Below are 57,431 nucleotides of genomic sequence, written 5' to 3'. Positions count from 1 at the left end.
CGTGTGGCCGCTGGCGGGGCTGGGGGCGTTCGGGGCGGTGCTGGCCCTGGTCGCGGTGCTGCCGGGCGGTGTGGCGGCGCTGGAGGCGCTGATCGAGCACGTGCCGGGCGCGGGGTTGTTGCGCGACAGCCAGAAGTGGGTGGCGTGGCTCGCGCTGCCGTTCGCCCTGGGGCTCGCGGTCGCGGTCGAACGGCTGCGCGCGCGGCTGCTCGTGGCGGTGCTGCTGCTCGGCCTGCTACCCGACCTCGCCTGGGGCGGGTTCGGGCGGCTGGAACCGGTGCACTACCCGGCGGACTGGGCGGCCGTGCGGGAGGAACTCGCCGGCCGGCCCGGTGACGTGGCCGTGTACCCGCTGTCGGCGTTCCGCCGGTTCGACTGGAACGACCGGCGCACCCAGCTCGACCCGGCCCCGCGCTTCCTGCCCGGCACCACGGTCGTGGACGACTCGCTGTCCGTCGGCGGCCGGGTCGTGGCGGGGGAGGACCCGCGGGCGGCGCGGCTGCGACGCGGCGACCTGAGCGGCATCGGCTGGGTGCTGGTCGAGCGCGGAACACCGGGCCGGGTGGACGAGAACCTCCTGGCACGCCTGGAAAAGGTCCACGACGGTCCCGACCTGGCGCTCTACCGCGTTCCCGGAGCAGTGCCCGCTGAACCGAACGGCCCACCCGTTGCGCCCGTTGTGCTCGCCTGGGTCGCGGCTGGGTCACTGATCGGCGCAAGCCTGTTGTGGAGATGGTTACCGGTCGGTAGATTCGCGGCACCCCGACGTGAGGAGTAGACGTGGAACTGGTTTCGGTGCTGGTCGCGATCGTCGCCGGAGCCGCGCTCGCCGGTGGGGTCGGCGTGATCGTGGTCGAGCAGAACAAGCCCGACAAGGTGATCGAGCAGCGGCTCGACGAGGGCGTGCAGGCCCAGGAGCCCGAGGTCCTCGACTACGGCTCCCGCTGACCGGGTGACCGTGGCCTTCTCCGGGGACCCGGCGGCGTCCTGGAGCATCCTGCTGGAGGCGGACCTCCGCGAGACGCCGGATCCCGCGGCGGTCTCCGCGCGGATGTGCCGTGCCGCCGAGGAGTTCCCGAACCTCGGCCCGGCCGCGGTCGTGCAGCGTCCGTCCGATTGGGACGGTGCGCGCGCGGAGTTCGCCGACGGCCACTACCGCGAGGGCGGTCCGCTGGTGCGGGTAGCGCTCGCCGGCCACTCGCTGATGATCGCGGCTCACCACGGCGCCGTCGACGGCCTCGGACTGCTCGCGCTGCTGGGCGTCGCGCTCGGCCGGCCCGTGCACAGCTCCGCCACCGGTGTGGCGTCGAGGAGCCCCGACCGGCCCTACCTGCTGAGCGCGCTCGACCGCGTGCGTGAAGCCGTGTGGACACCCCCCACCCGCATCCAGCCGTCGTTGCGGGGCAACGAGACCGGCGACCACCTGGTCTCCCGCGCGCTGCCGGCGGTGAAGCTCGGCAGCGCCAGGCTCACGTCCGCCGCGCTCGACGCGACGCGGAGGTGGAACACCGCCCGCGGCGTCCAGCACGGCCGCGTCGTCGCCGCGATCGGCGCTTCCTGGCGCGGTGGCGCGGATCCGCGTCCGGAGGCCGGCAGCGCGTTGCTGAGGCTGCGCCTGCCCGCCGGGGCGACCGAGGAGGACGTGCGCGCCCTGCTCGCGGCAGCGGCGCCAGAGGCAGGGTTCCCCAGTGCGCACAACCCCTTGGCGCAGTGGGGGATGAGGGTGCTGGCCTCCCGGCTCGGCAGCACGTTCCTCGCGTCGAACCTCGGTGTCGTCGAAGCCGACGTCACCGGTCTGCGCTTCTTCCCCGCGGCGAGCGGCCGGTCCGGCGTCGCGTTCGGCGTGGTGACGACAGGGGAGGTCACCACGGCCACGGTGCGCGTGCGACGCCGCGACTTCGACGCCGCCGCCGCCGCGGGGCTGCTGGACCTGTTGTGCGAGGCGGTTCTCGGCGATCACGACGTCCAGCGCTAACGTTGGACGTTCTTCACTGACCGGGGTGCGCGAGTCTCCCGTTCACCCGCGGCGCGAGTTCCTCAGCGACCACGAGGGTCGGCACCGGCGCGCAGGGCGCCGTGCAAGACGGTCTCGAACGCGCCGAGACTTTCCTCCCAGCTGAACTGCCGGGCACGCCGCCGCCCGGCGGCGCCCATCGCCTTGCGCAGCGGCCGATCGCGCAGCAGCGTGTCCGCGTGCCGCACGAACTCGTCGAAGTCGTCGGCCAGCAAGCCGGTCTCGTGCTCCACGATCGCCTCGGCGACACCGCCCGCCGACCGGTAGGCGATCGTCGGCACGCCGTGCGCCGCGGCTTCCATGATCACGATGCCCCAGCCCTCCTTGACCGACGGGCACAGGTGCACCCACGCCCCGGCGAGGATCTCGTGCTTGGTCTGCTCGTCGACCCAGCCGTGCAGGACGACGCTGTCCTGCACGCCGCGATCGATCGCGTGCTGCTGCAGCACTTCCTTCCACGGGCCCTCGCCGACCAGTTCGAGGCGCAGGTCAGGCCACTTCGGACGGAGCTGCGCGACCAGGTCGATCGCGTGCTCCAGGCGTTTGTGCGGCACCAGTCTCGACACCGCGACGAGCACCGGCGCCTCCGTGCGGCGCGCGGTCACGGCGGGCGGTGCGTCGAGGCCGTTCGGGACGACGGCGGTGCGCCGCAGCTCGACGCCCAGCTGCCCGAGCTCGTCCCGCGTCACGTTGGACACGGTGACGTAGCGGCACCTGCGGTACAGCCGCGGAGCGAGCCACGACTCGATCCACCAGCCGATCCTGCCGAGGAACGGGCCCAGAGCGCTGTGCCACTGCTCGCGGTGCACGTGGTGCACCAGCACGAGGACGGGGCAGCGCGCGACCAGGCGGCTGAAGAAGGGCATCCCGTTCTGCACGTCCACGATGACGTCCGCGTCGGAGCGCAGGATCGCCAGCAGGGCGTGCAGGTAGACGGTGAACTTGTTGCCGCGCCTGCGGAAGCGCACTCCCGCCACCCAGTCGCCGGACGGGGCGCGGTCGTGGCCCGCGCACTGGATCGAGACGCGGTAGCCGAGCCGGACGAGCCCCTCGGCGATGCGCTCGACGTAGCGTTCGGAACCGCCGCCCTCGGGGTGTCTGGTGTCGCGCCAATTCACCAGCAGAATGCTCGGCCGGTAATGCGGAGCACGCGACATCTGCCTCTCCCGGTGCTAGGTTACTGTCAAGTAGCCATGGTAGACGGAATGCGGGAGATGGCAATGGTCGGGATCGGTTCAGTTTCGGCCCGGAAAAAGTTGCGGAAGCCAACCTTCGAGCGCTCTGTTCGGCTTTTTCGCGCATTTTTGAAAGAACAGACCGACCCCGACCACTTCTACCGGATCCTCGCGGACGACTCGGTCGCCCAGGTCTCGTCGTACGTGTCCCTGGACGGTGCGGTGGTGCTCGACGTCGGTGGCGGTCCCGGCTACTTCGCCGAGGCGTTCCGCGGAGCCGGCGCCCGGTACGTGGGGCTCGACCCGGACGTCGGCGAGTTGTCCGCGCGCGGCGAACCCGACCCCGGCATGATCCGCGCGAGCGGCACGGCGCTGCCGTTCCGGGACGGCTCGGTGGACGTCTGCTACTCGTCCAACGTCCTCGAGCACGTGGACGACCCGTGGCTCATGCTGGCCGAGATGGTGCGCGTGACCAGGCCCGGAGGCACGATCTTCATGTCCTACACGCCCTGGTTCTCACCTTGGGGTGGCCACGAGACAGCGCCGTGGCACTTCCTCGGCGGGCACTACGCGCGCCGCCGCTACGAGCGCCGCAACGGCAAGCCGCCGAAGAACGCCTTCGGCACGTCGCTGTTCCCGGTGAGCGTCGGGGCGGTCCAGCGGTGGGCTCACCGCCAGACCGTCGCCGACGTGGTGGAGACGTTCCCCCGGTACCACCCGTGGTGGGCGAAGTGGATCACCCGCGTGCCGGGGGTCCGGGAGATCGCCTCCTGGAACTTCGTGGTCGTGCTCAGGCGACGTGCCTAGCCCGCCGCCCGAACACCCCGAGCGCAATTCCCGCGAGCAGCATCACCAGGCCGACGGAAAGCAGCACGACCGGGCCGGTGGTGCTGATCAGGGTCAATTTGTCACGCGCTTCCGAGGCGCGCGCCACCGATTCGTCGACGGTTTTCTCGTTGAAGGTCAAAGTGGCGTCGAGCAGCACCGTTCCTTCTTTTCCGTCCGGTCCGGCGAGCACCTGGCGCTGTTGTTCCGAACCCTTGACGATGATGCCGCTGACCGGCTCCACCCACATGGTGCGGGTGTTCTGGTAGCGGCGCTCCGCCTTGACCGAGGCCTCGGTGCTGCCGACCAGCGTGCCGGGCACCTCCTGGTCGCGGAACTTGGTCGACGGGATCTTCTGCACGAACTTGTAGACCTCGAGGCCGGCGAGCGTCTCGGTGCCCTCGTACCGCGCGGTCGACGCCTTGCGCAGGGTGGTGTCGAAGTACTCGTAGTCCTGCGGCTGGGTGTCGAAGGGGAACTTGTAGTTGAGCCCTTCCTGGTGCACCGCCCTGTCGTCCTTGGACGGACCGTCCTCGCTGTCGGTCACGTACTGCTGGCTGCACTGCTGCAGCGCCATGTTCGTCCGCCGGTCGAGGCACACCCGGTGCTCCATCGCGGAGACGAGCTTGTTCTCGGAGTCGGTGACGACCAGGCCCTGGTCCCACACCATCACGTCGCCGCCGACCTTGGCTTCGGGCAGCGTCAGGTTGCTCTCGACCTTGCGGGTGGCCGTCAGCTGGGCGTCCTTGACGACGAGCTCCTGGGGGTAGAAGACCTTCGCCGCGCCTTCCGCCACGGATTCCGTCTTCTGGTCGAGCGGCACGACCGCGAGCTCGGGGTACACGTACAAGCGCAGGACTGCTGCGAGTGCCAGAGAGAAGATCCCCAGTCCTACCAGCACGAGGCTCGCAATGCGTCGCACTCGTCCTCCTTCCAGGTGTGAGAGGGACGTCACAGTGGCGAGGAAACTACCGGACAGTAACCTCTGCGCAACCCTTCGACCGGGGTGACCCAGGTCATCTTGATCGGTCCGCGTGGAGAAAGCAGCTACTCGGCCGCCGAACCGCAGAGCCGTTCGGCGGAACCCCTGCAGGCCAACGGGTAGCGGCTGAACGACCCAGCTCCTTACCCATCGGCGACGAGGCCGGAGGAAGAGACACGTGGCAGAAACCCCTGTGTGCTATCCCGGAGCAGTTGAGCAGGCCCGGCTGCTCGCCCGCGGTGCGACGACCGCGGCAGAACTCCTCGCGACGGCGGAACACCGCCTCGACTCGTCGAAGCACGTTTTCACAGATGTCGATTTGGCGGCCGCCCGGCGCAGTGCGCGGGACGCCGATCGGCGGTTGGCCGGGGGTGAGCGCGGAGTTCTCCTCGGACTTCCTCTGGCGGTGGAGGATTCCCTGCCCCGTTCGGTTTTCGACGCACTGGCGGCGACCGGAGCCGTCGTGATCGGACGGACGTCGTCGCTCGAAAGGCACCGCAACCCGATGATCGGCCTCGCCGCGACGGCACTGGACCCGAGGGTGTCGGGCACCGCCGTCGCCGTCGCCACCGGGGTGGTGTCCGCGGCGCTGGCCCGGCGCGCACCCGGAGCCGGGCAGGTGCCCGCCGGAGGGGTGGGCCTGGTCGGCTTCCAGACCTCCGGCGGGTCCGGCGTGGTGGCGAGGAGCGTGGCCGACGTGGCGCACGTCGTGGGCGGGATCGGCTGGACCGCCGCTCCCGCCGACCGTCCACTGAGGATCGGTGTGTCCCTGCGCGGGCTGTCGGTGACCACGCGCACCCGTGCGCCCATGCGCAGGGTGGTCGAGGACGTCGCCGCGCTGTTGTCCCTGCACGTCGGCGAGGTGGTGGACCACGACCCGCACCTCGCGGGCGAGTCCCGGCTGCTCCTCGCGCCGCACCTGGCGGCAGGGCCCCGCGAGCTGGCGCTGCTCGACAGGTGGGTGCCCCGGCCGTTCAAGGGCGTCTGCCGGTCGATGAGGGCGGCGGAGCGGGTGATGCTGAACCACATGTTCGCGGGCGTCGACGTGCTCGTGACGCCGGGGCACACCGGTCCGCCCGAGGCGGTGCCGCTGCCCGGCGGCGTGCTGGTGCGCACCGGCGCCACCACGCCGTTCTCCCCGCTCTGGCGGGTCAGCGGCTATCCGGCCGTGTCCGTGCACGCGGGCTCGGACGCCGACGGCAACCCGCTGCCGGTCACCCTGATCGCGGTGCCCGGTGCGGAGGGCGAGCTGCTCGGCGTCGCCCGGATCATCGAGGAGGAACGCGGAGCTCATCGCAGGCCGTAGTCGACGTTGGAGGACGACACCACGTTCTCGAGGTCGAGCGCGTCGTCCGGGTCGCTGGAGGTGGTGACGCCGTAGGTGATCGCGGCCGCCAGGCACGCACCGATCACCAGTGCCAGCGATCCGGCGGCGGCACCGCGTCGCCGCAGGGCGAGCAGGACCAGCCCGGCCGCCAGCAGGACGGCGCCGCCGGCCCACAGGACCACCGGCAGAACGGTGATCGTGAACAGCCGCGGCAGGTTCTCCTTGACCTGGTCGACGTTCGCGGTGACCGAGGCGTTGGTCAGCCGCAGCTCTCCGGCGAACACGGGCGTTCCGGCACCTTCGGCCTGCTCGTCGGTGCGCAGCTCCTGCCGGATGTCCTCCCGGACGGACAGCACCGCCCCGGTCCTCGGCTCGACGAGCAACGTCCGGGTCACGCCGTAGTACCGGGTGACCTCGACGGACGGTTCCGGGCTGCCGACCAGGTAGCCCGGCACCGCGAGCCGGTCGAGCGCGGTCGGCGGGACGGTGTGCTGGAACCGGTAGACGTCGAGCCCCTGCAACAGCTGCTCGCCGGCGAAGTGGATGTCGACCGGGCGCTTGAGAACCGTGTCGTACCAACGGTGGTCGCGCTGCTCGGTGTCGAACGGGAACACGAAGCTGAGTCCGGGCTGCAGCAGCTGCCTGTCCTGCGCGGTGACCCGCTTGCCCTGCTCGGTCTCGTAGAACTCGCCGTGGCAGGGCGCGACGGCCTCGCCGGTGCGGCGGTCGAGGCAGATCCTGCGCACCTCGGCGCTGAGGACCAGCTTCTCGGCGTCCTCCTTGACGATCGTCGCCCGCTTCCACACGGTGACGTCGCCGTTCTTCTTGATCTCGGGCGCGGCGAGGTCGCCCTCGACGTGGGTGGTCGCGGTGAGGCGGAGGTTGTGGCGGACTTCGGGTGCTTTGCCGGGCGGGTGGACGACGGCCGTGACTCCTTCACCCTCGGAGACGGAGACCGTGTCGATGTCGTGCTGCAGCTTGGCCAGCAGGGGATAGGCGTGCAGCTGCAGCACCAGTCCGGCGGCCACGGCGATGGCACCGAGCCCGAGCAGGGTGACGACGACTGCGGTTCGCACTGGTCCTCACAGGTGTTCGGTCGCAGGGAGGGTGGTCGTGAGGCGCGATTTCCGGTAACCGTTCGTTCTGTTCTACTCGTGCGGTGACCTAGATCACAAGGGCATACCTGAATCCCATTCGGGTTACCGCGCCGCGGCGCTGGGTCACGGTCACCGCTCGGTTGGGTCAAGGCATCGCGAACCCGTGGCCGGCGGCGCGGAGCCCGGAATGATCGGCACGTCAGTCCTGGTCAGGTCGACGAGCTTTGGGGGACTTGTGGGAGTGCGCAGATGGACGGCCGCGGCCTTCTCGGTCGCGGTCGTGGTGGGAGCGACGGGCCCGGCGGCCGCGGCGGTGCCCGGGTGGGGCCTGGCCCCGACCCCGCCGACCGCGCCGACGAGCGTCCTCCGGACGTGGCCGCGGTCGACGCGGGCAACGCCTGGGCGGTCGGCCTGGAGGGGTACGACCCCGACCGCCGGTACACGACCGGCGATCCGGTCGTGCTGCGGTGGGACGGAAGTGCGTGGTCGCGCACGTCGCTCCCGGCGGTGCCGGGCCGGGTGTCGTTCCAGCGCGTGGCGGCGTCGTCCGCGGACGACGTGTGGGTGAAGGGCGCGCCGATCCTGCCGGACGGCGACATCACCCTGCTGTGGCGCTACGACGGCACGACGTGGACCGAGGTCCCGTACCCGCAGGGCGCCACCGCGAGCACGCTGACCATCCGAGACATGTCCGTTGTGGACGGACGTGCCTGGCTGGTCGGGCACCGCGGCAACGCGCCGGTGTTCCACGAGTGGACGGGCTCCTCCTGGCAGGAGCACGCACCGCCCGCGGAGTGCGTCCGCGGCGGGGGCTTCGTGAACTTCTGCACCGTCAACGCCGTCAAGGCGTTCGCGCCCGACGACGTCTGGGCGGCGGGCAACGGCATGTGGAACGGCTACCGGGGTCCGCTGCTGTTCCACTGGGACGGCACGGCGTGGCGGGTCGTGCAGGCCGGTCTGAACGGGCAGCCGTTCAGCTTCCAGGCGATCGACGGCCTGTCCTCGCAGGACATCTGGGCGGTCGGCGACGGCGGCGGCATGGGGCCCGGCAACCTGGTGGTGAAGCGGGACGGCGCCGGCTGGCAGCTCGTCGGCGGGCCGAACGTCTCGGCCACGCCCGGCATCGCGGTGGGCGCGGACGGCACCCCGTGGGTCGTCGGCAAGTTCCCGATGGCGAGCTTCAGCTCCTACGGCCCGGCAGGCTGGAGCACCACCGCGGCTCCTGCCCCGCCCGGCTCGTCCGGCACCGTCTACAACGCCGTCGCCGCGGTTCCCGGCACCGTCTACAACGCCGTCGCCGCGGTTCCCGGCACGAACCGCGTGATCGCGGTGGGCTCGGTGGACCTGCCCGGCACCAGCCCGCTCCGGCTGCAGGCGGTGGTCGCCGAGTACTCGACGCGGTGAGGTGCTGCCTGCGGCTGCCCTGTTTCCGGGCAGCCGCAGGCGGTTCGGGCTCCTGTGATATCAAGTGCCCTTCAGCTCAGGGGTGCACAGGGGGAGCAGCTCATGTCGGACAGTTTCCTGGTGGCCGCGCGCATCCCCCTGTCGCGCGAGGGGTTCGAGGCGTGGCTGCGCACGCCGGTCGAGGACCTGGGAGTGATCTCCAACCCCGGCGCGATGTTCGACGGGTGGTTCTGGGGCGGTCGCGACCGGGAGCCCGACTGGGACTCGGCCGGCGTGGGGACGACGCCGGGGCAGTACTTCGCGGAGCGCGTCGACGACTCCTGCGGCGGGAACGAGGAGTGCGGCGTCGTCCTGCACCGCGACGGGGCCCTGGAGGTGTACCTCTTCCACCTCGGCTATTCCGCGTGGAGCATCCACACCGCCCTGCTCGTGCTCGCCGCGGCCGGGCGGTTCCAGGCCGAGGACGCCGAGGGCGCGGTGCTGTTCTGGGCGGAGACCGGCGCCAACCTCCTGCCCGCGGACTCGCGCGGCTGGCTCTCGGTGCTGTCGGTCGGCGGGGACGGGGCCCGGTTCGTCGCCTCGCGCGACCTCACCGAGGTGGTCGCTGCCCTGCGGCCGGCCGAGAGCCGGTTCTTCGAGCTGGTCGAGCGGCTGGCCGGGGAGTCCGAGGAGTTCGACTGGGAGTCCGGTGAGGAGTTCCGCACCGAGACGCCGCGCGATCCCGCCTTCACCGACCCCGCGGTGCTCGCGCGCTGACGCGGGGTCTCAGCCGCGGGTGAGCGACGCGAGCACGACGTGTTGTGCCGCACGGATCGTGGCGGCCAGCGCGTCCGGGTCGCGAGCGACGCGTTCGGTGCCGGAACGCATCGCGCCCGCCAGCAGCTCCACCGTGAGCTCCACGTCGTCGACGCCGTGGAACTCACCGGCGTCGAGGCCGTCCCGGACGACGTTGCGCACCTCGACGACGAGAGCGGTGAACGGGTTCTCCGCTCCGGCCGGGAGATCGGCGACCAGCGGGCTCGAGTTCGGGAGGAACAGCGGGCCCATGGCCTGGTCCGTGGACGCGGACAGGACCACCTCGACGATCTCCCGCAACCGGTCCGCTGCTGGCTCCGCGGTGCGCCCGGCGATCGACGTCACCCGGTGCACCAGCGGACGGCTGACCCGGCGGGCGAGCTCCAGCACCAGGGTCCGCTTGTCGCGGGCGTAGTTGTAGAGGGTGTTGCGCGCGAGCCCCGCCCGCGCCGCGATGTGCCCGAGGGTGATCGAGTCGTAGTCGCGTTCGAGCAGCAGGTGCCGCAACGCCTCGGTGAGGTCGGCCCACACCTTCTCGTGGTGTTCCTCGATGGAGGCGGCTTTGATCCGCGGCATCTGGTCGTTCTCCTTGTTCGCCTGCTCCGCAGAGGGTACGAGGTTCCGCGGTTGGTTCTCCTGGTGGACCGCGGTCAGCCCGACGCGGCGCGGACGTGCGCATGGATCCTCGCGGTGTCACCGTCGACCCGCACGACGTGGCTGGTGATGGCGTGGTGCGCCGCCTTGGACGGCGCGAAGCTCGCGGGGGAGTACTTCGGCGTACATGCTCAACGGCCTCGATGAGCCCGGTCACGTCACCAGGCCTCGGCCGCGACGGCGGCCCACCCGTTCCCGGGCAGGCCGCCGTCCGGTCCGAACGTCAGGCGCACACGTTCGAAGTGCTGTTGTTCAGCGTGAGGTTGCGGAACGTCGTGTTCGTCCCGCAGGGACTCTCCCGCACCGCCGAGTTCGTCACCGTCAGGTTCTGGAGGGTGATGTCCCGGTTGTTCGGGAACTCCGACCGCGCGGCGAGCCGGATCTCGCCGCCGCCGCTCACCGTGCCGCTCTGCGCCGCGAGCACCACGTTGGTGCAGTTCTCGATCAGCACGGCGTTGTTGCCGGTGTTGGCGAGGTCGATCCGGTCGATGGTGAGGCCACCGCTCTCCGACACGCAGAACACGCCGCGGCCACCACCGCGCGCCCGGACCGTGCCCACCCGGATGTTCGTCGGGTACGAGGTGCCGATGCGGCCGTTGCGGTTGGCGGTGCGGAAGGCGGCGTAGCCGGTGCCCGCGCCCGCGTTCTCCGCGTCGACCGTGCCGACGGTGGCGTTGATGGTGTCGTTGAGCAGCAGGCCGGACTCACCCACGTTGCGGGCGGTGACGGTGCCGATCGTCAGGCCGTCCACGCCGTAGGTCTCCACGGCGTGGCTGCTCGCGCCGGACGCGTACACGTTGTCGATCCTGATGTTGCGGCTGCGCACGCTGGTGTTGCCGCGGTTGTCGATGCGCACGCCGAGACCGCCGGACAGGCGCAGGTCGATCTGGCCGAGCACGACGTTGTCGACGTTGCGCAGGAAGATCCCGTACAGCGGGCGGCCGGTGACGCTGAGGTGGCGCACCTCGACGTCGCGGGTACCCCTGGAGTAGATCGGGGCCTGGTCACCGGTGCCCGATCCGGTGACGTTGATCGTGCCGCAGACGTCGATGCCGGTGTAGCTGGGCAACGAGATCCGGGAGCCGGCGCCGATCGATCCGCTGCCGCGCACCAGGACCCACTGCTTCGACGTGCGTCCCGCGGCGAGGCTGTCGAGGGCGGCCTGGACCGCGGCCCGCATGTCGGTGCCGGTGTAGACGGTCCGGCTGCCGTTGCGGGAGGTCCAGGTGCCGCCGTTCAGCACCGCCTCGGCGTTGAACGTCCGGTCGCCGCACGCCAGGACCTGCGGCTGGGCGGTGGCGGCGGGGGCGGGACCGCCGAGCACCGCCGCCGCGGCCACGACGGCGCCGACGCGCCATCCGGTGGGAACCATGAGAACTCCTTTCTCGGGGGGCGGCGGCGGTTCGAGACGTCAGGCGGGCTCACCCGAGGGCGCGGGGAGCTGGACGCCGAGAGGGACCGGGGTGCCGAAGTCCGGTGTGCCGTCGGCGTTCCAGGTGAACTTCTGCGCCCGGGTCGAGCGCTCCATGCCGCAGCCGGCCGAAGCGCTGGTGTTGCCGTGGTAGACGATCCAGTCCTCGGTGCCGTCGGGGGACTTGAAGAACCCGTTGTGGCCCGGCCCGAAGACACCGTGCTCGTCGTTGCGCTGGAACACCGGGTTCGGCGACTTGGTCCAGTGCGCGCGGTTGAGCGGGTCGGTGCCGGTGAGGGTGAGCAGCCCGAGCTTGTAGTCGGGACCCCAGCAGGCGCTGGCCGAGTACACGATCATGGTGCGGCCGCCCCGGTACAACGGCTCCGCGCCCTCGTTGACCGCCGCGGTCTGCCGCTCCCACGCCAGCGTGGGCTGGGAGATCGTGCGGCGCGCGCCGCTGATCGTGTACGGGGTGGACATCGGGGTGATGGTCAGGCTTTGCGTTCCGTCCATCGCGCTGCCCATCAGGTACAGCTTCCCGTTGTGCTGCAGGATGCTCGGGTCCAGCTCCCAGGTGCTCCCGAGGTCGGCCTTGAACGCGTACGGGCCCATCGGGTCGGAGCCCGCGCTCTCCAGCACGTGCAGGCGCTGGGTGGGGTTGTAGTCCGGCACGTTCTGCCCGGCCACGTAGTAGAGGTACCAGCGGCCGTTCAGCAGGTGGAACTCCGGCGCCCACATGTTGCAGCACCCGTTGGGCCGCCCCGACAGCGAGAACACCACGGTGTCCGCCGCGCTCGACAGACCGGCCAGCGTGCGGGACCGGCGCATCGTGATCGTCGAGTTCCACGTCGTGGTGGCCAGGTAGTAGTAGCCGTTGTGGAACTGCAGCCACGGGTCGGGGCCGCTGCCCTTGACCGGGTTCGTGAAGTTGCCGGGAGCGCCGATCTTGACGAGCCGCCACTGCTGGTTCGTGCCGCCGGTGTCGGGCCACTGGATCAGCTGGGCGGCGTTGGCGGACGAGAAGTCGAGGACGTCGACGGCCTTGCCGCTCGCCCGGCTGATCAGGCGGACGTGCCCGTCGGGGGAGTCGGCCAGCCGGAACTGCTGGCCGGTGCGGCCGGCGTCGGTGGTCTGCACGAGCCCTGCCCGGTCCGCGGTCGACGGGAAGTCGAGGACCTTGCCGCTGTGCCGCGACTTCACCCGGTAGAAGCCGCCGCCGGAGTCGACGAACTGCCACTGCTGCCAGGCCCCGTCGTTCCGCGTGAACTGCGAGATCCGGGCACCGTCCGCAGTGGACAGCTCGAAGACGTCCAGCGCCTTGCCGCTGTTGCGGTTGACCAACGCGTAGGAGGCGTTGGTGTCGATGACGGCGGCGGACGCCACGGGAGGCACCGCGGCGGTCATGCCGCCCAGCAGCGCGACCAGGACGGTGGCGCTGCGCCATCGGCTGGTGGTGGAGGTCAAGGTCTTCTCCTCATCGCAGGTACGGCCAGCCCGCTGAGTCGAAGGCCAGCAGGTTGATGCCGAGCCGCGACGCACCGGAGTCGGTGTAGTGGTGGTAGACGAGGACGTCGCTGTCGACGTCGCCGAAGACGTCCTGGTGTCCCGGGCCGTGGACGCTGCCCTGCCCGGCGAGGACCTCCGTGCCGCCGCCGGACGTCAGCGCGGTGCCGTTGCGGTCGACGTACGGACCGGTGACGCTGCTGGAACGGCCCGCCATCACCCGGTACGTGCTGGACGCGCCGCGGCAGCAGTAGTCGAACGAGACGAACAGGTAGTAGTAGGCGCCGCGCTTGACGATGGTCGGCGCCTCGATCGGGCCGCCGTTCCTGCCGGCGAGCGGGCGGACCACCGAGTCGGACCGCAGACCCGTGGCCGGGTTCAGCGCGACCATCTTGACGCCGGACCAGAACGAGCCGAAGCTCAGCCACCAGCGGCCCTGGTCGTCCACGACGAGGTCGGGGTCGATGGCGTTGAAGTCGTCGGACGTCCGCGACTCGACGACCAGCCCGCGGTGGGTCCACGTGCCGGAGTCACCGCTCGGACTGGTGGCGAGGAAGATCGCCGACCGGTTCGAGCCGAACGTCGAGGCCGAGTAGTAGAGCCAGTACCGGCCGTCGCGGTAGGTCAGGTCCGGCGCCCAGAGGTTGCGGTCGCCGCCTGTGTACGGGGTGGTCCACGACGCGCCACCGGGGAACGCCGATCCCGCGTCGCGGAAGGCGATCCGGTCGGTGGACGTCTTGAGCGCGACGCCGTGGCCGGTGTGCGCCACGAGGTAGCCCCCGCCGGGGCGCTTGACCGCGCTCGGGTCGTGGACGCTGATGTCGCCGGTCACGCGGCCGGGCAGGGGGTACGCGGCCGCGGGTGGTGCCGTCGTGACGGCGGCGGTCAGGACCACCGTCACGACCAGTGCGATTCTCCTCAGGACGGCCATGAGACACCTCGATCTCCTGGACGGGGTTGTCGCGGCGGCGGGGTGTCGCGGTCACTCCAGGACGAACGTGGCGTCCGTTCTGCCCTGGGCGTCGGTCGCGGTCTGGAGGGTGAGCAGGCCGGACGTGGCGCGGAGGTAGCGGCCGGGGAAGTTCACCGACTCGAACGACACCGCCGAGGCCGCCGCGAGTCCCGCGCGCTGGGAGAAGCTGGCGTCGTTGCGGAACAACGCGCTGCCGTCGCCGCGCTCCACCCACAGCTCGTTGTTGCGGTGCCGCAGGTAGTAGCCGGGGAAGTTCGTCGACTCGAGCGACACCGAGCCGGCGCCGGCCAGTCCCGTGACGAGCTTGAACTGCGAGTCGGCCAGCGGGGCCACGTTCGCCTCGACGCGGGCGCGGTACTCCCAGTGGCGCACGAACCGGTCGGGGGCGGCGTAGGACCGCAGCCGCACCGGGGTGGCGCCGTCGGGGACCGGGATGCCGAAGTCCGGTGTCCCGTCGGCCCGGTAGTAGACCTTCTGCACGCGGGTGCGGCGGTTCGGGTCGTTGAGCGGGTCGCCGCTGATGTCCCGGTAGTTGCGGTCGTGGTAGACCATGACGTCGCTCGCGCCGTCCTCGGACACCGTGAACGAGTTGTGCCCCGGCCCGTACTGGCCCGTCGCCTCGTTGGTGGCGAACACCGGGTTGGGGCTCTTGCTCCACGACGCCGGGTTGAGCAGGTCCGCGGACGCCGACGCGGTCAGCAGGCCGAGGCAGTAGTTCGCGTCGGTGGCGCTGGCCGAGTAGGTGAGGAAGATCCTCCCGTTGCGCTGCAACACGGACGGCCCCTCCGCCACCTTGTACCCGCGGGTCTCCCACGCGAGCGTCGGCACCGTCAGCCGCGTCACCGCGCCGGTGATCGTCCACGGGCTCGTGCCCATGCGGGCGAGGTAGAGGTTGGAGTTCGTGGAGATGCCCGGTTCCTGCTGTGCCCAGGTCAGGTACCGCACACCGTTGTGGACGAACGTGGACGCGTCCAGCGAGAAGGTGTCCCACGGTGTCGTGATGCGGCCCCGCTCGGTCCAGGACCCGGTCAGCGGGTTGGCGCTCGAGCTCTCCAGCACGTACATCCGGATGCGCCAGATGTCGTCGCTGCGGCCCGCGGCGAAGTAGACGTACCACTTCCCGTTGATGAAGTGGATCTCCGGCGCCCAGATGTGCGCGGCCATCTCACCGCTGGAGTGCTTGCGCCAGATCACCGTCTCGGCCGCCGAGGCGAGGCCCTGGATCGTGCTCGCGCGCCGCAGCACGATCCGGTCGTACTCCGGGACGGTCGCGGTGAAGTAGTAGAAGCCGTCGGTGTGCTTGAAGACGTGCGGGTCGGCGCGGCGTTCCGCGATCGGGTTGGTGTAGCGCACGGCGGGCGCCGCACCCGCCTGCGGCACGGGCATCCCGGCCACGCAGGTCACGGCGGCGAGGACCAGCACCGCCAGGCGGAGGAGAACCGTCTTCATCGACTGTCCTTTCAGGCCAGTGGCGCGGTGACGGTGAAGGACGCGTCACCGGCGAACGCCGAGTCGGAGGTGCGCCAGTCGACGCGCAGTTCGTAGTCGCGGTGGCGCAGGTAGCGGCCGGGGTGGGAGTACGACTCGAACGACGTGCTGCCGCCGCCCGCCAGCCCGACCCTGCCGCAGAACGTGGCGTCGCGGGCGAACACCGCGTCACCGGTGTTGACGTCCAGCCGGACTCGGAAGTCGTAGTGCCGCAGGTAGCGGTCCGGGAAGTTCACCGACCGCAGCGAGTGGCAGTTCGCGTTGGCCAGACCGGGCACGACGGTGAACGTCGCGTCCTGGCGCGCCGGGAGCGTGCTGGACGAGCTCACCGGCTCGACGTAGCCGAGGTTGTCGCGGTGCCGGACGTAGCGGTCGGGAACGTTGACCGAGCGCAACGACCGGGCGCCCGCCGCCACCGCCGTGCCGTCACCGGAGTCCTCCCGCAGCACCGTGAAATGCCGTGCGACGCCGGACAACCCGGTGAGCTCCACCTTGGCGCCGAAGCTCGTGAGGTTCGTGCTGTCGGCGTGGAAGTACCGCCGCTGGCCGTACTGGTCGAAGTAGATCCGCCAGCGGCCGTCCGGGAGCCGCACGAGCGCGGGTCCTTCGAGACCGGAGCCCCAGCCCGCCCAGTTGCCGGTGCCGACGAACGTCCACGGCCCGTTCAGCGACGTGGCGGTGGCGTGCTCGATGTACTTCGTCGTCTCGTTCTTGAGGAAGTTGTGGTACGTCCCGCCCACCTTCACCAGGAAGCTGTCGATGTAGTTGGCCGGGATGCCGAGCGCGACCGGGCTGCTCCACGCCGACAGGTCGCCGTTGGTCGCGGTGATCCGGTAGGGCCGGAACTGCCCCGCCGTCCCGGCCGTGGACGCGGAGAAGACCACGTGCACGCTGCCGTCGGGGTCCTTGAACCACTCCGGTGCCCACGTGCTGCCGGTGGACCCGTTGAGTCCGACCCGGACGTTGCGCAGGAACGTCCACGTCACGTAGTCCGCGCTGCGCGCGAATCCGATCGTGTCGCCGGTCCAGTTCGTCGTGTAGACGATGTAGTAGTAGCCGTCGGTGTGCCTGATGACGCTGGGATCGCGGATCAGGCCCGACGGCGGGGTGTAGGCGTTCGCCCTGACCTGGGTGAAGCTCGTCGCGTTCGCCGAGTCGTAGACGTACATGTTCGACTCGCTGCTGTTCGTGAACGCGGTCATCAGGTAGTGCGGTACCGGCCCGGCGGCCGGTGCCGCGGGAGCGGTGACGACGGCCGCGGTCGCGGTCAGGGCAGCCGCGACGGCGACCACCAGGCGTTTCCCGGACGAACGGGCAGCGCGCGGCAGGGGGATGCGCATGAACCGGCTCCTAGCACCATTGAGAGGCTCCGGAAGGTGAACGCTAACACTATGGGCTAAGCCTGTTCCGCAACGCAATGGTGAGAATCTGTCGAAGATCGAGTTAGCGATAACAACACGTGTGTTTCGACGATGTTCGACGACGGTTCGACGATTCGCGCGGAGGGAAGGTGGCGAGTGCGGGCTCGCCGGCATGGCACCGCTCGCGGGCCACGAGGAGGACGGTCACCCGGCGCCGATCCACCGGCGACGCGCGTGTGATCGTCGAGGACTCGGGGACGTGCGGGTGGAGCTCGCCCGCTGCCGCACCCGGTGCCGGGCGACGACATCCTCGCCTTCGTGACGTGCGGCGGCGTGTCCGTGCACCGCGACAGCCATTGCCCCACGCCACGCGGTTCTCCGCCGCGATCGACGAGGAGACCCGGTTCCGCCTCTGCCCGGGAGAACGCGGGCAGGGCCGGGTCGGCGCGGCTGACGCGTCGACCCGGCCCGGACGGGTGGCGGCGGGGATCAGAGGACGACGGGCTTGCCGCCGAGGGTGACGACAAGCCTGCCGTCGGAGGCGAACGACCAGCCGAGGGCTCCGGAGTAGCCGGAGCACCGCGAGCCGTTGGTGCCGCTCCAGAACTGGTTGGTGGAGTCGGCGTTGCCGACGACCTTGTCGTTGCTCCCGCTGCCGCTGCGGCAGGAGGTGTTGGAGCGGAACACGGAGCTGCCCGCGTCGAAGGTGTAGTTGCGCTCGCCGTTGTCGATGCTGAGGTTGCTCGACACCGTCATGGAGCCGGGGTTGCGGTTGTAGGTGAAGCCGTGCTTGCCGTTGTCGTAGGCGATCGTGCGCCTGACCGTGTGGTTGACGCCGATGTCCTCGCCGCCGAGCTTGAAGCCGTTGCGGTCGCCGTTGCCGGCCTGGCCGCCGTTGCTCAGGGTGCCGTTCTCGTACGCCAGCGAGTCCTCGATGGTGACGGCGCCGATCGGGCCGGTGTCCGACTTGGTGTAGAGGTCCCAGCCGTCGTCGATGTTGTTGTGCGCCACGGCGTAACGGAACACGTTGCCGGGCCCGGAGGTCAGCTTGGCGGCGAACCCGTCTGCGTCCTCGCCGTCGGAGTCGGCGTTGTCGTGCGACTCCGCGCTCAGGACGAGGTTGTGGGACGGCCACTGGTCCTGGGGAGTCGTGGAGAGCATGCGGGACAGCTGCAGACCGGTGTCGCGGTTGAACCGGGTGATCGTGCGCTCGAAGATGTTGTGGCTGCCGCCGACGAAGATGCCGTTGTCCCCGGCGCGTTCGACGACGACGCCGAGCACGTGCCAGTACGAGCCGTTCACGGCCAGGCCTCGGTTGGCCGGGTCCTCGGCCTGCGCCGAGAAGTTCAGCACCGGCGTCTCGCCCTGGTAGGCCGCCAGCTTCTTGCGGGCGCCCGCCGTTCCGCTGTTGGTGGGCGGGATCGTCACCGTCTGGGAGAAGCTGTACGTCCCGCCGCGCAGGAAGATCGTGCCGCCCGCGGCGACGCGGGGGAGTGCCGCCGTCAGCGTGGTCGGGTCGGAGATCGTGCCCGAGGCGCTGTCACGACCCGTCGGCGACACGTACAGGGCGTCGGCCGGGGGCGTGCTAGTCGTGGTGGTCGTGGTGGTGGTCGTCGTAGTAGTGGTCGTGCTGGTGGTGCTGGTCGGTCCACCCGCCGAGGTGAGCGTCCACTGCTTGGTGGCGGCGCCGTCGCAGGAGTTGGTCTGCACCAACGCACCCGCTGCTGTCGAGTTGTCCTTGACGTTCAGGCACTTGCCGCCGTTGGCGTTGACGAGGCGGTGGCCGGTGCCGCTCGGCGTCAGCGCCCAGACCTGGCTCGTCGCACCGCTGCACGTCTCGAGCTGGACCGGCTTGCCCGCGCTGGTCGACGCGTCGCGCACGCCGACGCACAGGCCGCCCGCGGTGATCCGGACGCCACCGCTCACGTCGGTCAGGACCCACTCCTGACCGGCGCACGCCTGCTGCCGCAGCTGCGTCCCGCTCGCCGGGCTCGCCCCCGCGTCGAGGCACAGGCCACTGCCGGCGTTCTTCAGGACGTAGGTGCCCGCCGCGTTCGCGGTCGCCGCCGCGCCGGGCCACGCCGCGAGCGCGGTGACCAGCGCGACGACGGCACCGCCCGACACCAGTCCGGCGCGGACGCGTCGTTGTCGCGCCGGGTGCGCGGGCTGCTGCGAAATGCCCATGGAGACTCCACTCAACGTTGAGAAAGGTTTGCCCGGTCGGATGCGCGGCGGGTTCCGTCGGATGCTAAGAGCGTTCTCGGCGCCGGGTCAACGGCGGAATTCCGCGAGTGGAGTCGATTGCCGAAGTCGAACGAATCGAATGGCCAGGTCACCGGTCGTCGAATCGATCAACGTCGTGAGTCGGAGAATATCCGCTGGTCACACTCGTGAACGCAGCGCGCTATTCCTCGGTTCACCACCATGAACTCCTCCGGCATCCCGGTGTGGTGCATTGCGTTTTTCCCGCGGCTGCCGTTAGCGTGCGGGTGAGCGCTCACGGATCACGTCAAACCCTGTCTTCCGACGAGTAGATCCACGGAGAATTCCCATGCGCGTAAAATCTCTGGTCGTCTGCGCCGTCCTTTTCCCGGGCGCACTGGCCGCGGTGTCGTCCTCGACCGCGGCGGCCGCACCGGTCCGGTACGAGGCGGAGACCTCGCCCGCGGTCTGCTCGGGGGCGATCGAGTCGAACTGGGCCGGCTTCACCGGCAGCGGGTTCTGCAACGGCGCCAACTCCACGAGCGGCCACGCCCAGTTCCAGGTGACCGCCGCGGCGGCGGGCACGGCGACGCTGGGCATCCGGTTCGCCAACGGCACCACCACCGCGCGACCCGCTGACGTCGTCGTGAACGGGACCACCGCGCAGACCGCGTCGTTGAGGGCACCGGCGCGTGGTCGACCTGGGTCACCAAGACGCTGAGCGTCCAGGTCGCCGCGGGCACCAACACGATCCGGCTGAACCCAACCACCTCGGGCGGTCTCGCGAACATCGACCACCTCGACTTCGAGGCCGGTGGCACCACGCCTCCGCCGCCGGGAGGTCCCGTCGGCTGGGCTTCGCAGGCGGGCGGCACCACCGGCGGTGCGGGAGGCACCACGGTCACCGTGAGCACGTTCGCCGATTTCAAGGCCCAGGCGCAGTCCTCGGGCGCGAAGACGATCCTCGTGAACGGGGCGCTGAGCGGCTCCGGCACCGTGGAGATCGCTCCGCACAAGACCATCCGCGGCGTCGGCGCCGGCTCGGGCATCTCCGGGACCACCCTGAACATCGAGGACGCCAAGCCCGCCAACGTGATCATCCAGAACATGAACATCCGCGGCGTGCGCGGCAACGACGCGATCCAGATCGAGAACGCCTCGCACGTCTGGATCGACCACAACACGATGTCGAGCACGATCGAGAACGACCCCGATCACTACGACGGCATGCTCGACATCACGCACGGCGCCGACTACATCACCGTGTCGTGGAACGTCGTCCGCAACCACTGGAAAACCTCGCTGGTCGGCCACTCCGACGGCAACGGCGGCGAGGACCGCGGCCACCTGCGCGTGACCTACCACCACAACTGGTTCGACCGGACCTTCGAACGCAGCCCGCGGGTGCGTTTCGGCGAGACCGTCCACGTCTTCAACAACTACTACTCGAACATCAACAACAACGCCGACTCCTACGCCATCGCGTCGGTGATGGACGCGGGCCTCCTAGTCGAGGGCAACGTGTTCGAGAACGTGCGGCAGGCGTGCTGGTCCAAGAGCGGCTACGCGGACTCCGGCCCCGGCCGCCTGGTCGCGCGCGACAACTCGCTCACCGGCTCCGGGCCGTGCGAGGCCGACGGCACCGTTGCCGCCATCCCGTACCGCTACACGGCGGACGCCTCCGGCACGGTCAAGGCCTCCGTCACGGCCGGCGCCGGCGCCGGCCGGATCTGAGGGAGCCCGCGTCGAGCCGCCCGGAATCCTGCCGCTCGCACGAGGTGATCGGCACTCCGGCGGCGCGTCGAGGTGCGCGGGAACCGCGGACCTCGACGCGCCGCCGGCAGGAGCCGAGCTTCGTCACACGTGCATCGAGTTGGCGGCGAGGTACTGGGTCAGATCCGGCTCCATCTTGGCCACCTCCACGGCCGGTGGTTCCAGCCCGCACAACAGCCCGAGGAGGTTCTCGCCCCGCAGGCCGTAGCTGAACAGCTCGCACGCGTTGAACCCGGCCGCCCAGTGCGTGACGTCGTCGTCAGCCATCCACCGCGCCTGCTCGTGCACCGTGAGGTCGAGCCACCAGCCGACCCTGTCGCCGAACGGCAGCTGCAGGAACGCCGCGATGGCCGGCGCGTCGGCCGGATCACTGTTCAGCCCGGCCCGTGCCGCCGCGCGGTACTGCGGGTAGTCGCGGATCAGGCGGATCTTGACGGCGTCCGGCGCGTTGGCCGCGACCGCGGCGGGATCCGCCGCCGCGGTCATCGCCGCTCGCAGCGCCCGGCAGTCGTCCCACTCGCGCACCTCGTCGTCCGAGGCGACCAGCCGGAGCTTCTCGTCCGGGTGCAGGCCGTTCCACAGGTCGTCCTGCTCGGCCTTGTCCAGGCCGACGAACCTCTGCACCCAGTCGACGAGCGCTTGGTGCACCGACCGGTCCCGCACGCCGTGCGGCTTCATCAGGTCCAGGGTCGGCGGGAGCTCGCGCTGCACGTCGACGCGGCACGAGAACACCAGCAGGTAGCTCCAGCCCGCCCTCGCGGCGTGTCCGAACACGCCGGCGCACGTGTGCGGGCCCTGCGGCGGACAGCCTCCGGGGTCCGCGCACAGCCTCAGGGTGTCCGGCGTCTCCGCGGACCCGACGACGATCACCGGTCCCGGGTACCGGTTGAGGGCGGTGATCGCCCGCCGTTCGTGCTCCTTGAACGGCGTGTACCGGTAGTTGGGCACCGGCTTGCCGGACATCGAGAAGTACATCGGGATCCTGGGGTTGTCGGCCTGCAGCAACGCCAGGAGGTTGACGATCGTCATCGACGTCCCCTCGTCGGCGAAGAAGTGCACGGTCAGCCCGTCCGGCACCACCACCGTCTCCGGTCCGTCGTACGACCCGTGCCCGATCAGAACGCCTGCCACCATCACGGTCCTCCACCCCGTCGCCTACTGGTGGTGATCGTCGGGGCCGGGCGATGCGTGACAGGCGGACACGAACGGCTCAGCGCAACATCGAATGAGGGTGCCGCGACGACGACGAACGAAGGCCGTCACGGTCGATCCGTGCCGAATGGAACATCCAGTTTGAGCCGATGTGCCATCCCGTACGTATCCCCGGTCATGCGCCGCATGAACGAGGAGGACGAATGACGCACCGCGTGACCGACAGGCGGAAGTTCCGCCTGATCGCTTCGTTGTCGGCGGTGGCCGTTGTCGCTGCGGGCACCGCCACCGTGGCGCTCGCCGCCAAGAACGGTGAGCCCGCGCCGGTGAGTGCGTTCGTGCCCATTGAGCAGGTGAGCAAGAACGTCGTGGAGCCGAAGGTCGGCAAGAACGGCGCCTCCGGCGTCTTCAGGGCCGACTGCGGCACCAACGAGAACGGCAAGTTCAGCGCCGACAACCCGGTCGCCCAGCCGGGCCTGAAGCACGGCGCCCAGCACGTCCACGACTTCGTGGGCAACCTGTCGATCAGCGCCGAGTCCACGGACGAGAGCCTGGTCGACTCGGAGACGACCTGCCGCAACGGCGACCGCTCGTCCTACTTCTGGCCGGTCGTGCGCATCAACCCCAAGGCCAACCCGCAGTCGGTCGGCTCCAACCCGGACAAGATCAAGGACAACGGGCCGGGCGAGGTCGCGTGCCCCGGTGTCGCGAACCGGCTTCCCGCTGTGCCGCAACGGGTGCGGGACGAGGTCGTCAAGAACCTCCAGCAGCTCGCCCAGCAGCTCAGGGAAGCCAACGACCGGGTGTCGAAGGCGCAGAACCCCGCAGACCCGAACTTCGTCAACAACACCGTCCTGGGTCCGTTGCGCGCCAAGCGGGCCGCCACGCTCGACCGCATCGCGACCGCGATGAGCCGGGCCGGGCGCAAGCCGAACCTGACCCCGCTCGCCGACTGCGACCTGCGTTGGGGCCACGGCAACCACGGCGGCGGCCACGGAAACCACTCGAAGCCGCGCAAGTTCGCCGGTGAGGGCGTTCTCCAGCAGCAGCCCGAGCAGACCGCCGAGAAGAACGCCGACCAGAAGAACGGCAACGAGCAGAACGCCGCCGGGCAGAACGGTGCCGAGCAGGACACCGCGACCCCGACGATCAAGTGCCCGTCGGTGCGCGAAGCACTTCCCGGTGTGCCGGACCAAGCCCTCGACGAGGTGGACGGCAACCTGGACCAGCTGGACAAGCAGATCGCCGAGGCCAACCAGCGCCTGGTGACCACCAAGGGCCAGGGCGGACCGAACTTCATCGACAACGCGATCCTCGGGCCGCTGAAGGACAAGCGCGTCGCCACGATCGACCGGATCGCCATCGCGATCGGCCGCAACGCCGAGAAGCCGCAGGGCCTGGACAAGCTCGCCAAGTGCGGCCTCAACGAGGGTGAAGAGGGCGGCGAGAACAACAACGGCGGGAACAACGGGAACAACGGCGGCAACAACAACGGTGGCAACAACAACGGTGGCAACAACAACGGTGGTGCCACCACCACGACGGTCGCCCCGCCGCCCCTGGCCGCGCCCACCGGCAAGAACCTGGAGCTCGTCGGCAACAACGGCAAGATCGTCCGGCCGGCCGAGGTGAAGATCGAGTACCGCGGCAACGCGACCAGCAAGGTCACGGCCATGCCGAAGTTCCTCAAGATGGTCACCGGTGACGCCAAGCCGACGAGCCGCGGCCCCGCCAACGCCCGCGCCACGTGGACCTGCAGCGGGTTCGAGGACCGGCTGTCCGACAAGTACGTGATCTGCCCGAACGGCAGCAAGGTCATGCGCGTGCACGACTTCGCCGGCTGCTGGGACGGTCAGAACGCGGACAGCGCCAACCACCGCGACCACGTCCGGTTCGCCGACAAGCAGACCGGTGCCTGCCCGCAGGGCTTCAAGGCCATCCCGCAGTTGCGGATCAGCATCTCCTACAACATCTCGCGCGACATCCAGCAGAAGGGGCAGTACCAGCTCGACGCGTTCCCGGAGGAGGAGCACAACCCGTTCTCCGACCACAACGACTTCGCGAACGTCAACTCCGACCAGACGATGGCGAAGATCGTGAAGTGCGTGAACGACGGGCGCAGGTGCTCCTGACCGTCGCCTGATCCACCCCTGGGTGGGGCCTTGCCGGGCTCGTGGTCCGGCGGGGCCCCACCTTTTCGCGTGCGCGCCGAAGCGTGTTCCCGGTGTCGTGACGGTGTGGACGCGGTGTTGTCATCTCCACGAGATCCGAAACTTTCTCGTGTTGCCCTAGCCTCGCCACGTCCTCCTCCGACCGAGTCAGGAGTTCTGCGATGCGAGTGGCCAGGTGGGCGGTAGCCGCGGTGGGCCTGTTGATCGCGAGCACGGTGCCGCCGGCGGTGGCGGCACCGCCGGCGAGCGGCACGTTCTCGGTGCTGAGCTACAACATAGCCGGGTTGCCGGAGGGGCTGTCCAGCGGCAACCCGAGGGTGAACACGCCGATCATCGGCCAGCGGATCCGGCCCTACGACGTCGTGCAGGTGCAGGAGGACTTCAACTACCACGCGTCTCTCTACGCCAACAACAACCACCCGTACCGCACGCCCACGAGCGGCGGGGTTCCGTTCGGCGACGGTCTCAACACCCTGTCCGACCACGCGTACTCGGACTTCACCCGCGACCGGTGGAACCGGTGCAACGGCACGGACTGCCTGACTCCCAAGGGGTTCACGTGGTCACGGATCCGCCTGGCGGAGGGCGTGTTCGTCGACTTCTACAACGTGCACTCGAACGCCGGCAGCACCGAGGCCGACCTCGCCGCCCGCCGGGACAACATCAGCGAGCTCTCCCGGTTCGTCACCGCCCACTCAGCGGGCAACGCCGTCGTCATCGCGGGGGACACGAACACCCGCTACACCCGCGCAGGTGACAACATCCGCGAACTCGTGTCCGCCAACGGCCTCACCGACGCCTGGGTGCAGGAGGAACGCGGTGGCACGCCGCCCGCGGCGGGCGACCCCGCGCTGGTGTGCGACGACCGGAACGTCACCGACGCGTGCGAGGTGGTCGACAAGATCCTGTTCCGCGGCAACAGGTACATCACCCTCGAACTCATCCGGTACGCCAACGAGAACGCGGCCTTCCGCACCGCCGACGACAAGATGCTGTCCGACCACTACCCGATCGCGGCCGGTTTCCGGTGGACGCTCAACCCCGCGCTCTCGCTCAGCGACACCTCCGGCGGCCCGCACGGAACGGCTTTCACCGACGTGCCCTCGGTTCCGCTGGGACAGCGCGTCACCAAGGTCGGTCTCCGCTCCGGCTCGCGCGTCGACCAGGTGGGTCTCACGTTCGCCGACGGCACGGCGTTCAGCCACGGCGGCAGCGGTGGAACGGTCCAGGAGCTGGCGCTGGCCGAAGGGGAGCACCTCAAGTCGGTCACCCTCCACTCCGGACAGCGCGACGGGCGTACGAGGATCTTCCGCGCCGCCTTCACCACGAGCGCCGGCCGCACCCTGGCGGGCGGTGGCACGACGTCGGCCTCGACCACCTACACCGCTCCGGACGGCTGGCAGATCGCCGGTTTCCACGGCCGGGCCGGCAGTGAGGTCGACTCGCTCGGGGTGGTCTTCACGCGGATCGGCTGATCGTCGGACAGCCGTCGTGGTCACCACACGCGGACCATGACCGCCAGATGGGCCGACGAGTCGAGGGTCGCGAGGTCCACGCTCTGCACCCGCGACCACGCGAGTCGTCCTTCTGAGGTGACGAAGCAGTGCTGCAGCCCGGCCACCGCGGGAAAGGACAGGTGTTTCCTCCGCGGTGGCAACGGTTTCGGTGCGCTGGGCCTGAGCGTCCTTCTCCGGGCCGCGGTCCTCGAAGAGCCCGTTCCCGCTGGCCTGCAGCAGGTTGAACTCGGTCAGGTACAGGTCGGTCGCGCGGGTGTTGCCGTCGGTGCGCTGGGCCACCGGCCCGTCGGCGTCTGCACCGGCCTTGCGCGCCAGCCGCAGCCCGCCGGCGGGCTGCGGGCCCGGCGGGCTCGCCGCGGCGTCCCGGGTCGTGGTCACCGGCGGCGTGGTGGTCTCGCCGCTGCCGGTGAGCTTCCAGACCGCGAACCCGGCGACGAGCGTCAGCACCACCCCGACGACCACGCCGAAGGCGGGCAGGCTGGTCGTCGTCGTGCGCGAGTTCCCCCCGTGCGCGTTGCCGTGGACGTGCCCGGCCTGGAAGACGGTTCCGGGCCCGCCCGCCCGCGCGCGGTTGTGGATCTGCGCCTGCTCGTCCCGCGGATCTGGTCCGGTCACGTCCCGCCCTCGTCCGGTCGTCGCTGAACGAGGGCGATGTGCCCGCGGGATGCGTTACAGAGCAGGCCCGTTGTTCTCCCCGGCTCCGGAAGCCGTGAGGACGTCGTGGGTGCTGAGCGTGATCCGGTACCCGAACACCAGCAGCCCGTGGAGCAGGAACAGCCACAGCCCGAGCGCCGCGACCCCGCCGGGGACCGCCAGGCCGCCGTACGGGATCGCCCAGTCGACGGGGATCGCGAGGAACACCGCGAAACCGTGCAGGAAGCCGGTGAGCACCGCGCCGAGACCGACACCCGCCGCCAGGACCGTCCTGACCGGCAGCGCGACCGGCCCGACGAACGCGAACACCAGGGCCACGGTCGCGCAGATCGGGACCATGTCGAGGTGGAACGACAGCACGACACCCAGCACGGTGGACCAGCCGCCGGCCTCGTAGAGCGGACCGACCACCGACGCGAACGCCAGGGGGAGCGCCACCAGCAGGGGCGCGAGGAGGAGCACCGGCAGGAACGCGATCCGCCCCGCCCACCCGGTCCACTTGGTCACGTGCTCGCCGGCGGCCTGCACGAGCGCCCGGCGCAGTCCCTCGCCGTAGAGGGAGGCGGGGAAGAGCGACGCGGCGAGCAGCGGCCAGGGCGCGGTCGTGGCCGCCTCCGCCAGCCCGACGAGGGCGCCGGTGGGGTCGTGCGCCTCGGGCAGCGCGCCGCCGAGCGCCCGCGCGCCGTCGACCACGAGGTCCTGGCCGAACAGCAGCGCCACCCCGCGCAGGGCGAGCAGCAGCAGCGGCACCAGGCCGAGCGCCGAGAAGAACGTCAGCCCGGCCGCCCACAGCAGGAGGTCCCGCCCGCGCAGCGCGCTCGAGGTGGCCGCCGCCACGGCGCGGAGTACATGCATGATCGGGAAGTACCCGAACCTGCGCCGGGTCACCCCTGCGCCTACGGTGGTGTGGTGACCGGTGAGAACCCCGTCGCCGGCTGGTCCCGGCTCCACGGTGAGGACGTGTCCGGCAGCCGGCTCGTCGTCGGCTGGCTCAGGCTCGTGCACTCGCTCGCCCGGCCGCTGGACCGCGTCCATCCGGACGTGCTGTCGGCGGCGGGGGTGGTGGTCGCGGCCGGCGCGGTGGCCGTCGCCGGTGCGGGTGGGCGCTGGGCGCTGCTGGCGCTGGTGCTGGTGGTGGCCGCGGGCCTGCTCGACGGGCTGGACGGTGCGGTCGCCCTGCGCACCGGGCGGGTGCGGCCGCTGGGTGCCGTGGTGGACGCGGTCGCGGACCGGCTGGCGGACCTGTCCCTGGTGCTGGTGCTGCTGGTGCTCGGCGCCGAGGCGTGGTGGTGCGCCGCCATCGGTGCTTCGGTGCTGCTGCACGAGTACGCGCGGGCCAAGGCCCAGGCCGTCGGCATGGCGTCGGCGGGCGTGATCACGGTGGCGGAACGCCCGACCAGGGTGATCGTGGTCGCGATCGCCTGCGCGGGAACGGGTCTGGCGCCCGGCGGCACCCCGGTCACCGGCTGGAGCTGGGCCGCCGTGTCCGCCCTCGTGTGGGCCGGGTGCGCCGTCGCCGGGTTCGGCCAGCTCGCGGCCGGCATCCGGCGGGAGCTCGCCGACCGGCCGTGGACGGGGCCGTTCGCGTCAGGCCGGCCCGACCAGCCCGGCGACGATCCCCGCTGACATCGCCACGAGCGGCAGCCCGCCGCCGGGGTGCGCCGAGCCGCCGACGAGGAACAGGCCGGGCACGGGGGAGCGGTTGGCGGGCCTGAGCAGGGCCGCGCGGGGCCCGTTGGACGACGAGCCGTAGATCGAGCCGCCCACCGAACCCGTGTCGCGAGCCCAGTCCGCCGGTGTGCGGATCTCCCTCCAGCGCACCCTGTCCCGCACCTCCAGCCCCCGGTCGGCCATCACGCCCAGGACGCGGTCGGCGTAGGAGTCGGCCAGTCCCGGTGCCGTCCAGTCGACGTCACCCTGTCGTGGCGCGTTGACCAGCACGAACCACGCCTCGTCGCCCGGAGGCGCGAGGGCCGGGTCGTCCGGCGCGCACACGTAGACCGCCGGGTCCGGCACCGGCCGCGGGTGGCGTCCGAAGATGGAGTCGAACTCGTCGTCGTAGTCGGCGGGGAACAGCACGCGGTGGTGCGCGGGGTCCGGCGTCCTGCCCCGCAACGCGAGCAGGAGCACGAACCCGGACAGCGACGGCTGGGTCTTGCGCAGGGTCCGCCGTGGACGGTGCGAACGCCGGTCGGTGAGCAGCTCGCCGTAGAGGTGTTCGGCGTCCACATCGGACACCACGACGTCGGCGGCGTGCCGTTCGCCGTCCCGCAGGCGCACCCCGGTGACCCCGCCGCTGCCGGACTCGACGGCCGTGACCGCCGCGCGGAAGCGGAAGCGCACGCCCAGCTCGGCGCAGCGGTCGAACAGGGCGTCGCCGAGCCGGCGCAGCCCGCCGCGCACGTACCAGCCGCCGAAGCGCTGCTCGATGAACGGGACCACCGTCATCAGCGCGGGCGTGCGGCGCGGGTCGGAACCGCTGTAGGTGGCGTACCGGTCGAGGAGCATGCGCAGCCGCGGGTCGGTCAGCCTTCGTTCCCCCACGCCGCGCAACGTGCGCCACGGCGCGATCGCCATCAGGTCGCGCACGCTCGCCGAGCGGCGCACCAGGTCCCGCACCCCGCCCAGCGGGTTCTGCAGCACAGGTTCGCCGACGAGGTCCCACAACCGGTCGGCGTCGGTGAGCACCGCACGCCACTGCCGGGCGGCTTCGGCGCCGAACGCGTCGCTCAGCGCGGCCTCGACGTCCTCCTCGGCGTGCGGCATGTCGAGCTCGGAGCCGTCCGGGAAGCGGTACCGGCAGGTCGGCTCCACCGGCACGATCTCCACGACGTCGTCGAGCGGCGCGCCCGTGGCCGCGAACAGGTCGCGGTAGACGTGGGGCAGCGTCAGCAACGACGGCCCGGTGTCGAAGGTGAACCCGTCGCGCCGCACCGTCCCCAGCTTGCCGCCGTGGCTCGCGGCCTGTTCGAACACGGTCACCTCGTGCCCGGACCTCGCGAGGCGCGCGGCCGCCGCCAGGCCCCCCATGCCGGCGCCGATCACCGCTACCCGTGCCATCTCAGCTGCTCTCCCGCAACGATCGACCCTTCCACCGCAACCGTGCCGCCCGCCGGGCCCGCCACGACCGCCCGACGAGCGACAGCAGCACGCCCACCGACACCGGGTGGGCCAGGGCGTCGGGCCACACGCGTGCGCCGGTGTGCCGTGCCGTCACGACCCTCGTGACCACCCCGGCCGCGTAGCCGACGGCACCGGCCCGCGATCCCGCGAGAGCGGCGACCGGCGGCAGGACGTAGAGCCACGCCAGGACGAGCGACAGCGCCACCGCCCCCGCCGGGCTGCCGGTGGCCGACCACAGCGACTTCTCGTACCCGTCCCGGACCTCGGCCCAGTCCTCGTACATCCGGCAGACCGCCACGGTGCTGCCGTCGACGACCACACCGCGGCCACCGCTGCGCTTGACCGCCCGCATCAGCGCGATGTCGTCGAGCACCGCCGTGGCGATGCCCTCGAAGCCTCCGCTGCGGTGGTACGCGGCGGTGTCCACGACCAGGAACTGCCCGTTCGCCGCCGACAGCGACGGCCGGGGCGAGCGCTCCGCCAGCCGCAACGGCAGGAAGACCAGCCACGACCACTGCAGCAACGGCTGGACGAGTCGCGCTCCGGCGCCGTCCGCGAGCTGGCGCGGGAACGGGGACACCACGTCGAGGTCGTTCTCGCGCAACAGCGCGACAGCGGAGGCGATCGCGTGGGGCGCGAGCACGACATCGGCGTCGACGAACACCAGCACGCGACCGCGTGCCAGGCCGGCGAGCTGGGCGCAGGCGTGGGGCTTGCCCGGCATCCCGTCCGGTGGCGCGCTTCCCGTGACGACGCGCAGCCGTTCGTCACCACCCGCGGCCCGGAGCACCTCGCCGGCGGTGCCGTCGGACGAGCCGTCGTCCAGCACGATGATCTCCAGGCCGGGAACACCGCGCTGGGCCAGCAGCGACTCGATGGTGGGCGCGATCCGGTGCGCCTCGTCGCGCGCGGGCACCAGGACCGACACCGCCTCGCGGCACTGCGGCGGATTCGCGGCGGGAACCCGCATCAGCCGCGCGTTCACCAGCGCGTGTGCCGCTGCCGCAACAGAACCGGCGGCGGCACCGCGCACCGCCGCGCCGAGGAACCGCTTCACCGACGAGCCCGCCACAGCGACACGGCGAAGGGCACCGCCACCAGTCCCATGAGCAGACCGGCGACCAGGGACACCATCGGACGGCCGAAGAAGGCCGCGTGGGCCCACACCGACGAACCGTAGGTCCACAGGTACAGCACGGGTGCCGGTCCCACCCGCAGGTCCAACTCCCTCGTGACGCGCGGCCGGCCGACGCCGCGGTGCAGCGCCGTCATCATCAGCACGGAGACGAGCAGCCAGCCGGCGTAGTTCGTGAGGGGGATGCCGTCCACACCCGGCAGTGCCGGGCTGGGATCGGCCCACTCCCAGTGGCCCGCGTCGACCATCTGCGGGTCGAGGAACACGTCCCACGACGCCAGCGCCCACGCGCCGATCCCGACGACCAGCCAGGACGGGGCGCCCACCCGCGCCCGGCCCGCGAGCGCGCGGCCGACGAGCAACGCGGGCCAGCTCATCATCACCCACGCCAGGGCGACCACCACCGGAACCCCGGCGACCTCCAGGCCGAGCGTGCCCGTGTAGCGGTAGTCGCCGAACGGGAAGCCCGTGTGCACACCGATCGTCTCTGCCAGCAGGCCACCGCCTCCGGCGACCGCCACCAGCAGCACCGCCGCGCGCGGGCCGAAGCGGGCCAGCGCGTCGCAGACCGACGCCACCGCGAAGGCGATCACCGACGCCACCGTCGTGAAGAGCCGCTCGTCCGGCTCGGTCCTGGAGTAGACGATCTGCGCCAGCACGACGAGCGCACCGCAGATCCACGCCACCGCCGCGAGAGCGCGCACCCCACCGCCGGGTCTGCGTACGGCGACGCCCGGAGCACCGAGGTTCACGCCGGCCTCCGCCGGCGGGCCGCGGCGCGCAGCAGGGGCACGCGACCTTCGAGGGGCACCGACCAGAGGTCCGTTCCGCTCACGCCCCACCGGCCGAGGAGCCGGTTCGCCGCGGCGAACCCGGTCGTGGCCGCGCGTTCCATCAACGCCACGGGCAGGTCGATGCGCACCAGATCGCCCGCCAGCACGAGGAAGTCGTCGGGCGTGCCGACCCGGGGCCTGTTCTCGTAGCCACCGGCGGGGAACAGCGGGCAGTCCGACCGCCACTCGTGCCGCTCGTCGACCACGCCGGCGCCCCTGGTCTCCGGGTAGACCTCGGTCAGCTGGACCCACAGCCGCTTCTTCGCCTCGTCCTCGTCCACATCGGACGGAATGGCGTAGCCGTGCAGCTCCACGACCGAGCCGCCGGTGCGCGCCGCCCAGGCCCGTGCCTCGTGCTCGTAGTTGTCGAGCACGCTCACGTTGTCGAGCAGGTCGTAGCCGCTCGTGCCGATGAAGCCGGGCCGGTCGACCGGGCGGTCCAGCCAGTACCGCGACACCAGGAACGGGGGAGCCGTGCGCAGCCCGTCCACCTTCGCCCGCCAGTCCGCGTCGCCCAGACCGGGGGAGGACCGCACGATCGCGCGCAGTCCGTTCACGTCGGCGGCGAGCACCACGGCGTCGGCGTCGAGCACGCCGTCCTCCGTGGTCACGGCGAAGCGCCTGTTCTCACCGCGTTCGACCGAATGCACGTCCACGCCGGTGCGGACGTCGGCGCCCAGTTCGGTGAGTCGGTGCCCCAGCGGGTCCCACAGGCCGTGCGGGAACGGGTCCGCGGCGACGTCGAAGAGCAGTCCTTCGTTCGAGCCGAGGAAGTAGATGTGGAACATCACCGCGAGCTCGGCGGCCGACATGTCGCGCGGGTGCGCGAAGAAGCTGCGCGAGAACACCTCGAACGCGAGCGCGTGCGCCGCCTCCGGGAACCGCACGCGTTCCAGGTACTCGGCCGCGTTGAGACCGTCGAGTTCGTCGTAGACGCCGGGAACCGACACGTCCAGCAGCTTCAGGGCCGCCTCGGGGTTCATCTCCGGGAGGTCGCGCCAGCGGAACGTCGGGCTGCGCCGCAGGAACGCCAGCACGTTCCAGGGGGCCGTCGTCGGCATGCCGGCGAACGAGTCGCGAGCACCCCGTGCGTGCCACAGCGGGTAGTCCGGCATCGCGGTGAGCGCACGGCCGTCCGGGTCGACCCGCCTGAGCAGGGACCGCAGGTTGTAGTACTGCCGGAAGAACGCGTGGAAGCCGCGGGTCATCGTGACGTCGCTGCCGTCCGCGAGCCGCGTCTGCCACCCGCCGACACGGCCACCGAGGTAGGTCTCGCGCTCGTACAGCACGACCCGGGCACCGCGTTCCGCGAGGAGCGTGGCCGCCGACAGCCCGGCGATGCCGCCGCCCACGACCGCGACGACCGGCACGTCGCCGTCCAGCCGCGGCCGTCCCGCGGGCGCGGGGATCCGCACCGCCTTGCGATCCTTCATCGGTGCTCCCTGTCCGGCCCGCGGCCGTCCGACTCGCGGATGCCCAGGGCGTGCTCCACCGCCGCGACGGCCACGCGGCCGGCTCGCGCCCGGTGCGCCGGACATCTGCTTCGAGGTGACGAGATCGGCGCCGGAGTGCTCTGGCGCCGATCTCGTGGTGGTTCTTCACGCCTGCCTCGACCGTATGGGCAGTCGGCCCGCCCTGCACGACGAGAGCGGCGAGAACTCAGGCCTCGCGGCTCTGGTCGACGGCGACCACGTCCAGAACCTCGTCGAACGATCCGTACACCCGGTCCGGAACGGAGTGCAGCGCGTGCACGGTGTCCTCGTCGGCGTTGTTGCGGGAGGCGTGGTCGACGAGCTGCCCCTTGTCGGCGGGGTAGGTCACGTCGCCCAGCACCGTGCGCAGCCGGTCGATGGTGGTCGTGTCGCTCATCGCTCTCCTCCAGCTCGGTTCTCGACGCCACCGGCTACCCGTGCGCCCCGCACGACTAACGCCCGAGCGCCCCGGCTGAGGGGAAGGTCTCGCGCGGTCGTGCCGGACGTGCCTCGAACACCTGCCGGATGACGCCGATCCACCAGATGAGGGTCAGCGCGACCACCGTCGGGTTCTTCAGGAACAGCAGCACGGCGAGGTAGGTCTGCCTCGCCGATTCCGGCAGCAGGCCGGACACCACGTGCTCGGCGAGGACCTCGAACACGGCGAACGCCGCGCTCAGGAAGGCGCCCTGCCACAGCAGGCTGCGCCAGTGCCGCCGCACGAAGGTCCGCGCGGCGCCCCAGCGCAACGTCCGGCCGGCCATCGCGATGCGCCACACGAGCACCACCAGGGCGAGACGTGCCGCCAGCACCACGAACTCCGAGGCCGTCGCGAGTGCGGGGTCGACCTCCCCCGTCCAGTTCACGACCACCAGCCGCTGGACCGAGGCCACCGCGGACAGCGCCACCACCGGTGCCAGGTGGCGGGTGTAGCAGCGCCAGGTCCACCTCGGCACCTCGAGCGCCAGTGTCAACTCACTCATGATCCCCCCAATGCTTCAGTCGGCTCAACAATTTAGTTCAGCATACTGAAATGTTCGCTGCGGTAAAGTGGCGGTCGTGGAAGATCGAGACGCCGGACGCGCACTGAGCACCGCCGTGGTGGCGTTCCACGAGGCGGTCGGCGCCAGCCTCGGGGTCACGGCGGTCGACCAGCGCGCGCTCGCGGTGATCGCCGGGGCGGGGTCGGTGTCCGCGGGAGAGCTGGCCAGGGAGATCGGCCTGACGCCGGGAGCCGTCACGGGGGTGGTCGACCGGCTCGTCCGGGCGGGGCTCGCCTCCCGGACGCCCGACCCGGAGGACCGCCGCCGGTTGGTGATCACCGCCGTCCCCGGCGCGTTCGGGGACGCCTTCGCGGGCCTGGGCAAGGCGATGGCGGAGCTGGCCGAGCGCTACTCGCCCGCCGAGCAGGCCGTGATCGCCGACTGGGTGGCGAACACGATCGAGGTGCTGCGTGAGCAGACGCGCATCCTCAACGCGAGGCCGCCGCGACGGTAGTGGACGCGGCGAGGTGTGGAGATTGTCCGTTATCGGCAGTTCTGTGTGACTGAGCGCAGCTACGGGCTTTTCGCGGTAGCCCGAAATCACGACCGGTCGTGCCCGAATTCGGTGCAGTGTCCGTGTCGGAGCATCATCCGTGGGATCCTGGACGTCTCCTGATCCGGAGAGCGCGGGTCGTGTTCATGCCTTCGCGGAGGCGCCTGGTGAAGACCGTTGACGAAGACTCGAAGTCGCTGGTGCTCGACTCGCCCGTCGAGCCGACCATCGCGATGGCCGAGCTGCGCGGTCAGCTCACCTCCGCCCTCGCGGACCTGGGCGAGGACCACGTCTACGACGTCCTCCTGGTCGTGACCGAGCTGGTGTGCAACGTCCTCGACCACGCGTCGGGCTTCGGCCGCCTCCGCGTCCTGCGGCACGCGACCCGGTGCGAGGTCACGGTCGAGGTCGACGACGGGTCGCCGGTCCTGCCGGTGCGCGGGCGGTCGCGGCTGGGAGACCTGCGGGGGCGGGGGATCGTGGTCGTCGACAACCTCGCCCACGAGTGGGGCACCCGGCCTGCCGCCGGGGGCAAGACCGTGTTCGCGGTGGTGAGGTGCCCGGAGGACGGGACCGCGCGGTGCGGCTAGCGGTCGAGCCGTGGTGATGTCACGGCCTCCGGCACACTGCCGACCAGGGGCAGCGTGCCGTCCAGCCCGGTGAGGGTCAGCGGCAGGCGAACGGGACCCGCCGCTGCGCCGCGTGGTAGTCGGTCTCGACGAGGACGGCGCGGCCGAGGAAATCCAGCGCGGGGGCATCGCGGTCGGATGACCACGACGGGGTGGTCGCCGGTGCGTCTCGGGGCCGTGACGGTCTTCGGCTCCCTAGGTCGCCGTCGCGCACGGGATGACGGCCCACACGGCCTTCCCGGCGTTGCGCTGAGCCACGCCCCACTGCTTGGCCAGCCGGTTCACGATCACCAGGCCGCGGCCGCGCACCGAGTCGGGCCGGGACGGCTGCATCTGCGGAGGAACGGGTGAGGCGTCCTCGGCGACGATGCTGACGGTGCAGGGCTCGTCGGACCTGTGGAGCTTCAGCCGTGCCGGCAGCCGTGCGTGGTCGAAGATGTTGGACGCGAGCTCGGTGATCACGAGCAGCACGTCGAGAACGTCGTCCTCGCGCACGTTCGAGAGGATCGACTGAGCCCATCGCCGGATTTTCGCCGTGTCGGGTGCGGTGCTCGCCAGCTCCATGACGTGCCACCCGCCGGCGGAGTTCGCGTCTGCCAAGGCGTGGCCTCCCCGTTCGTCTGGCTTCACGCAGATGGGTTACCTCCGGTGAACAGGGCAAAACCGGTGACCTGGCTCGCACCGCGTAACTGCCGGTCGTCAGGGCAGCTGCACACCGACGACGCACGTGTCGTCGTCCGTGTCGGACTCGCTCAGGGCGAGCAGGTGGTCCAGGAGGTCGTCGAGGTCGGCCCGCGGCTCCCGCACGGCCTCGCAGAGGTGCTCCAGGCACTCGTCCAGCGGCACGTCCCTGCGTTCGACCAGGCCATCGGTGTAGAGCAGCAGCGTGTCGCCCCTTTCGAGCACGATCTCGCCCTCCGCGTACGAGGCCTCGGACATCGCGCCGAGCATCATGCCCGGCAGGAACGGCAGCAGGTCGCCGTGCCCGTCCCTGATCAGCACCGGCGGCAGGTGACCGGCGCGGGCCCAGCGCAGCACGCGGGTGTTCGGGTCGTAGACACCGCAGATCGCGGTGGCGAAGATGGTGTCGGCGAGGTGGTGGGCCACCAGGTTCAGCCACGTGAGCAGCTGGGCCGGGCCCGCGCCGGTGGCGGCCAGGCCGCGCAGCGCGTTGCGCAGCACGACCATGCCGGTGGCGCCCTTGATGCCGTGGCCGGTGATGTCGCCGACCGACACCAGGATCTGCTTGGACGGGAGCACCACCGCGTCGTACCAGTCGCCGCCGACCAGCTCCTCCTGCGCCGCCGGCCGGTACCGCACGCCGACGCGGAGCCCGAACGCGTCGAGCGTCGGGTGCGTCGGGGGCATGATGACCTGCTGGAGCTGCAGCGTGAGCTTGTTGTGCTCGGCGGCCTCCTGCGCGGTGATCGCCAGCTGGTCCTGCGTGGCCGACAGCGCGACCTCGGTCCAGTGCTGGGCGGAGACGTCCTGGTAGGCGCCGCGGACGGCGAGCAGCGTGCCGTGCGAGTCCAGGACGGGTTCGGCGATCACGCGGACGTGCCGGGTGACGCCGTCGGGCCGCTGCAGGCGGAAGGCCGCCGAGCCGCTGCGGTGGTCGTGCAGGACGGTCTGCACGAAGCCGTTGAGCGCGAGCACGTCGTCCGGGTGGGCGTGCGCCGCGATCTGGGCCAGCGGCACCGGCTCGGCGGCGGGCTCGCGGCCGAAGAGCGCGTGCAGCTGGCTGTTCCACACGATCGCGCCCGTGTGCTGGTCCTCCTCGAAGCCGCCGACGCGGCCGAGGCGCTGTGCGTGCTGCAGGAGGTTCGCGAGGCGCGCGGTCTCGTCCTGCACCCGCCACACCACGAGCACCAGCACGCCGTGCCGGGTGATGCTCACCCCGGCGGTCACCGGCAGCGACACCTCGTCGATCAGCGCGGCCATGTCCATGTGCTCGGTGCGGAACGGCTCACCGGTGGCGTGCACGTGCTCGACCTTGTCGAACAGGCCGCCCCCGGCCGCGGCCAGCGGGTAGGCCTCCAGCAGGGTCTTGCCCGCCACCGCGGCCCGCGGCCTGCCCGCCAGGTCGACGAACCGGCCGTTGACGTGGTGGACGCGGAAGTCGGCGATGGTGCCGTCCGGTGACAGCTCCGGGCCGAGCACGAGCGCCGGGTCGAGCAGTCCGTCGGCGAGGTCCACCAGCTCGGACGGGGCCGGCGCGCCGTGGTCGGCGAGACGGGCCGTCGCCGTGCTGTCGAGGGTGGCCGCGCACAGCTCCGCCAGGGCCTCCACCTGCTTGTGCACGCTCAGCGGCTGCGGCGGCAGGGCCGAGGGCCAGCAGATCTCCAGCACCCCGGTGATCCGGCCACCGGTGCCCGCGGGCACGGTGACCCGGCCGGGCAGGTCGCCGCCGATCGACGGCAGGCCCGAGTCGCGCAGGTCGGTGATCCACACGGCCTCGCGCCCGAGCAGCGCGCGGCGGGCCGGCGTCGGCACTCCCGGCGGGACGTACCGCCAGCGGCTCGCCTCACCGGGCGTGAACCCGGCGTGGCCCGCGAGGGTGAGCGACGCGTCCGAGCCCGCCAGCCAGATCGCCACGGCACTCGCGCCCAGCGGGGCCAGGGCGTGGGCGAACAGCGACTGCGCCGCCGACTGCGTGTCGTCCGCGTGCAGCGCCCCGCTCTCGGCCGTGCGCAGGCGGACCGCCGCGGTGGCGTCCGGCCGGCCGTCCGGCAGCGGGGGAGCGGTCAGCTCGTCGCCGGAGACCTCGTTGACGATCTCCACGGCGAGCTGGAGCTGCGTGGTGTTCGCGCGTTCCGCGAGCAACGCGAGCTGTTCGGCGGCCTGCGCCGGACCGCAGCGCAGGCGCTCGACGAGCACGCCCTTGGCGAGCTCGACCAGGGCCCGGCCGTCCGCGGTGGCCCTGGCCTCCTCGATCTCGTCGCGCAGCCGGGCGACGGTGCCCGCGAGCCGGCCGACGCCCACCTCGTCGCCGGTCACCTCGTGCGCATCCACCGGTGCACGCACGCGAGGAGGTCCTCGGCGTCGACCGGCTTGGTGACGTAGTCGTTGGCGCCCGAGGCGATGCTCTTGTCGCGGTCACCCGGCATCGCCTTCGCCGTGACGGCGATGATCGGGAGGTCCGCGTGCTCCGGCATGGCGCGGATGGCGGCCGTGGCGGTGTACCCGTCCATCTCCGGCATCATCACGTCCATCAGGATCAGGTCGATCTCGGGGTGGCCGACCAGCGCCTCGATCCCCTCCCTGCCGTTCTCGGCGTGCAGGACCCGCATGTCGTGCAGCTCCAGGATGCTGCTGAGGGCGAAGAGGTTGCGCGCGTCGTCGTCGACGATCAGCACCGTCCGGCCGGCCAGCTGACCGTTCACCCGGTGCGTGGCCGCCGGTGCCGGCTGCTCGGGACGCACGAGCGGCAGGACGTCCTCCGGCGCGTCCGCGTTGAGGTGCAGCGCGATCCGCTCCCGCAGTTCGTCCAAACTGGACAGCAGCTCCAGCGGCCGCGTGCTGCTGCGGCTCTGCAGCTGCTGCTCGTACTGCGGCGCCAGCCTGCGGTTGTTGTGCGCCAGCACGGGAATCGTGCGGGTGGCGGTGTCGCCGTCGAGCGCCTCCAGGAACCGCAGCGCTGCCCCGTCCGGCATGTCGAGCTCCAGGACGACGCAATGGCACGGCTCGGTCGCGAGCGCGGCGGCGGCCTCCTCGCGGCCGACCGCGGTGACCACCTCGACGGGACCGCGCGGGTCGTTGCTCGCGGACAGGTCCGTCACGGCGCTCTGCGCGACCAGCGACAGCAGCCCCTGCGGCCGCTCCTCGACGACCAGCAGCCGCCGCTTGTGGGTCACGGCAGGGGCGGGCTCCTCCACCACGGCGGGAGCGGCCGCCTCGACCGCGGCCGGCACGGGTTCGGCGAAGTCGGTGCTGTGCACCGGGAGGTAGAGCGTGAAGGTGCTGCCCTTGCCGAGCGTGCTCTCCGCGGTGATCGACCCGCCGAGCAGGTAGGCGATCTCGCGGCTGATCGACAGGCCGAGCCCGGTGCCGCCGTACTTGCGGCTCGTGGTGCCGTCGGCCTGCTGGAACGCGCCGAAGATGGACTCGAGCTGGTGCTCGGCGATGCCGATGCCGGTGTCGCTGACCCGGAACATGATCGCCTGGCCGTGGGCGCGCACGGTGGTAGGCAGCTCGCCGGGGTCGGCGACCCCGATGCGCAGCTCCACCCCGCCGGTCTCGGTGAACTTGACCGCGTTGGAGAGCAGGTTGCGCAGCACCTGCTGCAGGCGCGTGTCGTCGGTGACGAGCTCCGGCGGCGTGCCCGGCGAGGTGGTCAGCTGGAAGCTCAGGCCCTTCTGGGACGTGAGCGGGCGGAACGTCACCTCGACGTAGTCCAGCAGCTGCCGCAGGGAGACGCGTTCGGGCGTGATGTCCATCTTGCCCGCCTCGATCTTCGACAGGTCGAGGATGTCGTTGATCAGGCCCAGCAGGTCCGAGCCCGCGGAGTGGATGATGCCCGCGTACTCCACCTGCTTCGGCGTGAGGTTGCGGCTCGGGTTCTGCGCGAGCAGCTGGGCGAGGATGAGCAGGCTGTTGAGCGGGGTGCGCAGCTCGTGGCTCATGTTGGCCAGGAACTCCGACTTGTACTTCGACGCGAGCGCCAGCTCCCGCGCACGGGTCTCCAGCTCCTGGCGGGCCTGCTCGATCTCGAGGTTCTTCGCCTCGATGTCGCGGTTCTGGGTGGCGAGCAGCGCCGCCTTCTCCTCCAGCTCGGCGTTGGAGCGCTGCAGCTCCTCCTGGCGCACCTGCAGCTCGCCCGACCGCGACTGCAGCTCACCCGCGAGGCGCTGCGACTCGACGAGCAGCTCGTCGGTGCGGGCGTTGGCGACGATCGTGTTGACGTTGACGCCGATGGTTTCCATCAGCTGGTCGAGGAAGTCGCGGTGGATGGCCGTGAAGTGGTGCACCGACGCCAGTTCGATGACGCCGAGGACCTGTTCCTCCACCACGATCGGCAGGACGACGAGGTTCACCGGTGCCGTGCGGCCGAGGCCGGAGGAGATGGCGACGTAGTCCGCCGGCACCTCGTCGACGGCGATGGTGCGGCGGCTGCGCGCCGCTTGGCCGACGAGCGACTGGCCGAACCGGAACTGGGTCGGCCTGGAGCCGTCGTCGGGGTGGCCGTAGGAGCTGATCAGGCGCAGTTCCTGGCGGTCCTCGGTGTCGTCGGCGAGGTAGAAGGCGCCGAACTGCGCCGACACCAGCGGGGTCAGCTCGTCCATGATCAGCTCGGCGACCACGGCCAGGTCCCGGCGGCCCTGCATCAGGCCGGAGATCCGGGCCAGGTTGGACTTCAGCCAGTCCTGGTCCTGGTTCGCCTTGGTGGAGTCGCGCAGCGACCCGACCATCGAGTTGATGTTGTCCTTGAGCTCGGCGACCTCACCGGAGGCCTCGACGGTGATCGACCGGGTCAGGTCGCCCTCGGCGACCGCGCTGGTCACCTCGGCGATCGCGCGCACCTGCCGGGTCAGGTTGCCGGCGAGCTCGTTGACGTTCTCCGTCAGGCGCTTCCACGTGCCGGACACGCCCTCGACCTCGGCCTGGCCGCCCAGGCGGCCCTCGCTGCCGACCTCGCGCGCCACGCGCGTCACCTCGGCCGCGAAGCTCGACAGCTGGTCGACCATCGTGTTGATCGTGGTCTTGAGCTCGAGGATCTCGCCGCGCGCGTCGACGTCGATCTTCTTGGTCAGGTCGCCCTGCGCGACGGCGGTGGTGACCTGGGCGATGTTGCGGACCTGGTTGGTCAGGTTGTTCGCCATGAAGTTGACGTTGTCGGTCAGGTCCTTCCACGTACCCGCCACGTTCGGCACGCGCGCCTGACCGCCGAGCATGCCCTCCGTGCCGACCTCGCGGGCCACGCGGGTGACCTCGTCCGCGAACGCCGAGAGCGTGTCGACCATCGTGTTGATGACGCCCGCGAGCGCCGCGACCTCGCCCTTGGCCTCGACGGTGATCTTCTGGGACAGGTCGCCGCGGGCGACCGCCGTGGCGACCTGCGCGATCGAGCGCACCTGGTTGGTCAGGTTGGACGCCATGACGTTCACGTTGTCCGTCAGGTGCTTCCACGTGCCGGAGACGCCGCGCACGGTCGCCTGGCCGCCCAGGTTGCCCTCGGTGCCGACCTCGCGCGACACGCGGGTGACCTCGTCGGCGAAGCCGGACAGCTGGTCGACCATCGTGTTGATGGTCTCCTTGAGCTCCAGGATCTCGCCGCGCGCGTCGACGCGGATCTTCTGGCTCAGGTCACCGCGGGCGACCGCCGTCGTCACCTGGGCGATCGAGCGCACCTGCGCGGTGAGGTTGTCCGCCATGACGTTGACGGACTCGGTGAGGTCCTTCCACGTGCCCGACACGCCCTTGACGTCCGCCTGGCCGCCGAGGCGGCCGTCCGTGCCGACCTCGCGGGAGACGCGGGTGACCTCGTCGGCGAACGAGCTGAGCTGGTCGACCATCGTGTTGATGGTGTTCTTCAGTTCGAGGATCTCGCCTCGGGCGTTGACCGTGATCTTCTGGCTGAGGTCGCCCCTGGCGACCGCCGTGGCGACCTGGGCGATGGACCGGACCTGCGCGGTCAGGTTGCCCGCCATGAAGTTCACCGAGTCGGTGAGGTCGCGCCAGGTGCCGGACACGCCCTTCACGTCCGCCTGGCCGCCCAGGGCACCCTCGGTGCCGACCTCGCGGGAGACGCGGGTGACCTCGTCGGCGAACGAGGAGAGTTGGTCGACCATCGTGTTGATGGTGTTCTTGAGCTCGAGGATCTCGCCGCGCGCGGTGACGGTGATCTTCTGGCTCAGGTCGCCCTGCGCGACCGCCGTGGTCACCTGGGCGATGTTGCGGACCTGGTCGGTCAGGTTGCCCGCCATGAAGTTCACGGAGTTCGTGAGGTCGAGCCACACGCCGCCGACGCCGGGCACCTCGGCCTGGCCGCCCAGCCGCCCCTCGCTGCCGACCTCCCGGGCGACGCGGGTCACCTCGTCCGCGAACGACGACAGCTGGTCGACCATCGTGTTCACGGTGTTCTTCAGTTCCAGGATCTCGCCGCGCGCGTCGACGTCGATCTTCTGGCTGAGGTCGCCGCGGGCGACCGCCGTGGCGACCTGGGCGATGTCGCGGACCTGGCTCGTCAGGTTGCCCGCCATCGCGTTCACCGAGTCGGTGAGGTCCTTCCACGTGCCGGACACGCCCGGCACCTCGGCTTGGCCGCCCAGCCGCCCGTCCGTGCCGACCTCGCGCGCGACGCGGGTGACCTCGGAGGTGAACAGCGAGAGCTGGTCGACCATGCCGTTGAAGACCGTGGCGATCTCGCCGAGCAACCCGTCGGAGTCGTCGGGCAGGCGGATGCCGAAGTCGCCGTCGCGCACCGCCGTGAGACCGGCGAGCAGCTGCCGCAGCTCCGGCAGGTCGGTTGCCCGTCTGGCGACGTCCTGACCAGCCGATGCCTCGGCAGGCGCACTCGTGCCACTCATTTCCAGCGTCCTCCACTGCACGGCGGTAACCACGTGGAGGTGGACGCCTGTTTGCTCAAGCTCACCTCAGCGAACTCGAACGACCTTACTCGAACCGGGACCGCGCTCCGACGTGAGCGCGGTCCCGGTGGGTTCGGCGTGCCGGCGAACTCGATCAGCCGGGGATGTTCTTCGGGTCCCGCTCGCGCGGGTAGGTGTTCCGCTCGCCGATCGTGCCGTCCTGCTTGCGGATGATGTGCTCGACACCGCGCTCGACGGCCATCTCACGGCCCCTGGCGGTCGCCTCGGCCTTCGTGTCGTGCGTGCTGGAGGCCTGCGTGTTGCCCTCGACCTTGTTCTTCCAGGTTCCGTTCTCCTGGTACGTCTCGACGTCGCCCTTCATCACGGCCTCCTTCGTCGTGGTGGTGGTCGGAGGGTTCCCAGCTCTGGCCTTTTCGACACCGCCGGATGGCGAAGGGCTGCTTTTCGTTGGGGCGCAAGGTGATCACGTGTCGGTCCGGCCGTCGCCGCCGTGCCGCCACCCTTCTCGTCAAGATCACCCGAGCGGGCGACGGGAGGCCGCCGGGCGGGTCCGGGGGCACATGCCTTGCGGCGCGGGGGATCCGGTGCGGCGGGACGCGGATCGTCGCCGCCACCGTGCTCACGCCGTAGCGGCTGGAAGGCGCGCGGTGCTCGAGGTCGCCCACCATGGTCCCACTCCCGGCCTCGCGGCGGACCAGGCGTGCCGGGTCTCCGACCGCTTCCGCCGCGCCGGCCGCTCGCGCCACCGCGAGGACGGCGCCAACGCCGGGCTTCCGCCCCGGCCTGCCCTCGCCCGATCAGGGGTGAGGGCCACGCCGCCGTTCAGGTGAAGCCCGGAAGTCGTGGAGCCCCAACGGTTTGCCGGGTGCGGCGGCGGGTAGCCGCGACCGGCGCCGGGGGACCGGCGTCCGCTCCCGGCGGCGGCGAACGAAGGCGGCGATCATGGTGATGCGGCACCCCTGCGCTCCGACGACCCGTCCCGTCCCGGCATGACCCGGTGGCCGGTCGCCGGGCTGCTGGCCCTGCTCGTGGCGGGGTGCGGAGGTCTCGGCCCGAGCGCCGCGGACCATCCCGACACCCTGGTGACGACGGGCTTCGGGTTGCCGGACGAGCACGCCACCGCGCGCGTGGACGTGTTCCGGCAGCGGCGTCCGGAGGTCGACCTCCGGATCAACGAGGGAGCGTTCGACGAACAGCAGTTCCTCTCGTCGGTGGCGGCCGGTGACCCACCGGACCTGGTCTACGCCGACCGGCGCAAGCTCGGCGGCTACGCGGCCAGGGGAGCGGTGCAGGACCTGGGGCCGTGCCTGCGGCGGCAGGGTGTCGACCTGGCGCTGTACCGCGCCGCGGCGGTCCGGCAGGTCACCTACGAGAACGTGGTCTACGGCGTTCCCGACTTCTTCACCGTCCGCGTGCTCGTGCTGAACAACCCGGTGCTGCGCGAGGCGGGGATCGACCCGGCCTAGGTGTCCACATCGGACTGGACGGCGCTCGCGCGGGTGGCGGAGAAGCTGGCACGGGTCCAGGACGGCCGCATCGAACGGATCGGCTTCGACCCCCGCATGCCGGAGTTCCTGGCGTTGTGGAGCAAGGCCAACGGAGCCGACCTCGTCTCGGACGGACCGCACCTCGACGACCCGCGCGTCGTCGAGGCCGTCCGCTACACCGCGGACCTCGTCCGGGCGCAGGGCGGCTGGGCGGCGTTCCGGGCGTTCCGGGACACCTTCGACTCCTTCGGCGCGAACAACGAGCTCGTCACCGGACAGGTCGCCGCGATGGCCATCGACTCCTGGTACGTCAACACCCTGGCCGCGAACTCGCCCCAGGTCGACGTCACCGTCGCCCCCTTCACCGACCGGCGGGGCGCCGTCCTCACCGAGGCGGGTGGTCAGGCGTGGGCCATTCCGCAGGGAGCCCGCCACCCCGAACTGGCGTGCGAGTTCATCGCGACGATGACCGCGGCGGACACCTGGGTCACCGCCGCGAAGGCACGCCGTGACGCCCTCGCGAAGAAGGGAAAGCCCTACAGCGGAACGTTCACCGCCAACCGCGTCGCCGACGAGAAGATCTTCGCCGAGGTGTACGACCCGCGCGGCATCCCCGTGCTCGAACAGGGCGTGCGGGTGTTGCAGTCCGTGCAGGACAGGTCCTTCGCACTGCCGCCGAGTCCCGCCGCCAGCGACCTCGTGCGGTCCTGGGAGTCCGCGGTCGCCAGGGCGTTGCTCGGCGGGCAGTCCCCGCAGGAGGCGATGCGGCAGGCGCAGCGCGAGGCGGACCGGGCGATCACCCGCGTGGGAGGCCGGTGATGGTGAGCACGCGCGAGGCACGGGCCGGCTGGCTGTTCGTGCTGCCGTGGGTGGCCGGTTTCCTGCTGCTGACGGCGGGTCCGATGCTCTACAGCCTGTACCTGTCGTTCACGCACTACGACCTGCTGAAGCCGCCGCGGTTCGCGGGCCTGGAGAACTACCGGGAGATCCTCCTCGACGGCCGTGCGGCGACCGCGTTGTGGAACACCGTCTTCTACACGGTGCTGCACGTGCCGGCGCAGATCGTCCTGGCGCTGGGACTGGCGTCGTTGCTGCGCCGAGCGGGGCGGTCGGCCGGCCTGTTCCGCACCGTCCTCTTCCTGCCCACGATGACCCCGCCGGTCGCGCTCGCCGCTTTGTTCCTGCTGCTGCTCAACGGTCAGAACGGTGCGGTGAACGCCGTGCTGGGCTGGTTCGGGTTCACCGGCCCGCAGTGGACCACCGACCCGGCGTGGATCAAGCCGGGGCTGGTGCTGATGAGCCTGTGGACCGTCGGCAGCACCGCGGTGCTGTACCTGGCCGCGCTGACCAGGGTGCCGGCGGAGCGCTACGAGGCGGCCCGGCTGGACGGCGCCTCCGCGTGGCGGCAGTTCTGGCACGTCACGCTGCCCGGCATCAGCGGCACCGTGTACTTCACGTTGGTCGTGAACACCATCGCCTCGCTCCAGGTGTTCACGGAGGCGTACACGATGTTCTTCGGCGCCAGGCCTTCCACACCCGCGGAGGGCGACGCGGCGCTGTTCTACGTGATCTACCTGTTCCAGGAGGCGTTCGGCTCGCTGCGGATGGGGTACGCCTCGGCGCTGGCGTGGGTGCTGTTCCTGGTCATCGCGGTCATCACGGTGGTCCAGGTGCGGCTGTCCCGCGGCTACGTGCACTACGAGGACAGGTCATGATCCGCCGCGTGCCCGTGGTGGCGGCGCTGCTCGCGATCGGCCTGCTGTTCGCCTACCCGTTCTGGTGGCTGGTGAGCGCGTCGCTGAAGGACCGCTCGCGCGTCTTCGACAACGCCCTGCTGCCGTCACCGCCCGGCTTCGCCAACTACGCCGAGGTGTGGCGTGCCGTCCCGCTGCTCGCGTGGGTGGGCAACAGCGTGGCCGTCGGGATCGCCGCCGCGGTCGCCGCCACGGTGTCGAGCGCGGTCGTGGCCTTCGGGTTCGCCCGCTTCCGGTTCCGCGGCCGCGACGCCCTGTTCGGGCTCGTGCTCGCCACGATGATGCTGCCGGGGGCCGTCACGATGGTGCCGGTGTACCTGGAGTGGCACGCCGTGGGCCTCGCGACCACGCAGGTGCCGCTGTGGGCGGGCAACCTCTTCGGCTCGGCGTTCTACGTGTTCCTGCTGCGCCAGTTCTTCCTCGGCCTGCCCGCCGAGGTGTTCGACGCGGCGCGCGTGGACGGGGCGGGCCCGTGGCGGCAGTTCCGCTCGATCGCGCTGCCGCTCGCGCGGCCGGGGCTGGTGGTGGTGCTCGTGTTCGAGCTCAAGGCCGCGTGGACGGACCTGATCAGGCCGTTGATCTACCTGCGCGAACCCGAGCTCTACACGCTGCCGCGCGGGCTCAAGGCGGTGCTCGACAGGTTCGGGCAGGGTGGCGAGGCGCAGTGGGAGCTCGTGATGGCGGCGAGCGTGGTCGCCACCGTGCCGATGGTCCTGCTGTTCCTGGTGGCTCAGCGGTACTTCGTGCGCGGGGTCGTCACCCAGCGCGTCGAGGAGTAGGGGTCAGCGCTCCGCGCCCGGCAGCTTCCCGGTCGTCGTGAGCCGCTCGGCGATGTCGCGCAGCTTGAGGTTGGTGTGCTGGCTCGCGCGGACCAGCACGGCGAACGCCTGGTCGGCGCTCAGCTTGTGGCGCTCCATCAAGATTCCCTTGGCCTGGCCGATCAGGTCCCGGGTCTCCACCGCCGCCGAGAGCTGCCTGCGCTCCTGGGCGGAGACGAGCGCGATCGCCGCGTGCCCCGCGAACAGGCTGCCGACGTGCCGGGACTCGTCGTCGAAGGCGTTCGGCTCGCTCGCGTACAGGTTGAGCGCGCCCAGGTCCTCGCCCTGCACGTACAGCTGGAACGACAGCATGCTGCCGACCTCGAGCTCCGCCGCTTTGCGCCCGAACGCGGGCCACCGCTCGTCGTGGACGACGTCGGGCACGGAAACGATCTTCTCCTTGAACAGCGCGGTCAGGCACGGCCCCTGCGCGGTGTCGAACTGGGCCTGGTCCACGGCGCAGGGGAGCTCCCCGGTCGTGGCGACGGTGCGGATCTCCTTCTTCCCGACCACCGTCATGATGCCGGCGTGCGCGGCACCGGGGATGGTCCCGACCGCGGTGTGCACGATGGCGTCCATGGTGTCCTTCTCGCCCCGCTGCCCCTGCAGCGCGAGCGCGATCTCGGTCAGGTGGGTCGCCAGGTCCCTGCCGCCGTCGGCGGGCGTGGCCTCGGCGGGCAGCTGACCTGCGGTGATCTCGACCATGACGGGAGGAGTACCCGGAAAAGACAGGGGGTAGTCGGGGACGCCTGGACCGGGACACGAGGGCGTGAGGCCACCATCGTCGAACCGCGTGTTGACCAGCGGCCCGCTGGGTACCTGTGCGGCAGGTCAGGCCTCAGGAGGAACCTTCATGCCCAGTCGCGCCCTCGTCATCCCGTTCGGTCTGCTGGTCACGTCGGCCGTGGTGGACGTGGTGCACCTGCTCACCGGCCAGGAACGCTTCTCCTCCGCCGCCGGGCACCTGATCGCGGCCGGACTGCTCCTGGGCTTGGTCACCGCCGCGATCGGCTGGCTGGAGCGGATCTTCGGCGCGCCGCTCGACGCACGGGAGCGGCGCGCGTTTCTGCGCCACGGCCTCTTCACCGCGGGCGTTCTCGTCCTGTTCGCCGCCAGCTGGTCGCTGCGGGTCGGCGCCGAGGGCTGGCAACCGGCGTGGCCGGCGCTCGCCCTCTCGTGGGCCGGGGTGCTCGCGGCGGCGTTCGGCGGAGCGCTCGGCGGCAGGCCGGTCGAGGAGGACGCCCAGCCGGACACCGCCGGGGCGTTGCGCACCGCCTGAGCAGTCACCGGCCGGCCAGTGCCGCGGCCGCGGCGAGCGCGGCCGCCGTGGCGCACAGGACACCGGCGGCTCCGGTGCTGACGGCGACGGCGCCGACCGCGCTCGGCAGGACGACCTGGCCGAGGCGGTTGCCCGTCAGGCGCAGGGACATCGCCCGGCCGCGCAGGCCCGGTGGCGTCGAGTGGGCGAGCCACGCCATGGTGAGCGGCTGCCCGACGCCCAGGCCGAGACCGAGGAAGACCACCAGGCAGGCCATCGCGGCGGCGGGCAGCGGCAGGGCGAGCGCGGCCATCGACACCGCCGACAGGGCGGCCGTGCCCACCATCAGGCGCCGGCGGCCCAGGAGCGCGACGAGCTTGCCGAGGAAGAACCGCGACACCATGGACGCGACGGCGCGCAGCGTCAGCAGCAGGCCGACGAAACCCGCCGTGAGACCTCGGTCGGCGCCGAGCGCGGGCAGGTAGACCAGCGTGATGTCGACGGCGGCGATCACGATGCAGCTCACGAGCAACGCCTGCGGCAGCCCCGGCAGCCGGACCAGCGTCCGCATCCCGCCGTCCTCCCGCTCCCGCGCCCCGGCCGCCCCGGCGGGCAGGCGCAGGAGCAGGGCGCTCAGCGTCAGCACCAGTCCGATGCCGGTCGAGGCGGCGAACAGGGCACCGGTGTGGGGGACCGCCTGCCCGCCCCCGGCCAGCACGATCAGGCCGGGACCGAGCGCCTGCCCGAGGGAGGCGGCGAAGGTGTAGTGGCCGAACGCCGTGTCGAACCGCTCCGGCGGGGCCGCGTTGGCGACGGCCGCCTGTTGCCCCACGACGCAGAGCAGGTGCCCGGTGCCGAGCACGCCGATCCCGGCCGCCAGCCCGGCCGGTGCCGACCCGGCCAGGAGCAGCACCGCGGCGGAGACCGTCATCAGCAGTGCCCCCGCGATCATGACCCGTCGTTCGCCGAAGCGGTCGGTCGCCTGCCCCGACGGCACCGCCAGCAGGAGGGGCACCACCGCGAACGACGCGGCCAGCGCGCCCAGCCAGCCGCTGGGCACGTCCAGCTCGATCGCCCGGTACGTGACGGCCGGACGCAGGACGAACGTGATGGCCTGGGCGAGAACCGAGTGGACCAGCAGCAGGACGAGCACGCGGCGGCCGGGACCGCCGGTCACCGCGGGTCCGGCTGGGCCAGGCGCCACGCCGCCTTGGCGCCGAGGCTGGTCTCGACGTGCGCTCGCATGACGTCGGCCGCGGTCTCGCCGTCACCTTCGAGCACCGCCTGGAACAGCAGGGCGTGCTCGTTCGCCTTGGCGGCGCGTTCCTCGTCGCTCCGCTCGACCCGCAGGCCGTGCCGGCGGTAGCGGTCGCTGGTGTCCCACAGACCGTCGAGCACGCCGGTCAGCATCGTGTTGTGCGAGGCGTAGTAGATCGCCGCGTGGAACCGCCGGTGCGCCATGAGGTGCGCCGTGGTGGGGTCGCCGGGCAGTGGTTCGAGGTCCTCCAGGGCGGCGCGCATCTCGGCGATGTCCTGTCTCGTGCGCCGTTGCGCGGCCAGCGAGGCGGCCAGGGGGTCCAGCGAGCGGCGCACCTCCAGCAGGTCGCGCGCTTCCTCCGCGGTGAGCGCGGTGACGCGGGCGTCCCGGTGGGCGTCGAGCTCGACCAGTCCCTGCTGCCGCAGCCGGCGCAGGGCCTCGCGCAGGGGAGTGGTGCTGATGCCGATCTGCTGGGCGAGCAGCGCCTGGTTGAGGACGGAGCCGGGTTCGAGGGTGCCGGAGAGGATCAGTTCGCGCACGTGGGCGTACGCGAAGTCGCTCTTGGTCGTGTGCGGCTCAGCCGGTTGCGTCATGCGAACCTCCCAGTGCCGGGGAGGTTATAACCTGACGGCTCGATCAAAGGCGTGATGTGGCGTTGATCTCTGAAGGTGCAGGCGGGGACAGGTCGAGAAGCTTATAACCTGCCCCCGCCTGTCCTCACCGGATCCCGTGCTGCTGCAGCCACAGCTCCAGCACGCCGAGGTGCCACAGCTCGTTCCCGCCGGCCTTGGTCTCGTGGCCGTTGGGGTTCGCGAGCAGTTCGTCGACGTAGTCGCGCCGCAGCACCCCGCGCTGCCGTGCGGCCGGGGAGCTCATGGTCGAACGCAGCAGGTCGAGCACCTCGCCGTCGAGCCGGGTCAGGGCCGGAACGGGGAAGTAGCCCTTCTTCCGGTCCACCACCTCGTGCGGCAGCAGGTCGCGCCCGATGTCCTTGAGCAGGCCCTTGCCGTTCTGGTCGGCCTTGAGCTCCGGCGGGCACGCGGCGACGAGCTCCACCAGGTCCTGGTCGAGGAACGGCACGCGGGCCTCGACGCCCCACGCCATCGCCATGTTGTCGACCCGCTTGACCGGGTCGTCGGGCATCAGCAGGTGCGTGTCGGTGCGCAGGACGGCGTCCAGCGCCGTGTCGGCGCCCGACTCCGCGAGGTGCTCGGCGGCGAGCTCACCGCTGACGTCGCGGCTCGTGAGCCACCGCGGTTCCAGGACGTGCGCGAGCTCGTGGTGCTCGAGGTCGTGGAACGCGTCGCGCAGCACCTCTGCGGCCTCACCGCGGGCCGCGTCCGCCGCCGGCCGGTGGTAGCGGTACCCGGCGAACACCTCGTCGGCGCCCTGACCGCACTGCACGACCTTGACGTGCTTCGAGACCTCCCGGCACACCAGGTGGAACGCGGTGACGTCGTGGCTGCCCATCGGCTCGCTCATCGCCCCCACGGCGTCCGAGACCGCCAAGGCGATCTCCTCGTCACCGATGCGGATCTGGTGGTGGTCGGTGCCGAACTTCTGCGCGATGACGTCGGAGTAGACGAACTCGTCGCCCTCCACGTCGCCGCGGCTCGTGAACCCGATGCTGAAGGTGCTGGGCCGGTGCCCCTCGTCCGACAGCAGGGCGACCAGCAGGCTCGAGTCGAGGCCGCCGGACAGCAGCACGCCGACCTCCACGTCCGACACCGTGCGGCGGCGGACCGCGACCTGCAACGCCTCGCGCACCGCCTGCCGCCAGTCCTGCGCCGTCCAGTCCGCGTGCTCCGGTCGCCGTGTGTACGAGGGCTGCCAGTAGACGCGGTCGCGCGGCTGCTGACCGGGCTCGAACACGCGGATCGTGGCGGGAGGGAGCTTGCGCACTCCCTTCAGGACGGTGCGCGGCGCGGGCACGATGGAGTGCCAGGTGAGGTAGTGGTGCAGGCCGGTCCTGTCGAGCTCGGTGTCGACACCGCCACCCGCGAGCAGCGCCGGCAGGGTGGAGGCGAACCGCGTCCGCCCGCGCACCTCGGCGACGTAGAGGGGCTTGATGCCGAGCCGGTCGCGGACCAGCAGCACGCGGTCGCGGCGCCGGTCGACCAGGGCGATCGCGAACATGCCGACGAGGTGGTCGACGAACTCCTCGCCCCAGTGGTCGTAGGCCTTGAGGATCACCTCGGTGTCGCTCGTGGACCGGAAGCGGTAGCGGCCGGACAGCTCCTCGCGGAGCTGCTCGTAGTTGTAGATGCACCCGTTGAACGCCACCGCGAGCCCGAGCTCGTCGTCGACCATCGGCTGCGCGCCGGCGTCGGACAGGTCGATGATCGACAGTCTCCGGTGCCCGAGCGCCACCCGGCCCTCCGACCAGTGGCCCGCTCCGTCCGGCCCGCGCGAGTACATGGTCCGCGTCATGCGTTCGACCGCGTCGAGGTCCGGCCGGTCCCGACCGTGGACGATCTCACCGGCGATTCCGCACATGGAGTTCTCCTCGGGGTGTTCGGCTGTCAAGATGTCCCCCGAATACCCCGAATGCCGATGTTCACGTCCCGGCTGTGGCCGGGCTCGCGTGTGAGCAAACCCACGACCGTTTAGCCCGTTCGCAGGTTGACGTGAGCAGGCCGGTGGCCCGGCAATGGACCCCATGCATCTCTCGGCCGCCGACCTCGACCAGGCGACCATCCCGCAGCTGGCGCGCCGGATGGCGGACGGTGGGCTCACCGCGGCCGGTCTGACCCGCGCCTACCTGCGCCGCGTGGTCGAACTCGACCCCCGCCTGCGAGCCGTGGTCGCGGTCGACCCCACGGCGGAGAGCCAGGCCGAGGAGAGCGACCGCAGGCGCGCGCTCGGACAGTCGCGCGGCCTGATGGACGGCATCCCCGTGCTGCTCAAGGACAACATCGACACCCGCGGCCTGGCGACCACCGCCGGGTCACGGGCGCTGCGCGTGCCTCCGGACGCCGACGCCGAGGTGGTGACGCGGCTGCGCGCGGCGGGCGCGGTCGTGCTCGGCAAGACGAACATGACCGAGTGGGGCAACTTCCGCTCGCCGTGGGCCAGCTCCGGCTGGTCGGCGGTGGGCGGCCAGACCGCGAACCCGCACGTGCTCGACCGCACCCCGTGCGGCTCGTCGTCCGGCTCGGCCGTCGCCGTCGCCGCGTCGCTGGCGCAGGTGGCGGTCGGCACCGAGACGAACGGCTCGATCGTGTCCCCGGCGGGCCACGCGGGGATCGTGGGCTTCAAACCGACGCCGGGCCGGGTGAGCAACGCGGGCATCGTGCCGATCACGGCTCTGCGGGACACCGCGGGCCCGATGGCACGGCACGTCGTGGACGCCGCGATCCTCATGGCGGCCATGGAGGGCACCGAGTCCTCGTTCACCGCCGGCACGCTGCGCGGCGCGAGGATCGGTGTGTGGCGCAGGACCGGGTTCGACCCCGACGTCGACCGCGTCGTGGCGTCCACCGTGGAACTCCTGCGGGACCACGGCGCCACCACGGTCGACGTCGAACTGCCGTACCAGGACGAGATCCAGGCCGCCGACCGCCCGGCCATGGTCGCCGAGTTCCGGCACGACCTGGAGCGGTACCTGCGCACCCGCACCGGTGCGCCGCGCACGATGCGCGAGCTGGTCGAGTTCAACGAGGCCGACCCGGTCGAGCTGTCGCTGTTCGGCCAGGAGCTGTTGCACGACGCCGAGAAGGCGCGGCCGCTGACCGACCCGGCCTACCGCCACCAGCGCCGCACCGCGACCGGCCTGGCACGCCGCTCCCTCGACGAGACCCTGGCGGCGCACCGCCTGGACCTCGTCATGGCGCCCAGCAACGGGCCCGCGTGGCTCGCGCGCGGCGCCGACCCGTCCGGGCCTCGCACGGCCCTGCCCGCGGCGGTGGCGGGCTACCCGAACGTCAGCGTCCCCGCGGGCTTCGCCGGGCCGTTGCCGCTCGGCGTGTCCTTCCTCGGCGGGCGGGGGGCGGACGAGGCGGTGCTGCGCTTCGCGGCCGCGTTCGAGGACGCGGCCCGGGCCCGCCGCACGCCCACCTACCTGACCGGGGTCTCCTGACCGGCGTCCGACGCGTGCAGGCACATGCCGGCCAGCAGGACCACCGCACCGCCGAAGCTCAGCGTGAACGTGTCCGTGGCCATGCCCACCACGACGCCGAGCACGCCGAGGAGGTCCACGGCCCACCGGACGGCCCGCTGGTTCGGCTGCCACCGGGGGACGTCGTCACGGTGCTGCGGCCGGGCCGTCGGGGGAACGACAGGAGCCTGCCTGAGCGGGGTCATCGATGCCCTTTCGACACGCGGGGAGTCGGTGCAGCGCGCGGATACCCTCGTCCGGGCGGTTTCATGCGCGCTCGAACATCCGCGCCAGGCCGCTGATCTCCAGGACGTGCCGCACGGCCGGGCTGGGCGAGACCAGCCGGAGCGACCCCGTCATCTCGACGGCCCTGGCACGGCCCCGGACCAGCGCACTGATCCCGCTCGAGTCGCAGAACGTCACACCGGAGACGTCGACGACCAGGTGGTGGCGGCCCGCCCCGATCAGCCGGTCGAGCTTCGCGAGCAGCACCTCCGAGCCCGCCACGTCCAGAGCTCCGGCCAACTGCACCTCGGTCTGCGCCGCCGAGGTACCCACGACCTGAATCCGCAACACGGTGCACCTGCCTCCACAGCCGACGCGGAGGCGGTGAATACCCGCTGTCCGCCGGAACATGGCGCGGCGCACCACTTTCCCGTGACCAGGTTGACGGCCTCGGCGGCGGGTATCCCGAGTGGTCGCCCGGCGCCGGGAAGGCGTCCTCCGTGAAGTCGACCGGCGGCTCGCCGTCGAACGCCCGCGACCTGCCGGTGCGCTGCTGTCCGGCCGCGACCACCTCGTCGGAGTCCTGCTCGGCGATATCGGCGGGACAGGTCGGCGCCGCGGATCCGCACCTTCGAGACCTCCGCGGCGACCTGGTCCAGCCGCGCACCCCTGGCGTGGAAGTCCGCCCACCACGCCTGCAGCCGCTGACGCGCTGTCGTGGGGGACGTCCTCCGCCGCCTCCCGTGCCGGAGCGCCCGGTTGCGCCGCGTTCGGCACTGTGGACAACTCGGATCACGTACGTTCGCGACCGGCAGCACCTCGAGCGGGTGGAGCCGCGCCCGATGCCCGCACCCCGGGTACTCGGCGCGAGCGGGGTCGCCGTTGCGGAGGAAGAGGGAGTTCCGGGTCGTGGTGAGGCTGGACCGTCTGGTCAACGTGCTGGGTGGGTACGGGGTCCGGTTGTGCTGCTGCCCGGTGCCGCGGTCGGCCGAGCTGCGCGGTGTGGTGCTGCGGGACGCGACGGACGGCCGGCCCGAGGTCGGTGACGTCTACCTCGCGGTCGGCGCCGAGTCGGTGGCCGAGGCGGTCCACGCGGCGGTGTCGGCCCGTGCAGTCGTGGTGCTCGTCCGGGGTGGCGAGGAACTGCTGGCGGACGCCGTCGCGACGGGGGAGGCCGAGGGGGTCGCCGTGGCGCTGGCGGATCCCGCGCTGTCGTGGAGCCAGCTGGCGGGCGTCGTCTACGGCCTCGTGCTGGAGGGCAGGGAGACCGAGTCCGGGCGTGGCCCCACCGACCTCTTCGCGCTGGCCGACAGCCTCGCCGCCGCGACCGGGGGCGCGGTGACCATCGAGGACCGGGTGTCGCGCGTGCTGGCGTACTCGGGCCCGCAGCAGGAGGCCGACGCGGCACGGCTGGAGACCATCCTGGGCCGCCAGGTGCCCGCGTGGGTGCGGGAGCTGTTCGACGCGGCGGGCGTGCCCGCACACCTGCTGGCGTCCGACGAACCGCTCTTCGTGCCCGGCGACCCCGCGCGCGGCCTGACCGGGCGGATGGTCGTCGCCGTCCGCGTCGGCCGCGAGCTGCTGGGAACCGTGTGGGTCACGTGCCCCGAGCCGTTGCGGGGTGACCGGCGCACCGCCCTGACCGACGGCGCCCGGATCGTGGCGCTGCACCTGCTGCGGTCGCGCGCCAGCGCCGACCTGGAACGCCAGGTCGAGTCGGAGTGGGTGATCCGGTTGCTGGAGGGCACGGCGGACGCCGCGACGGTGATCAGCCAGCTCGGGTTGCCGCCGGGACCCGCCAGGGTCGTCGCGGTCCGCGCGCACGTCGGCGACGAACGGCACGCGGCCGTGCTGCTGGCCTTCGAGCAGGCGACCACCGGCTTCGGCTGGTCGCGGCCGGGGCGCAGCGCCCTGTCCGGCAACACCGTCTACACGATCCTGCCCGGTGACGGGGTCGCCGCGGCGCGGAACTGGCTGGCGGCGCTCGACGCCGCGCTGCCGCGGCACGTCCTGACGTCGGCGGGGATCAGCGCCGCCGCCGGGCCGGCCGACCTGCCCGCCGCCCGGCAGGAGGCCGACGAGTGCCTGGCGCTGCACGAGGGGCGCTCCGACGACGCGCCCGCCTACGACGAGTCGTGGGACGAGGTCCTGCTGCAACGCCTGCGCACCGCGGCGCGCGTCGGCAGGGCGTCGGCCCGCGGCCCGGTGGCGGACCTGCGCCGGCACGACGCCGAGCACGGCACCGGCTACGTCGCGACCCTGCGGGCCTGGCTGGAGGCACAGGGCGACCTGGCCGAGGCGGGGCAGCGGCTGGGCGTGCACGGCAACACCGTCCGCAACCGGCTCCGCAAGATGGCCGAGGTGACGAGCCTCGACCTGGACGACGCCGCGAAACGGGTCGCGATGACCATCGACCTCGCGGCCACGGTGTCGGATTCCTACAACCGCTGAGCTGAAATTGTGGGAACGGGACAACCGGTACGTCTCGTCGTCCCCGCACCCTGGAGTCGCAACCAGCGATGACAGGAGGCAGGGATGGACGGCGTCGAGCGCCTTGACGGCGGTCCGCGCTCAGCGGTCGTGGTCGGTGCGGGGGTCGTGGGGCTGTCCACGGCGTGGTTCCTGCAGGAGCGCGGGGTCGAGGTGACGGTCGTCGACCGGACCGGGGTCGCCGCCGGCGCGTCCTGGGGCAACGCCGGCTGGATCGCACCGGGGCTCGCGATCCCGCTGAACGAACCTGCCGTGCTGCGCTACGGCCTGCGGTCGGTGTTCGACCCGGCCGCGCCGCTGCACCTCCCGCTGACCGCGGACCCGGGGCTCTGGTCGTTCCTCGCGCGCTTCGCCGCCCACTGCCGCTGGTCGTCGTGGACGAGGGTGGCGAAGGCGAACCTGCCGCTCAACGAGGAGAGCATCGAGGCCTACGACGTGCTCACCGCGAACGGCGTCGAAGCGCCCACCGTCGACGCGCCGATCACCGCGGTCTTCACCTCGGCGGCACAGGCGCAGGGCTTGGTGCGCGAGCTGGAACGCCTCGCGGCGGCCGGGCAACCGGTCGACCACACGCGACTGTCCACAACGGACCTGCGCGACCAGGTTCCGCTCGCGTCGCCCGCACTCGCGGTGGGGGTGCGCGTCGACGGGCAGCGGTTCGTCGCTCCCGGCGAGTTCGTCCGGGCGCTGGGCCGCGCCGTCGCCGCCCGCGGTGCCGCGATCCGCACCTTCGAGGTCGCGGACGTCCGCCGGGACGGCGCCGGGGTGGTCGTGACGGGGCGAGACGGCGAGGCGGTCTCCGCCGACGTGGCCGTGGTGGCCACCGGTGCCTGGCTGTCGCGGCTCGGCGTCCGAGCCGGGGTCCGCACGCCGGTGCGCGCCGGACGCGGCTACTCGTTCACCGTGCCGGTGGAGAAGCCGGTGCGAGGTCCGGTCTACCTGCCGGAGGTGCGGGTCGCCTGCACGCCCTACCGGGGTGGTCTCCGGGTGGCGGGCACGATGGAGTTCCGCGACCCGGACGCGCCGCTGGACGAGGCACGCGTGGACGCGATCATCGCCTCCGCCCGGCCGTTGCTCGACGGCGTGCGGTGGGAGGAGCGCACGGACGTCTGGGTGGGTCCGCGTCCGGTCACCCCGGACGGTCGCGCGCTCATCGGTGCGACACGGGTGCCGGGGGTGTACGTCGCCGGCGGGCACGGGATGTGGGGTCTGGCCCAGGGACCCGTCACCGGGCGTCTGCTGGCGGAGCAGGTCACCACCGGCAAGCAGCCCGCCGCGCTGCGCGAGTTCGA

Annotated in this window: 50 protein-coding genes (1 of these 50 running past the window's edge); 22 read left to right on the top strand and 28 right to left on the bottom strand. The window is 71.6% G+C overall.

Annotated features, from left to right (window positions below; all coding sequences use genetic code 11):
- The 3 genes in view from L6E10_RS11360 to L6E10_RS11350 are tightly spaced (at most 4 nt apart) and all read left to right on the top strand, a layout consistent with a single transcriptional unit that may run on beyond the window.
- Positions 1-778 carry the 3' portion of a hypothetical protein gene (locus L6E10_RS11360; protein ID WP_236219461.1) on the top strand. The gene continues 827 nt to the left of window position 1, outside the view, so 778 of the gene's 1,605 nt are visible here — the last part of the coding sequence; its start codon lies beyond the left edge, outside the window; the stop codon is at positions 776-778.
- Between the two features lie 2 nt (positions 779-780).
- Complete coding sequence (locus tag L6E10_RS11355) at positions 781-948, top strand: hypothetical protein (protein ID WP_176959722.1); 168 nt, start codon at positions 781-783, stop codon at positions 946-948.
- Between the two features lie 4 nt (positions 949-952).
- Positions 953-1,975: a hypothetical protein gene (locus tag L6E10_RS11350; RefSeq protein ID WP_236219460.1), complete on the top strand. Its 1,023-nt coding sequence runs from the start codon at positions 953-955 to the stop codon at positions 1,973-1,975.
- Between the two features lie 62 nt (positions 1,976-2,037).
- Here L6E10_RS11350 and L6E10_RS11345 read toward each other — a convergent pair whose 3' ends face one another.
- Positions 2,038-3,132, bottom strand: a complete 1,095-nt coding sequence (locus tag L6E10_RS11345; RefSeq protein WP_236219459.1) for a glycosyltransferase family 4 protein — start codon at positions 3,130-3,132, stop codon at positions 2,038-2,040.
- Positions 3,133-3,318: 186 nt separating this feature from the next.
- Between L6E10_RS11345 and L6E10_RS11340 the strand changes: the two genes are divergently transcribed.
- Entirely contained in the window at positions 3,319-3,996 is a 678-nt protein-coding gene (locus tag L6E10_RS11340; protein WP_236219458.1) for a class I SAM-dependent methyltransferase, read from the top strand.
- On the opposite strand, the gene L6E10_RS11335 is transcribed toward L6E10_RS11340, so the two are convergent.
- A complete protein-coding gene (locus tag L6E10_RS11335) occupies positions 3,980-4,936 on the bottom strand; it encodes a DUF3068 domain-containing protein (RefSeq protein ID WP_236219457.1) in 957 nt (318 codons plus the stop codon). The genes L6E10_RS11340 and L6E10_RS11335 overlap by 17 nt on opposite strands.
- 523 nt (positions 4,937-5,459) lie before the next feature.
- Here L6E10_RS11335 and L6E10_RS40755 point away from each other — a divergent pair.
- On the top strand, positions 5,460-6,302 hold the full coding sequence (locus L6E10_RS40755) for an amidase family protein (protein ID WP_236219456.1): 843 nt from the start codon (positions 5,460-5,462) through the stop codon (positions 6,300-6,302).
- Here the strand turns inward: L6E10_RS40755 and L6E10_RS11325 are convergent.
- A complete protein-coding gene (locus L6E10_RS11325) occupies positions 6,287-7,399 on the bottom strand; it encodes a DUF3068 domain-containing protein (protein WP_236219455.1) in 1,113 nt (370 codons plus the stop codon). The genes L6E10_RS40755 and L6E10_RS11325 overlap by 16 nt on opposite strands.
- A 342-nt stretch (positions 7,400-7,741) precedes the next feature.
- On the opposite strand from L6E10_RS11325, the gene L6E10_RS11320 reads away from it, so the two are divergent.
- Both L6E10_RS11320 and L6E10_RS11315 read left to right on the top strand, forming a co-directional pair.
- Entirely contained in the window at positions 7,742-8,824 is a 1,083-nt protein-coding gene (locus L6E10_RS11320; protein WP_236219454.1) for a hypothetical protein, read from the top strand.
- Between the two features lie 102 nt (positions 8,825-8,926).
- A complete protein-coding gene (locus L6E10_RS11315) occupies positions 8,927-9,580 on the top strand; it encodes a hypothetical protein (protein ID WP_236219453.1) in 654 nt (217 codons plus the stop codon).
- Between the two features lie 9 nt (positions 9,581-9,589).
- Here the strand turns inward: L6E10_RS11315 and L6E10_RS11310 are convergent, their stop codons facing one another.
- From L6E10_RS11310 to L6E10_RS11280, 7 genes are all read right to left on the bottom strand, one after another.
- Positions 9,590-10,195, bottom strand: coding sequence for a TetR/AcrR family transcriptional regulator (locus L6E10_RS11310; protein WP_236219452.1), 606 nt, complete (start codon positions 10,193-10,195; stop codon positions 9,590-9,592).
- 301 nt (positions 10,196-10,496) lie between these two features.
- Entirely contained in the window at positions 10,497-11,645 is a 1,149-nt protein-coding gene (locus tag L6E10_RS11305; RefSeq protein ID WP_236219451.1) for a hypothetical protein, read from the bottom strand.
- A 39-nt stretch (positions 11,646-11,684) separates the two neighbouring features.
- On the bottom strand, positions 11,685-13,148 hold the full coding sequence (locus L6E10_RS11300; protein ID WP_236219450.1) for a family 43 glycosylhydrolase: 1,464 nt from the start codon (positions 13,146-13,148) through the stop codon (positions 11,685-11,687).
- Positions 13,149-13,158: 10 nt separating this feature from the next.
- Positions 13,159-14,118: an arabinan endo-1,5-alpha-L-arabinosidase gene (locus tag L6E10_RS11295; RefSeq protein ID WP_236219449.1), complete on the bottom strand. Its 960-nt coding sequence runs from the start codon at positions 14,116-14,118 to the stop codon at positions 13,159-13,161.
- A 51-nt stretch (positions 14,119-14,169) separates the two neighbouring features.
- A complete protein-coding gene (locus L6E10_RS11290) occupies positions 14,170-15,609 on the bottom strand; it encodes a family 43 glycosylhydrolase (protein ID WP_236219448.1) in 1,440 nt (479 codons plus the stop codon).
- An 11-nt stretch (positions 15,610-15,620) separates the two neighbouring features.
- Positions 15,621-16,988 (bottom strand): glycoside hydrolase family 43 protein, encoded by a 1,368-nt coding sequence (locus L6E10_RS11285; protein ID WP_236219447.1) that lies wholly within the window; start codon positions 16,986-16,988, stop codon positions 15,621-15,623.
- A 510-nt stretch (positions 16,989-17,498) separates the two neighbouring features.
- Positions 17,499-19,193, bottom strand: a complete 1,695-nt coding sequence (locus L6E10_RS11280) for an RICIN domain-containing protein (protein ID WP_236219446.1) — start codon at positions 19,191-19,193, stop codon at positions 17,499-17,501.
- A 367-nt stretch (positions 19,194-19,560) separates the two neighbouring features.
- Here L6E10_RS11280 and L6E10_RS11275 point away from each other — a divergent pair, with 367 nt between their 5' ends.
- On the top strand, positions 19,561-19,932 hold the full coding sequence (locus L6E10_RS11275) for a hypothetical protein (RefSeq protein WP_236219445.1): 372 nt from the start codon (positions 19,561-19,563) through the stop codon (positions 19,930-19,932).
- Positions 19,933-20,117: 185 nt separating this feature from the next.
- Positions 20,118-20,945, top strand: coding sequence for a polysaccharide lyase family 1 protein (locus L6E10_RS11270; RefSeq protein ID WP_236219444.1), 828 nt, complete (start codon positions 20,118-20,120; stop codon positions 20,943-20,945).
- 123 nt (positions 20,946-21,068) lie between these two features.
- On the opposite strand, the gene L6E10_RS11265 is transcribed toward L6E10_RS11270, so the two are convergent.
- Entirely contained in the window at positions 21,069-22,118 is a 1,050-nt protein-coding gene (locus L6E10_RS11265) for a putative adhesin (RefSeq protein ID WP_236219443.1), read from the bottom strand.
- Positions 22,119-22,339: 221 nt separating this feature from the next.
- Here L6E10_RS11265 and L6E10_RS11260 point away from each other — a divergent pair, with 221 nt between their 5' ends.
- Positions 22,340-24,268: a DUF1996 domain-containing protein gene (locus tag L6E10_RS11260; protein WP_236219442.1), complete on the top strand. Its 1,929-nt coding sequence runs from the start codon at positions 22,340-22,342 to the stop codon at positions 24,266-24,268.
- Positions 24,269-24,468: 200 nt separating this feature from the next.
- On the top strand, positions 24,469-25,782 hold the full coding sequence (locus tag L6E10_RS11255) for a jacalin-like lectin (protein WP_236219441.1): 1,314 nt from the start codon (positions 24,469-24,471) through the stop codon (positions 25,780-25,782).
- A 711-nt stretch (positions 25,783-26,493) separates the two neighbouring features.
- Here L6E10_RS11255 and L6E10_RS11250 read toward each other — a convergent pair.
- The gene (locus L6E10_RS11250; RefSeq protein ID WP_236219440.1) at positions 26,494-27,366 is read right to left on the bottom strand and encodes a YhjD/YihY/BrkB family envelope integrity protein; all 873 of its coding nucleotides are present in this window, start codon (positions 27,364-27,366) and stop codon (positions 26,494-26,496) included.
- Positions 27,367-27,387: 21 nt separating this feature from the next.
- Between L6E10_RS11250 and L6E10_RS11245 the strand changes: the two genes are divergently transcribed.
- The gene (locus tag L6E10_RS11245) at positions 27,388-28,104 is read left to right on the top strand and encodes a CDP-alcohol phosphatidyltransferase family protein (protein ID WP_236219439.1); all 717 of its coding nucleotides are present in this window, start codon (positions 27,388-27,390) and stop codon (positions 28,102-28,104) included.
- On the opposite strand, the gene L6E10_RS11240 is transcribed toward L6E10_RS11245, so the two are convergent.
- From L6E10_RS11240 to L6E10_RS11215, 6 genes are all read right to left on the bottom strand, one after another.
- A complete protein-coding gene (locus L6E10_RS11240; protein WP_236219438.1) occupies positions 28,066-29,538 on the bottom strand; it encodes an NAD(P)/FAD-dependent oxidoreductase in 1,473 nt (490 codons plus the stop codon). The genes L6E10_RS11245 and L6E10_RS11240 overlap by 39 nt on opposite strands.
- Position 29,539: 1 nt before the next feature.
- Positions 29,540-30,673 carry a glycosyltransferase family 2 protein gene (locus L6E10_RS11235; RefSeq protein WP_236219437.1) on the bottom strand — a complete coding sequence of 378 codons (1,134 nt, stop codon included), beginning with the start codon at positions 30,671-30,673 and terminating at the stop codon, positions 29,540-29,542.
- A complete protein-coding gene (locus L6E10_RS11230) occupies positions 30,655-31,488 on the bottom strand; it encodes a carotenoid biosynthesis protein (RefSeq protein WP_236219436.1) in 834 nt (277 codons plus the stop codon). Before L6E10_RS11230 ends, L6E10_RS11235 begins: the two co-directional genes overlap by 19 nt.
- Positions 31,485-33,002, bottom strand: a complete 1,518-nt coding sequence (locus L6E10_RS11225) for an NAD(P)/FAD-dependent oxidoreductase (RefSeq protein ID WP_236219435.1) — start codon at positions 33,000-33,002, stop codon at positions 31,485-31,487. Before L6E10_RS11225 ends, L6E10_RS11230 begins: the two co-directional genes overlap by 4 nt.
- 226 nt (positions 33,003-33,228) lie before the next feature.
- Entirely contained in the window at positions 33,229-33,438 is a 210-nt protein-coding gene (locus L6E10_RS11220; protein WP_236219434.1) for a DUF2795 domain-containing protein, read from the bottom strand.
- Between the two features lie 55 nt (positions 33,439-33,493).
- Positions 33,494-34,024 carry a hypothetical protein gene (locus L6E10_RS11215; RefSeq protein WP_236219433.1) on the bottom strand — a complete coding sequence of 177 codons (531 nt, stop codon included), beginning with the start codon at positions 34,022-34,024 and terminating at the stop codon, positions 33,494-33,496.
- 76 nt (positions 34,025-34,100) lie between these two features.
- On the opposite strand from L6E10_RS11215, the gene L6E10_RS11210 reads away from it, so the two are divergent.
- Positions 34,101-34,538: a MarR family winged helix-turn-helix transcriptional regulator gene (locus L6E10_RS11210; protein WP_236219432.1), complete on the top strand. Its 438-nt coding sequence runs from the start codon at positions 34,101-34,103 to the stop codon at positions 34,536-34,538.
- 206 nt (positions 34,539-34,744) lie between these two features.
- A complete protein-coding gene (locus L6E10_RS11205) occupies positions 34,745-35,167 on the top strand; it encodes an ATP-binding protein (RefSeq protein WP_236219431.1) in 423 nt (140 codons plus the stop codon).
- A gap of 234 nt (positions 35,168-35,401) precedes the next feature.
- Here L6E10_RS11205 and L6E10_RS11200 read toward each other — a convergent pair whose 3' ends face one another.
- From L6E10_RS11200 to L6E10_RS11185, 4 genes are all read right to left on the bottom strand, one after another.
- Positions 35,402-35,806 carry an ATP-binding protein gene (locus tag L6E10_RS11200; RefSeq protein ID WP_236219430.1) on the bottom strand — a complete coding sequence of 135 codons (405 nt, stop codon included), beginning with the start codon at positions 35,804-35,806 and terminating at the stop codon, positions 35,402-35,404.
- A gap of 99 nt (positions 35,807-35,905) precedes the next feature.
- A complete protein-coding gene (locus tag L6E10_RS11195) occupies positions 35,906-38,230 on the bottom strand; it encodes a PP2C family protein-serine/threonine phosphatase (RefSeq protein ID WP_236219429.1) in 2,325 nt (774 codons plus the stop codon).
- Complete coding sequence (locus L6E10_RS11190) at positions 38,200-42,732, bottom strand: HAMP domain-containing protein (protein WP_236219428.1); 4,533 nt, start codon at positions 42,730-42,732, stop codon at positions 38,200-38,202. The genes L6E10_RS11195 and L6E10_RS11190 overlap by 31 nt, the downstream gene beginning before the upstream one ends.
- Positions 42,733-42,886: 154 nt before the next feature.
- Complete coding sequence (locus L6E10_RS11185; protein ID WP_236219427.1) at positions 42,887-43,114, bottom strand: DUF2188 domain-containing protein; 228 nt, start codon at positions 43,112-43,114, stop codon at positions 42,887-42,889.
- A gap of 628 nt (positions 43,115-43,742) precedes the next feature.
- Between L6E10_RS11185 and L6E10_RS11180 the strand changes: the two genes are divergently transcribed.
- The 4 genes from L6E10_RS11180 to L6E10_RS11165 are packed head-to-tail and all read left to right on the top strand — an operon-like array spanning position 43,743 to position 46,773.
- Positions 43,743-44,219, top strand: coding sequence for an ABC transporter substrate-binding protein (locus L6E10_RS11180; protein WP_236219426.1), 477 nt, complete (start codon positions 43,743-43,745; stop codon positions 44,217-44,219).
- On the top strand, positions 44,220-45,059 hold the full coding sequence (locus tag L6E10_RS11175) for an extracellular solute-binding protein (RefSeq protein ID WP_236219425.1): 840 nt from the start codon (positions 44,220-44,222) through the stop codon (positions 45,057-45,059).
- Positions 45,059-45,955 (top strand): carbohydrate ABC transporter permease, encoded by an 897-nt coding sequence (locus tag L6E10_RS11170; RefSeq protein ID WP_236219424.1) that lies wholly within the window; start codon positions 45,059-45,061, stop codon positions 45,953-45,955. Before L6E10_RS11175 ends, L6E10_RS11170 begins: the two co-directional genes overlap by 1 nt.
- Positions 45,952-46,773 carry a carbohydrate ABC transporter permease gene (locus L6E10_RS11165; protein WP_236219423.1) on the top strand — a complete coding sequence of 274 codons (822 nt, stop codon included), beginning with the start codon at positions 45,952-45,954 and terminating at the stop codon, positions 46,771-46,773. The genes L6E10_RS11170 and L6E10_RS11165 overlap by 4 nt, the downstream gene beginning before the upstream one ends.
- A gap of 3 nt (positions 46,774-46,776) precedes the next feature.
- On the opposite strand, the gene L6E10_RS11160 is transcribed toward L6E10_RS11165, so the two are convergent.
- A complete protein-coding gene (locus L6E10_RS11160) occupies positions 46,777-47,517 on the bottom strand; it encodes a GAF and ANTAR domain-containing protein (protein WP_236219422.1) in 741 nt (246 codons plus the stop codon).
- 148 nt (positions 47,518-47,665) lie between these two features.
- On the opposite strand from L6E10_RS11160, the gene L6E10_RS11155 reads away from it, so the two are divergent.
- A complete protein-coding gene (locus L6E10_RS11155; protein WP_236219421.1) occupies positions 47,666-48,091 on the top strand; it encodes a DUF2231 domain-containing protein in 426 nt (141 codons plus the stop codon).
- Between the two features lie 4 nt (positions 48,092-48,095).
- Here L6E10_RS11155 and L6E10_RS11150 read toward each other — a convergent pair whose 3' ends face one another.
- The 3 genes from L6E10_RS11150 to L6E10_RS11140 all read right to left on the bottom strand — a co-directional run bounded on the left by L6E10_RS11150 (position 48,096) and on the right by L6E10_RS11140 (position 51,824).
- Positions 48,096-49,247 (bottom strand): MFS transporter, encoded by a 1,152-nt coding sequence (locus L6E10_RS11150; RefSeq protein ID WP_236219420.1) that lies wholly within the window; start codon positions 49,245-49,247, stop codon positions 48,096-48,098.
- Positions 49,244-49,921 (bottom strand): GntR family transcriptional regulator, encoded by a 678-nt coding sequence (locus tag L6E10_RS11145; protein WP_236219419.1) that lies wholly within the window; start codon positions 49,919-49,921, stop codon positions 49,244-49,246. The genes L6E10_RS11150 and L6E10_RS11145 overlap by 4 nt, the downstream gene beginning before the upstream one ends.
- A 124-nt stretch (positions 49,922-50,045) precedes the next feature.
- On the bottom strand, positions 50,046-51,824 hold the full coding sequence (locus tag L6E10_RS11140) for an N-acetylglutaminylglutamine amidotransferase (RefSeq protein WP_236219418.1): 1,779 nt from the start codon (positions 51,822-51,824) through the stop codon (positions 50,046-50,048).
- Between the two features lie 154 nt (positions 51,825-51,978).
- On the opposite strand from L6E10_RS11140, the gene L6E10_RS11135 reads away from it, so the two are divergent.
- Positions 51,979-53,406, top strand: a complete 1,428-nt coding sequence (locus L6E10_RS11135) for an amidase family protein (protein ID WP_236219417.1) — start codon at positions 51,979-51,981, stop codon at positions 53,404-53,406.
- Here L6E10_RS11135 and L6E10_RS11130 read toward each other — a convergent pair.
- Complete coding sequence (locus L6E10_RS11130) at positions 53,385-53,630, bottom strand: hypothetical protein (RefSeq protein WP_236219416.1); 246 nt, start codon at positions 53,628-53,630, stop codon at positions 53,385-53,387. The two genes, L6E10_RS11135 and L6E10_RS11130, sit on opposite strands and share 22 nt — an antisense overlap.
- A gap of 61 nt (positions 53,631-53,691) precedes the next feature.
- Positions 53,692-54,000, bottom strand: coding sequence for an STAS domain-containing protein (locus tag L6E10_RS11125; RefSeq protein WP_236219415.1), 309 nt, complete (start codon positions 53,998-54,000; stop codon positions 53,692-53,694).
- Between the two features lie 558 nt (positions 54,001-54,558).
- Between L6E10_RS11125 and L6E10_RS11120 the strand changes: the two genes are divergently transcribed.
- Both L6E10_RS11120 and L6E10_RS11115 read left to right on the top strand, forming a co-directional pair.
- On the top strand, positions 54,559-56,100 hold the full coding sequence (locus L6E10_RS11120) for a CdaR family transcriptional regulator (RefSeq protein ID WP_236219414.1): 1,542 nt from the start codon (positions 54,559-54,561) through the stop codon (positions 56,098-56,100).
- Between the two features lie 84 nt (positions 56,101-56,184).
- On the top strand, positions 56,185-57,431 hold a 1,247-nt coding region (locus tag L6E10_RS11115), incomplete at its 3' end, for an FAD-binding oxidoreductase (protein ID WP_236219413.1).

The sequence above is a fragment of the Lentzea sp. CC55 genome (genome assembly GCF_021056325.1).
Classification (GTDB): Bacteria; Actinomycetota; Actinomycetes; order Mycobacteriales; family Pseudonocardiaceae; genus Lentzea; species Lentzea jiangxiensis.
Note: the sequence above shows the minus strand (reverse complement) of the source record. Positions and strands in the feature narration are given on the sequence as shown.

What these genes read in the sequence shown, in the direction of transcription:
- L6E10_RS11255 (WP_236219441.1), top strand. Translation starts at nt 24,469, where the DNA reads ATGCGAGTGGCCAGGTGGGCGGTAGCCGCGGTGGGCCTGTTGATCGCG.
- L6E10_RS11160 (WP_236219422.1), bottom strand. Translation starts at nt 47,517, where the DNA reads ATGGTCGAGATCACCGCAGGTCAGCTGCCCGCCGAGGCCACGCCCGCC.
- L6E10_RS11155 (WP_236219421.1), top strand. Translation starts at nt 47,666, where the DNA reads ATGCCCAGTCGCGCCCTCGTCATCCCGTTCGGTCTGCTGGTCACGTCG.
- L6E10_RS11295 (WP_236219449.1), bottom strand. Translation starts at nt 14,118, where the DNA reads ATGGCCGTCCTGAGGAGAATCGCACTGGTCGTGACGGTGGTCCTGACC.
- L6E10_RS11180 (WP_236219426.1), top strand. Translation starts at nt 43,743, where the DNA reads ATGACCCGGTGGCCGGTCGCCGGGCTGCTGGCCCTGCTCGTGGCGGGG.
- L6E10_RS11305 (WP_236219451.1), bottom strand. Translation starts at nt 11,645, where the DNA reads ATGGTTCCCACCGGATGGCGCGTCGGCGCCGTCGTGGCCGCGGCGGCG.
- L6E10_RS11185 (WP_236219427.1), bottom strand. Translation starts at nt 43,114, where the DNA reads ATGAAGGGCGACGTCGAGACGTACCAGGAGAACGGAACCTGGAAGAAC.
- L6E10_RS11240 (WP_236219438.1), bottom strand. Translation starts at nt 29,538, where the DNA reads ATGGCACGGGTAGCGGTGATCGGCGCCGGCATGGGGGGCCTGGCGGCG.
- L6E10_RS11145 (WP_236219419.1), bottom strand. Translation starts at nt 49,921, where the DNA reads ATGACGCAACCGGCTGAGCCGCACACGACCAAGAGCGACTTCGCGTAC.
- L6E10_RS11280 (WP_236219446.1), bottom strand. Translation starts at nt 19,193, where the DNA reads ATGGGCATTTCGCAGCAGCCCGCGCACCCGGCGCGACAACGACGCGTC.
- L6E10_RS11135 (WP_236219417.1), top strand. Translation starts at nt 51,979, where the DNA reads ATGGACCCCATGCATCTCTCGGCCGCCGACCTCGACCAGGCGACCATC.
- L6E10_RS11225 (WP_236219435.1), bottom strand. Translation starts at nt 33,002, where the DNA reads ATGAAGGATCGCAAGGCGGTGCGGATCCCCGCGCCCGCGGGACGGCCG.
- L6E10_RS11170 (WP_236219424.1), top strand. Translation starts at nt 45,059, where the DNA reads ATGGTGAGCACGCGCGAGGCACGGGCCGGCTGGCTGTTCGTGCTGCCG.
- L6E10_RS11190 (WP_236219428.1), bottom strand. Translation starts at nt 42,732, where the DNA reads ATGAGTGGCACGAGTGCGCCTGCCGAGGCATCGGCTGGTCAGGACGTC.
- L6E10_RS11215 (WP_236219433.1), bottom strand. Translation starts at nt 34,024, where the DNA reads ATGAGTGAGTTGACACTGGCGCTCGAGGTGCCGAGGTGGACCTGGCGC.
- L6E10_RS11130 (WP_236219416.1), bottom strand. Translation starts at nt 53,630, where the DNA reads ATGACCCCGCTCAGGCAGGCTCCTGTCGTTCCCCCGACGGCCCGGCCG.
- L6E10_RS11265 (WP_236219443.1), bottom strand. Translation starts at nt 22,118, where the DNA reads ATGGTGGCAGGCGTTCTGATCGGGCACGGGTCGTACGACGGACCGGAG.
- L6E10_RS11285 (WP_236219447.1), bottom strand. Translation starts at nt 16,988, where the DNA reads ATGCGCATCCCCCTGCCGCGCGCTGCCCGTTCGTCCGGGAAACGCCTG.
- L6E10_RS11220 (WP_236219434.1), bottom strand. Translation starts at nt 33,438, where the DNA reads ATGAGCGACACGACCACCATCGACCGGCTGCGCACGGTGCTGGGCGAC.
- L6E10_RS11260 (WP_236219442.1), top strand. Translation starts at nt 22,340, where the DNA reads ATGACGCACCGCGTGACCGACAGGCGGAAGTTCCGCCTGATCGCTTCG.
- L6E10_RS11275 (WP_236219445.1), top strand. Translation starts at nt 19,561, where the DNA reads ATGCGCGTAAAATCTCTGGTCGTCTGCGCCGTCCTTTTCCCGGGCGCA.
- L6E10_RS11310 (WP_236219452.1), bottom strand. Translation starts at nt 10,195, where the DNA reads ATGCCGCGGATCAAAGCCGCCTCCATCGAGGAACACCACGAGAAGGTG.
- L6E10_RS11290 (WP_236219448.1), bottom strand. Translation starts at nt 15,609, where the DNA reads ATGAAGACGGTTCTCCTCCGCCTGGCGGTGCTGGTCCTCGCCGCCGTG.
- L6E10_RS11140 (WP_236219418.1), bottom strand. Translation starts at nt 51,824, where the DNA reads ATGTGCGGAATCGCCGGTGAGATCGTCCACGGTCGGGACCGGCCGGAC.
- L6E10_RS11165 (WP_236219423.1), top strand. Translation starts at nt 45,952, where the DNA reads ATGATCCGCCGCGTGCCCGTGGTGGCGGCGCTGCTCGCGATCGGCCTG.
- L6E10_RS11315 (WP_236219453.1), top strand. Translation starts at nt 8,927, where the DNA reads ATGTCGGACAGTTTCCTGGTGGCCGCGCGCATCCCCCTGTCGCGCGAG.